Here is a 56,044-nt window from a genome sequence, read left to right as displayed (position 1 = left end):
GAGCGCTGAACTCAGCCGTTCAAGGCTTGCGCGATATGGCGGCCAGCACGAAGTCGATGCTGTTGGCGCGCCATGCGGCCGCGTCCATCTCGGCGCCCTCGCGGGTCCGGGAGACCAGCAGGATCATCGGTGAGTGGGCGAACCACGTCGTTACCAGGCTGTAGATGATCCAGAACAGGCGATCCGGTTCGAGATCGGCGCGGAACGAGCCGTCGCTGCGGCCGCGCGCGACGATCTGGCCCAGCACTTCGTCGATCAGTGTTCGCAGCACGGTGGCCAGCGGGCTGGCTTTGCCCACGTGGACGAAGTTGTGCTGCGCCTCGTCGATGGTCATCTGCGCAATCTGCGGTCGTTCCACGAATTCGCGGAAGAAATTGGTCATGAATTGCTTCAGCGCCGCTTCCGGGGGCAGCGCGTGATAATCGGTGCACCCGATGAATTGCGATGTGTTGTCCGCCGCTTCCTTGAGGATCAGCGTGTACAGATCCGATTTGCTGCCGAAGTAATAATACAACAGCTGCTTGGATACCTTGGCGCGCCGGCAGATCGCATCGACCGTGGTGCCATCGAAGCCATGGCTGGCGAATTCTTCCTTCGCGGCACACAGAATGTCGGCGATCGTAGTGGCATTCGACGTCCGCCGCCCCCGGGTTGCGACCGCCGAAGCGACCGCTGAATCAGAGGGACACTCGCCGCTGGCTGGCATTTCGCAACCTCTCCCCCACCGGGACTCTCCGCCCTGACCAAGCGTTGAATTATTGCCTTATGCGATACCTTGCGCGCCCCCTAAACACAACGACAGCGATACCGCGCCGTGCCTGCCGCGCGCTTCCATGATCTGCCGTCACGCATGAAACGATAAAAACGAGAGGAATGGATGGTGTTTGGAAACTTGAACGACCGCGTGGCGATCGTCACCGGATCGGGCGCCAATATCGGTGAGGCCTGCGCCAGGGCGCTGGCCGGCGCAGGCGCCCATGTCGTGGTTGCGGACATCAACGTGGCGGCCGCCGAAGCCGTGGCGGCGGATATCGTGGCGAGCGGCGGCAGCGCCATCGCGCACAGCCTGGATCTGGCGGACGAACAGACGATCATCGATCTGGTCGCGGCGGTCATCGCGAAATTCGGCCGCATCGACATCCTCCACAACAATGCCGCCGATACCCGACCCGATTTCATGGCCAAGGACCAGTCGATCCCGGACATGACGATCGAGGTGTGGGACCGTACTTTCGCGATCAACACGCGCGGGCCGATGCTGATGATCAAGCACGTTGCCCCGCACATGATCGCGGGCGGCGGCGGATCGATCATCAACACCGGCTCCGGCTCCGCCATTCTGGGTGATGTGTTCCATCCCGCCTATTCGACTTCGAAGGGCGCGCTGCACACGCTGACGCGCAATGTGGCTGCGCAACTGGGGCGGCACAACATCCGCTGCAATGCGATCCTTCCGGGACTGGTTCTGAGCAAGGGCGCGCGCGAGATCATGACCGCGGGCGAGATCGATTTCATCCAGCGCCACGTGCTGCTGCCCCGCCAGAGCAAGCCCGAGGACATTGCCGGACCGGTGCTGTTCCTGGCCTCGGACGCCGGCAGCTTTGTCACCGCGCAGGTGTTCAGCGCCGACGGCGGCATCGTCCATCATTCGCCGTACTATGCGGACGTGATGGCTTCGCTGGAAAGCGAGTAATTCGAAGGATAGGCGCATGGCTTCGTACGTGTTGAGCATGATGAACAAGCACGATCTCGCCAAGTACGGCGAATACTCTGCCCAGGGTTTCGTGTCGCTGCAGGGACTGCCGTTCGAGGTGATCGTCGGGGAAGGTCTGGACACGCTCGAAGGCACGGCACCGGGCAGCAGTGTCGTCCTGATGAAGTTCCCCGACAACGACGCGGCGATGGCCTGGTACAAGTCGGATGCCTATCAAACGGCGATCCCGATCCGGCACCAGGCCGCCGAGACGATCTTCGCGGTGCATTTCACCGACGACCGCTAATCGCCGCCATCCGTCATCAACACCAATCACGATGCGCAGCGCAATGGCGCACGCATGACCGGAGAGGGTCCCCCATGAGCAAGTATCCAACGATGTTCAGCCCGATCACGATCGGGCGTCTGGAAGTGAAGAACCGCGTGTTCATGTCTCCGCACGGCATGGTCGGGCTCGGCATCGGCACCGACCGGCAGGTCGGTTATTTCGAGGCGCGCGCCAAGGGCGGTGCGGGCTTCATGGTGATCGCCAGTTGCCAGGTGCTGCCGGCCCCGCTGGTGCCGCCGGGCTGGTTCATCGAGGCCTACAATCCCGATCATATTCCGGCGATCCGCAAGATCGTGGATGCGGCGCATCGGCATGGCGCGAAGATCGCGGTGCAGGGCGTGTGGATGATGGCCGATCCGGCCAAGGCGCAGGCATCGGCCATCGCGCCGCACACCGTGCTGGCCGATACCCAGCCGCGCTCGATGACGACGGCCGAAGTGCATGAACTGATCGAAGCGCACGCCATTGCCGCCTCGCACGCCGAACAGGCCGGGGCCGACGGGTTCGAATTCCCGATCAGCGGGGGCGCGGGCGTGCAGAGCTTCACCTCGGAATTCTACAACCAGCGCACCGATCAATACGGCGGCAGCCTTGAAAACCGCATGCGCATCGTGGTCGAGATCATCGCCGCTATCCGGCAACGCGTGCGCCCCGATTTTGCGATCGGCGTGGCGGTCAACGCCGATGAATCGACGATCGGCGCCAAGGGCATCGATGACGGTATCGCCCAGTGCAAGATCCTGGAAGCGACCGGCATGGTCGACTGGCTGCGCATCACCGCGCGCGGCCAGAAGCCGCAGATGACGCAGTACCACTACCCTTCGTCGTACATGGCCAAGGAAGGCACGCACCTCGACGCGGCGGCAGCGGTCAAGCAGGCGGTCAAGCTTCCGGTGATCAGCGGCGGGCGCATCCTGACCCCGGCGTTTGCCGACCAGGCCATCGCCGACGGGCGCTGCGACATGGTGTTCGTGGCGCGATCGGTGATCGCCGACCCGGAATGGCCCAACAAGTGCCGGGACGACCGGACCAGCGAAATCCGCGGCTGCATCGGCGATCTGGAAGGGTGCTTCCTGCGGTCGTGCTATGGCCAGGCGGTGGGCTGCACGGTCAATCCCGACATCGGCTTCGAACACGAAGGCCCGGTGACCCCGGCGGCTGTCAGCAAGACCGTGGTGATCGTCGGCGCCGGGCCCGCCGGGATGCAGGCCGCGCTGGTCGCGTCGCAGCGGGGCCACAAGGTCACCGTGCTGGAAAAGTCCGACCGGATCGGGGGCCATGTCACGCTGCAGGCGATGCTGCCGGGGCTGGAGGACCGGGCCGAGCTCACCCGCTGGCTGAAGCTCCAGCTCGACAAGGCCGGGGTCGAAATCCGGACCGGCACCGAAGCGACGCCGGCGTCGATCAAGGCGCTTTCGGCCGATGCGGTGATCATTGCCACCGGCGCGCGCTATTCGCGCACCGGCGTCAGCAAGGCGCAGCTGACCGGCGTGCGCGGCGCGCATCTGGACCACGTGTTCACCCCCGAAGAGGTGTTGCTGGAGCATGCGCGGATCGGCAAGCGCATCGTCATCTATGACAACACGTCGTACGAAGTCGGCCCCGGCATTGCCGAACTGCTGGCCGATCAGGGCAAGGAGGTGTTCCTCGTCACGATGGATTCGGCGATGGCGATGTCGGTGACCGAACTCGGCCTGAACAAGGTGATCGCGCGCCGGGTCATCCCCAAGGTGACCTTCCTGCCCTCGACCGAGATCACCGGCATCGACGAGCGCGATGTCCATCTGCGCGGCGTGTTTTCGGGTGAAGCGAGCGTGCTGGAAGCGATCGACAACACCATCCTGGTGACCTCGAAACCGCCGCAGGAAGATCTCTACCATGCGCTGATCGCCGACATGCCGGACATCCGCATCATCGGCGATGCCCGCGACGCGCGCTGGAGCGTGTTCGCGACCGACGAGGCGATCAAGGACGGTCGGCGCGCCGGTCTGGCCGTGTAACGATCCGCAGCACCGTGATCCACGCATCACGGTGCTGCCGCTTCCTTTCGTAAGATAGGTGTCTCGGGGTGGGCGGCCGGACAGTGGCACGCTCTGTCGAACCGGTTTCGTCCATTTACAGGGCAGAATTCATGGAAGCCTATATCTACGATCACGTCCGCACGCCGCGCGGAAAAGGGCGCCCCGATGGCGCGCTGCATGAAGTCACCTCGGTCGAGATGGCGACCCAGTTGCTGCAGGCGCTGCGCGACCGCAACAACCTAGATACGTCGCTGCTCGACGATGTGATCCTGGGCATGGCGCAGCCCGTGGGCGAACAGGGCGGCGTGCTCGCCCGCGCCGCGGTGCTGCAGGCAGGGTACGCGCAGACCGTGGCCGGACAGCAGATCCACCGGTTCTGCGCGTCGGGTCTCGATGCCGTGAGTCTGATCGCGGCGCAGGTCCATTCGGGCATGATCCAGGCCGGCATCGGCGGCGGCGTCGAATCGATGAGCCGCACGGTCATGGGCTATGATTCGGGCGCGTGGACGTCGGACCCGGCGGTGGCCTTCCACAACCACTACGCGCCGCAAGGGATCGGCGCGGACATCATCGCCACGCTCGACGGGTACAGCCGCGCCGATGTCGATGGCTTTGCCGTGGAAAGCCAGCGCAAGGCCGCGCACGCGTGGGAAAACGGCTATTTCAAGAACTCGGTCGTCCCGGTGAAGGACGTTCTGGGCGAAGTGCTGCTCGATCATGACGAGCACATGCGCCCGGGCACGACGGTGGAAAGCCTGGCCAAGCTCAAGCCCGCGTTCGAAGGCTATGGCAAGGGCGGGTTCGAGGCGGTGGCCAAGGCCAAGTATCCGCAGATCGAGGAACTCAGCTACGTCCACCATGGCGGCAACAGCTCGGGCATCGTCGATGGCGCCGGTGTCGTGCTGGTGGGGTCGAAGGAATTCGGCGAGCGGGCAGGCCTCAAGCCGCGCGGCCGCATCCGTGCTTATGCCAACATCGGCTCCGAACCGACGATCATGCTGACCGCGCCCGGCGCGTGTTCCGACAAGGCGCTGAAGAATGCGGGCATGTCGCGCAAGGACATCGACCTGTGGGAGCTGAACGAGGCCTTCGCCAGCGTCGTGATGCGCTTTCAGCGCGACATGGATGTGCCCGACGACAAGATCAACGTGAACGGCGGCGCGATTGCCATGGGGCATCCGCTGGGGGCGACCGGCGCGATGATCCTGGGCACCGTGCTCGATGAGCTGGAACGCCGCGACTTGCAGACCGGACTGATCACGCTGTGCGCCGCCAACGGGCTGGGCACGGCCTCGATCATCGAACGCGTCTGACGCGCGATCCACGTTTTTTGAAGCGGGAAACCCCATGCAGAACATGACACTCGAAACGGCCGCAGACGGCTTTGCGATCCTGAAGCTGGACGCTGCCGGGCAGACCATGAACGTCGTCAACGACGCCTTCCTTGCCGACATGGAGGAGGCAACCGCGCAGATCGCCGCTGACGACAGCATCAAGGGCGTGATCCTCACCTCGGGCAAGCCCGCGTTCATGGCCGGGGCAGACCTCACCCAGCTGGTTCAGGGCTTCGGCACGCTGACGAAGCAGGACGCGTTTGCGTTTTCGCAGCGGGCGAGCGCGATGCACCGTGCGATCGAGCAATCGGGCAAGCCGTGGGTGGCGGCGATCAACGGGCTGGCGCTGGGCGGCGGGTTCGAACTGGCGCTGGCGTGCCACCACCGCGTGCTGGTCGACAATCCCAAGGCGCTGGTCGGGCTGCCCGAAGTCAACGTCGGCCTGCTGCCGGGTTCGGGCGGCACGGTGCGCCTCGCCATCCTGATCGGTTTCAAGAAGGCGCTGGACCTGCTGCTTACGGGCCGCAACGTCGGTCCCGCCGAAGCGCTCAAGCTGGGCATCGTCGATGAGGTCGTATCGGCGGACACGCTGGTCGATGCTGCGCGCGCGTGGCTGGCCGCCGGGCCGGACCCGGTGCGGCCGTGGGACGTCAAGGGCTGGGTGCCGCCGCAGAAGAAGGGCCTGACCATCCCGGAAGATTCGGCCGCCTACATGATGGCCGCCGGTTCGATCGCGCTGAAGGGCTACAACACGCCGGCGCCGCAGGCGATCCTGTCGTGCGTGTTCGAAGGGCAGCAGTTGCCGTTCGACAAGGCGCTGTCGGTGGAAAGCAAGTATTTCGCCAGGCTGCTGACCGATCCGGTGGCGCGCAACATCATCCGCACCACGTTCATTTCCAAGCTGGCGGCGGAAAAGGGCGCGCGGCGGCCCGCAGGCATCGCCAAGTCGCAAGTGACGAAGCTGGGCGTGCTGGGCGCGGGCATGATGGGCGCGGGCATTGCGTTCGTCTCGGCCACCGCCGGGATCGAGGTCGTGCTGCTCGACCGCGACGTGCCCACCGCCGAAAAGGGCAAGGCCTATACGGCCAAGGCGCAAGCCAAGCTCGTCGACAAGGGCAAGCTGAGCCAGGACAAGGCCGATGCCGTGCTCGCGCGGATCACGCCCACCGATGACTATGCGCAGCTCGCCGACTGCGACATGATCGTCGAAGCGGTGTTCGAGGATACCGCGATCAAGGCCGAGACCACGAAGAAGGCCGAAGCGGTCCTTCCTGCGACCGCCGTGTTCGCGTCCAACACCTCGTCGCTGCCGATCTCGGCGCTGGCGCAGGCGTCGCAGCGCCCCGACCAGTTCATCGGCATCCACTTCTTCTCGCCGGTCGACCGAATGGGTCTGGTCGAAGTGATCGTCGGCAAGCAGACGTCGAAGGAAACGCTGGCCCGGTCGCTCGATTTCATCGCGCAACTGCGCAAGACGCCGATCGTCGTCAACGACAGCCGCGGGTTCTACACCAGCCGCGTGTTCCGCATGTTCATCTTCGAAGGCGTGGCGATGCTCGAGGATGGCGTCGAGCCTGCGCGCATCGAAAATGCGGCGAAGGCGGCAGGCTTCCCGATCGGGCCGCTGGCTTTGCTTGACGAAGTGACGATGGAACTGCCGGTCAAGATCGTCGACGAGGCCGCCCGGGACGCCGCCAACACGGTCAACAAATATACCATCGAACGCGGGATGAAAGTGCTGTCGCGGATGATCGCGCTGGGCCGGGGCAGCCGCAAGGCCGGTGGCGGCTTCTACGATTACCCCGCCGGGGGCGGCAAGCGACTGTGGACGGGGCTTGCGAACGAGTTCGCCGTGGCAGATACCCAGCCCGATCAGGAAGAGCTGAAGAAGCGCTTCCTCTATTCGCAGGCGAACGAAACCGCCCAGATTCTGGAAGAAGGCGTGCTGGAAACCGCAGAGGATGCAGATCTTGGCGCCGTGTTCGGCTGGGGCTTCCCGACATGGACCGGCGGCACGCTGAGCTATATCGATACGGTGGGCATCGCCGAATTCGTGGCCGAAGCGGATCGGCTCGCGCAAGCTTACGGATCGCGGTTCGCGCCTTCGGCATGGCTGCGCGCCAAGGCGGCCAAGGGCGAAGGTTTCTATCCGAAGTCCACCGGCGCCAACGCGGCGGCCGCAAAGGAACTGACCCCAGCATGAAGCGCGTCATCTTCGATTCCGATCACGAGCAGTTCCGCGACAGCGTGATCAAGTTCATGCAAGCCGAAGTCGCGCCTTTCGCCGAAAAATGGCGCGAGGAAGGCTCGGTCCCGCGCGAACTCTATCGCAAGGCGGGGGCGCAGGGGCTGCTGTGTACCTGGGCGGACGAGAAATACGGTGGGGCGGGGATCGACGATTTCCGCTTCGAGCAGATCATCATCGAAGAAAACATGCGCCACGGCGATGTCGGGTTCTATATCAACCTGCACAACGATCTCGTCGCGCCCTACGTCGCCAAGCTGGGCAGCGAAGAGCAGCTGGATCGCTGGATGCCCGGCATCGTTTCGGGCGAGCAGATCCTGGCCGTGGCGATGACCGAGCCGTCGACCGGATCGGATCTGGCGGGGATGAAGACCCACGCCGAGGACAAGGGTGACCACTGGCTGCTCAACGGGGCCAAGACCTATATCTCGAACGGCATCCTGTCCGACCTGATCATCGTGGCCGCGCGTACCGATCCGGAAAGCCGCCACGGGCTGAGCCTGCTGGTGGTCGAGCGCGGGATGGAAGGCTTCGAACGCGGGCGCAAGCTCGCCAAGATGGGGTTGAAGGCGCAGGATACCGCCGAACTGTTCTTCAACGACGTGAAGGTGCCCAAGGCCAACATGCTGGGCGATCCGGGGCAGGGTTTCCGCTATCTGGCCCGCTTCCTCGCGCAGGAGCGGCTGGTCGCGGCGATCGGCTTCATGGCCACCGCGCAGACCGCGTTCGATCTCACGCTCGATTACGTCAAGGAGCGCAAGGCGTTTGGCAAGCCGATCGGCGCGTTCCAGAACACGCGGTTCAAGATGGCCTCGATGCGCGTCGAACTCGATGCGGCGCAGACCTATGTCGATCAGCTTGTGCTGTTGCTGAACGCCGGCGAGCTGTCGGCGGAGGACGCCTCGGGCGCCAAGCTGCTCGCGTCCGAGCTCGAAGGCCGGGTGATGGACGAATGCGTCCAGCTGCACGGCGGCGCGGGCTACATGGAAGAATACCGGATCAGCCGCATGTACACCGATGCGCGCGTCAGCCGGATTTTTGCGGGCACCTCTGAAATCATGCGCGAGATCATCGGGCGCAGTCTTGGCCTCGACGAACGCAAGATGTCCTGATCCGATGACCACGCGGCATCTGGTCGATCCGGCGCTGTTGCCGCTGATCGATTCGTTTCCGCCGATGGTGCTGTCGGATCAAACCCTGCCGCTGATCCGCGCGGCCCTGCCCGCCATGGTCAAGGCCGTGCCGCTGCCCGACCTGCCGGTGGCGGTCAGCGACGTGATGGTGGCGGCGGATGGGGGGCAGCGCTCGGTCCGCTGCATGATGCTGCGCCCCGCCGCGATGGCGGCCAATGCCCCGGCGATCCTGCACATGCACGGCGGCGGCCATGTGCTCGGCATGCCGGAAATGAACGCCGGCCAGCTGATGCAATGGGCCGATGCGCTGGGCTGCCTGATCCTGTCGGTGGACTATCGCCTGGCACCGGAGACCCGGTTCCCCGGTGCGCTGGAGGATTGCTACGCCGCGCTGGGCTGGCTCCACGACGAGGCCGACCGGCTCGGGATCGACCGCACCCGGATCGCGGTCAGCGGCGAAAGCGCTGGCGGCGCGCTGGCTGCCGGGCTTGCCCTGTATGCCCGCGATCGCGGTGAATTTGCGATCTGTTTCCAGCATCTCGAACAGCCCCGGCTCGATGACCGCACCGCCACATCGGCCGATCCCAATCCCTACACCGGCGAATTCGTCTGGACGCGCGAAAGCAGCCATTATTGCTGGATCGCGCAGCTGGGCAAGGAACCGGGCGGTGACGGTACCTCGCCTTACGCCGCGCCATCGCGGGCCACGGACCTGACCCGCCTGTCACGCGCGTTCATCGGCGTCGGCACGCTCGACCTGTTCGTCGATGAGTGTCTCGATTATGCCCACCGCCTGATCCGCTCGGGCGTGCCCACCGAACTGCACGTTTATCCCGGCTGCATGCACGGCTTCGGCATGGCGCGCGAAAGCGTGCCGGCGCGCCGCGCGCAGGCGGACAATCTCGCCGCATTCCGCAGCGCTTTCGCGCTGTAGGCGCGGCCTGACCCGCTTTTTTGGAAGGGAACCGAATGACGACCCGGCATCTGGTCGATCCCGCCGTGCTGCCTGCGCTGGAAGCATTTCCGCCGTTGCGCGCGACACGCGAAAGCCTGCCCGCAATCCGGGCGGCGATGGATGGAATCGCCCGGTCGATCCCGGTCCCGTCCTTGCCGGTCGATACGCAGACGGTGCTGATCCCTGCCAGCGAAGGGCACCACGTGCGGGCCATCCTGCTGCGGCCCCAGGGACGGACAGAGCTGCTCCCTGCGATCCTGCACATTCACGGCGGCGCCTATATCATCGGCGCGCCCGAAATGAGCGTGCCCGAACTGACCGCGACGGCCGATCAGCTTGGCGTCACGATCCTGAGCGTCGATTATCGTCTGGCCCCGGAACATCCCTTTCCCGCCGGGATCGAGGATTGCTACACCGCGCTGGGCTGGTTGCATGACCACGCCGCCACGCTGGGCGTCGATCGGTCCCGCATCGCGGTGATGGGCGAAAGCGCCGGCGGTGGTCTGGCCGCGTCGCTGGCGCTGCTGGCGCGCGACCGGGGCGTCTATCCGCTGGCGTTTCAGCTGCTCGACGCGCCGATGATGGATGATCGCACGTGCGTGCGTCCGCGCAATCCGGTCACCGGCGAATTCATTTTCGCGCCCGAGGACAATCATTTCGGCTGGAGCTGCCTGCTCGATGCCGAGCCGGGCGCGCCGGGCGTTTCGCCTTATGCCGCAGCTGCGCGCGAGACTGAACTGGCAGGCCTGCCACCAACGCTGATCGCCACCGGCGCGCTCGATCTGTTTGTGGATGAGAACGTGGATTATGCCATGCGCTTGATTGCGGCGGGGGTGGCGGTGGAGCTGCACGTCTATCCGGGTTGCCCGCATGGCTATGTCATCGCCGCAGATGCGCCGGTGTCGCAGCGCGCGTTGCAGGACAAGCGCAACGCGCTGCGCCGGGCGCTGGCGATCTGATGCCGATCCTCGATGCAGAGCGCCTGCTGCGCTACAAGGTCCCGGAAGCGCACGATCTTTACGACCCGCGCGACGCCATTCTTTATGCCCTGGGAACCGGCGCGGGCTTGTCTGCCGATATCGACGAACTGGCTATGGTGTTCGAGCGCGATCTGAAAGTCCTGCCGACGATAGCGTTCGTGCTGGGCACGGCGGGGTTCTGGCTGATGGACCCGGCGGTCGGTCTCGATTGGCCGCGCGTGCTGCATGGCGAACAGTCGCTGGTGCTCCGTCGTCCGCTGGACCCGCAGGACGAACTCAAGGGATCGACCCGCATCGGCGAGATTGCCGACAAGGGCCCCGGCAAGCCTGCGATGTTCCGCGCCTATCGCACGCTGAAGGATCTGGGTGGTAATGTGGTCGCCGAGCTGTCCGAGCTCTGGATAGTGCGCGATGCCGGCGGTTTCGGTGGCGAGCGCACCCTGCCGGGCCCTGCTCCGGTGACAATGCCCGTTACGCCGCCGTCGTTCAGCCTGGATCTGCCGACCAGCCGGCAGCAGGCGATGATCTATCGCCTGTCGGGTGATCGCAATCCGCTGCATATCCATCCCGAAACCGCGCAGCTGGGCGGGTTCGACCAGCCGATCCTGCATGGGCTGTCCACGCTCGGGCTGGTGGCGCGGGCGCTGATCCATCTGCACTGCGGTGGCGATCCGGAGCGTCTGTCCTCGATTTCCGCGCGCTTCACCGCGCCGGTCATCCCGGGTGAGACCGTACGCACGCAAAGCTGGCAGGATGGCAAAAACATCGTGTTCCGGGCGATTGCGGTGGAGCGTGACACGGTGGTCATCGACGGCGGCACGGCCAGCATCGACAGCTTTGCCACCCTTCCGGTCGGCAGGTTCTAACGCGGGCCGGAGCCCATCAAATGACCATCCGACCGCAGCGTCGGCAACGGGAGTGTGGAGAGCATGGCCGACAGCCCAACCGGGACCGGTGAGACGCGCTTTGGCATCTGCAAGGTGTGCTGGGCGGGCTGCCCGGTCGAGGTGACGGTGGAGGACGGGCGCGCGACCAAGGTCGTCGGCGATCGCCAGTCCCCGATCTATGGCGGCTATACGTGTCCCAAGGGCCGGGCGATGCCCGAGGCGCATTACTCGCCCACGCGCGTGCTGCATCCCCGCAAGCGGATGCCCGACGGCAGCTACACCGAAATTCCGATGGCGCAGGCGATCGAAGAGATCGCGCAACGCATCGAAGGCATCGTGGCAGAGCACGGGCCCGAAGCGATCGCGGTCTATCCCGGCAACGGCAACCTGACCAACCCGATCAACCCGGTGATCGGCGCGATGTTCATCATGGCGATGGGCACGTTTCCCGACCGGTTCTTTTCGGTCCAGACCATCGATCAGGCGGGCAAGGTCATCGCGCAGGCACTGCACGGCCGTTGGATTCCGGGGCCGCAGCCGTTTTCCACGGCCAAGACCTGGATCATGGTCGGGACCAACCCGGTCATTTCCAAGCAAGGGGTTATGGTCAATCCGGGGCAGACCGTGAAGCAGGCGGTGAAGGACGGGATGAAGCTGATCGTGATCGATCCGCGCGCTACTGAATCCACCGCCCACGCGTTCCTCCACATCGCGCCGCAGCCGGGCCAGGACGCCGGCATCCTTGCCGGGATCCTGCGCGTGATCCTGTCGGAAGGTCTTTATGACGCCGCGTTCGTGGCGGACAACGCGATCGGAATCGAGGCGCTCAAGGCCGCGGTCGAACCGTTCACGCCCCATCATGTGGCCGACGTCGCGGGGATTTCGGCTGACGATCTGATCCTGGCGGCGCGCACGTTTGCTGCCGCCGAGAGTGGCTGTGTCGTCACCGCCACGGGCGCGCATTTTCCGCTCCACGGCACCTTGTGCGAATATCTGGCGCTCAGCCTCAACACGGTGTGCGGTCGCTGGGTGCGCGCGGGCGAGCCCCATGCCCAGCCGCACGTGCTGTTGCCTGACGTACCGATCCATGCGCAGCCGCATGCGCCGTACCAGCCGTGGGATCACAGCAAGCTCAGCCGGATCAACGCCCTGCCGCAGACCGTGGTGGGCGCGCCGACCGGCACGCTGCCCGACGAGATCCTGACACCGGGACCCGGCCAGGTGCGCGCGCTGATCTGTTCGGGCAGCAACCCCGCCGTGTCGCTCCCCGACCAGAACCGCGCGGGCCGGGCGCTGGGGGCGCTCGACCTGCTGGTGGCGATCGACGTCGAGATGTCGAACACGGCGCGCATGGCGGACTACGTGATTCCCGACCGGATGGCGCTGGAAACGCCCGCCTGCTCGCAGTTTTCCGAATCGATGAAGTACTACGGCATCTGGACCGGCGGCTACGAGGTGCCTTTTGCCCAATATGCCCCCGCGCTGGTCGAACCCCCGGCGGGATCGGATACGATCGAAAGCTGGGAGTTCTTCTATGAACTGGCCCGGCGGCTGGGCAAGCAGATCACCTACTTCGGCAACGCTGCCGGCACGGGGCAGCACTGGGACAAGCCGCCGGTGGCGTTCGCGCTGCCGCTGGACCGGCGCCCGACGACCGAGGAGATGTTCGAGGCGATGTGCGCCGGCTCGCGCGTGCCGCTGGCGGAAGTGAAGCAGCACGTTCACGGCAAGGTGTTTGGCGACCTGGACCTGACCGTGCTGCCACGCGCCGACGATTGCACCGCCAGGCTGCAGCTGGCCGATCCGACGATGATGGCGGAACTGGCCGCCGTGTTCGTCCATCGCGGCGACACCGCGAATCCGAGCGCGGAATTTCCGCTGATGCTTATCCCCCGGCGTGCCAACGACATGATGAACTCGATCGGGCGCACCAACCCGAAGCTGACGGCGCGGCGCACACACAATCCCGCCTACCTCAACCCGTCGGACCTCGCCCGGTTCGGCCTGGCAACGGGCGACATCATCCGCATCCGGTCGGAACACGGCGAGATCAGCGGCGTGGCCGAAGCCGAACAGCGGTTGCGCCCGGGCACGCTGTCGATGTCGCATTGCTTCGGCACCAACCCTGACGAGGCAGACGATCCGCTGGGCCAGGGCGGCTGCACCTCGCGGTTGATGGACGCCAACGCGGCGTTCGATCCGGTGTTCGGCCAGCCGCGCATGGGCGCCATTCCCGTCAGCATCGAACCTGCCGGCAGGGTCTGAAGATAGGGCTTATGCCGTCGCCCAAGGGCGTGTGCCGCACTTTTCACTGCTGGTTCTGTGCATTTCACCGCGCAAGATGCACCATCTCGACGCGAAACCCTATCGCTCGGTAGGAAAAGAGGATTGCGTTCTTCGCCGGATTGGTGAAGGAAGGCGCGCGAAGGCGACCATCAGAGTCGCCTCAGCAGGAGAGTGCAGCATCATGGGTCTTGTCCCCACCACGATCATCCCGCCCCGCGTGACGCCGATCATCGTTCCGCGCAAAGGCTTCCTCAACCTAGTCGAGTCGATCACGCGTGCGCGGCTGGTAACATTCTGTGCCCCGGCGGGCAGCGGCAAGACGACTGCGGCACTGTACTGCCACAATCTGATGAAGGCCGAAGGGCGCGCGGCGCTGTGGCTGTCGGTTCGCGCGGGCATTCGTGATTTTCCGTCGTTCTTCGGCGCACTGAAGGCGGCCGGTCTTGCTGCCGGGCTGCAGTGGAACGATCTCGACCGGGCGGGATCGGAAGAAGCGTGGCTGGCCGCCCTGGCGCAAGTCCATGAAAAGCCGCCGGTACTGGTGATCGACGATGCCGATTTGCTGCCGGTGGCGGTGCTCAATTTCATCAGCCAGGCCATTTCCAGCGCACGCGATGCGCTCACCGTGATCCTGATTTCGCGCGGCGCGCTGCCGGTGCCGATCGCGCGTGCGCGGTCGCTCGGCTTCCTGGTGGAAGTGGGTGCGCCGGAACTGGCGTTCGACGATGACGAGGCCAGCGAACTGATCACCCGCGTGGCGGGCGTTCCGGTCGATGCGGAAATCATGCAGCAGATCGTGCGCGACGCCCACGGCTGGGCTTCGGGCCTGGTCATCGGCGGGGAGCTTTACCGGCGCGAACTGGCGCGGGGCAAGGCGTGGCAGCCGCTGTCGGACAACCTTCGCCGGGAATTCACCGGCTATTTCTCCGAAGAAGTGCTGGCCCTGCAGACGCCCGAGGTGCGCGATTTCCTGATCGATACCTGCATCCTCGACGAGCTGACCGGGCCTTCGTGCGCGGCGGTGACGGGGGACGACAATGCCCGGGCGATGCTCGACGACGCCTATCGCGCAGGCCTGTTCATCGATGCCATCGACGAAGAGCGGAGCCGCTACGCCTACCATCCGCTGTTCCGGGCGATGGCGCTGGGCCGTCTGTACGAACGCGCCTTTGCCCGCGCGGCAGAGCTGCACCGCCGCGCCAGCCGGCATTTTGCGGCGCGCGGCGAGCTGCTCAAGGCGCTGGAACATGCATCGGCCAGCGGCGATCAGGAATTCCTCGCCGACCAGCTGGATCTGCTCGCCAACGACCTGACCACGGCCGGGCACCTCAACCGGCTGGACGAGATCGCGTCCGCGCTGCCGTGGGCGGTCAGTTCGACCCGGCCGATGCTGATCCTGGCCATGGCCTGGCGGCGTATCCGGCGCCTGTCGTACTCGGCAGCATCGCGTCTGATCGACACGGCATGCGCGCTGCGCGATGCGCTGGTCGCCGATGGAAAGCTCGACGCATATGCCGCGACGACGCTCGATCACTACATCCGCCACCGGCAGATCATGCTCGCCGCCGCGCAGGACGACATGGTGCGGGTCGAGCGTGATGCCGAACAGCTGATCGCGGAAATCGGCGACGACGAGGCATACCTCAGCTGTACGCTGCTGGCGCAAGTCATCGCCGCCCGGCGCGAGTTCTACCATTTCCACGACGCGCTCAAGCTCGAGGCGGAAGTTCGCCGCGCGCTGGACCGGCCGGGCGCCGAATTTTCCTCGATCGCGCTCAAGTGCTCGATCGTGCCCACGCTGATGGTGCAGGGCAAGTCGGTCATCGCACGGCGTTTCAGCGAGGAAGCGCTTGCCTCGGCCGGTGCGCGCGATGCGGAAATTCCCGGCCTCGCCGCGTTGCCGGCGCTGCCTTATGCCGAGCTGCTGTACGAGATCGGCGAGCTCGATCTGGCGGGCGAACTGGTCGACCGCTACCTGCCCGGGATCCGGCAATGGGGCATGGTCGATCAGCTGGCCTCGGGCTATCTCGTCCGCGCCCGGCTGGCGTTTGCCAAGGGTGACAGCGTATCCGCGCTGGCCGGCCTCGAGGAAGCGCACCTCGTCGCCATCGAATGCGGGCTCGACCGGCTGCGCGCCAACGTGGTGGCGGAACAGGTGCGGATCCTGGTCAAGTCGGGCCACATCGACGAGGCCGAGGTCGCGTTGCGCGCCGTGGGCCAGTATCTCGATGATGAGCCGGTGCCCACGCTGAACCCCTCGCGCCGCCGCGAATGCCTGGCGATCGCGTGGATCAGGATCGAGATGCAGCGCCACCGGCTGGTGCGCGCGTGCAAGGTCGCCACGCGCTGGCTGGAGTTTGTGCGGCGCAGCGGATCGGTCCGCTCGGCGGTGGAATTCGAACTGCTGCTGGCGGAAATCTTCGTGCTGCAGGGCAATCGCTCGAAAGCGCGCCGCGCGGTGCGGTCCGCCGTGGAACTGGCGGAACCGGCCGGCTGGATCCGGGTGTTCCTTGATGAAGGCGAGGTCATTTCGGCCTTGCTGAGCGAAGCCTATGCCAACGGCCCCGCGCTGGATACGCGCGCCGACCGGTTCGCCGCGATGCTGGTGGCGCGGGTGGACAACGGTCCGTCGATCGAAGTGGACGAAAGCGAAAAGGCGTTCGGCCTGACCGGGAGGCTGGCCAGCCGCGAAGTCGATATTCTGATCATGGTCGGCGGCGGCTTGCGCAACCGCGAGATCGGTGAGCGCCTTGGCCTCACCGAGGGCACGGTCAAGTGGTACATGCAGCAGATCTACGACAAGCTGGGCGTGCGCCGCCGGCCGCAGGCGGTGCTGCGCGCACGCCAGTTCGGCATCCTGACGTGAGATAGGCGCGCGACACCCCGCCACCTGCTTGCGAGAGTGGGCAGGCGCAGGGTCGCGCCCTCCATCACACGGGGTTGAAATGGCACAAGGCAAAGTCGTCACCAGGCGCGCCATGATCGGCGTAATCCTGTGAGCGAAGGATCGACCGGGCCGCTTGCCGGCGTTCGCATTGTCGAGATCGATGCCATCGGCCCGGTTCCGCTCGCGGCGATGCTGCTGGCGGACATGGGGGCAGAGATCGTGCGGGTCGCCCGCCCGCCCAGCGCGGGGGTCGGCGCGTGGGACGATGTCGGCGGCGATATCCTGCATCGCAGCCGTGCGGTCACCTACCTGAACCTGAAACATACCGAAGACCGCGAACAGCTGCTGACGCTGATCGCACAGGCCGATGCGCTGATCGAAGGCTATCGCCCCGGGGTGATGGAACGACTGGGACTTGGCCCGGATGCCTGCCTTGCGCGCAATCCCGCGCTCGTATTCGGTCGCATGACCGGCTGGGGGCAGACCGGGCCGCTGGCGCTGCGCGCCGGGCACGACATCAACTACCTGTCGATCACGGGCGCGCTGCACGCGATGGGCGACGGGGCCGGACCACCGCCGGTGCCGCTCAACCTGGTGGGCGATTATGGCGGCGGGGCGATGTTCCTGATCGCCGGCCTGCTGGCAGCGATCCTCTCGGCCCGGGCGACGGGCAAGGGCCAGGTCGTGGATGCCTGCATCACCGACGGCGTGCCGTCGCTGATGAGCCTGTTCTATGCGTGGGAACCCAAGGGGCTGTGGGCCGATGCGCCCGCATCGAACCTGCTCGACGGGGGGGCGCCGTTCTATCGCTGCTATCGCTGTGCCGACGGGCGCGATGTGGCGGTCGGCTGCCTCGAGCCGCAGTTCTTCGCGCAGATGATCGAGGGCCTGGGACTGGACGATTGCGGCTACCGGCAGGACGACCGCGCCGACTGGCCGCGCATGGCCGCAGATTTCAGCGCCTGTTTCGCCACCCGGCCGCGCGACGAATGGGCGGCGCTGTTTGCCCAGACCGATGCGTGCGTCACGCCCGTGCTGTCGATGGCCGAGGCTCCGGTCCATCCGCACAACGTCGAACGCGCCAGCTTCGTGACGCGCGGCGCGATCGCCCAGCCTGCCCCGGCACCCCGGTTCTCGGACACGGCCTGCGCGATCACCGAGCCCGAGACGCTGACCATCGCAGCCGCGCTGGCGCGTTGGGGCGAGGCAGCGGCGTAACGGTCGAGGCGCAATTCGCGCCTACCCCGCGTTGGTCAAACGCGGGCGACCATGGTTTCGCGCAAGCGGGCGAGCAGCGCGGCGTCGATGCCCGCCGCCGCGAAATAGCCTTCGAAGCTGCCGTATTCGGCGGTCATCGCCGCGAACGCCGCATTGAGCAGTTCGACATCGACGCCGATCATCGCATCGATCAGGTCCTGGCTGGGGACGAAGCCGAAGGCTTGCTGGAACTGTTCCTCGATCCCGCCGCGCAGCCGCAGGTTTTTGGCGAACACGTCCGACCGTTCATAGTCGGCGATCACCACGTCGTCGGGCACGCCAACGGCGCGCAGCAACAGCGCGATCATCACGCCGGTCCGATCCTTGCCGGCGGTGCAATGGACCAGCACCGGCGTTTCGCCGGCGACGATCGATTCGACCAGATGCCGCAGATGCGGGCGCAGTGCGGCGGGAATCGCGGCATAGTTGCCGACCAGCGCACCCCACACCGCTTCGGGCGACTGATCGTGCCGCAGCGCCTGCCAGCCGCTGTTGGTCTGCACGCGCAAATCGGCGGTCACGTCGAGGTTGAGCAGGCGCGCGGCGTCGGCCCAGTCGTTGGGGTCCTTGTCGCGCTCGCCTTCGGAGCGCAAGTCGCAGACCAGCCTGATGTTCAGCGCGGCCAGTTCCTCGCGGTGGACCGGCTCGAAGCTGGCGGGGCCTTCGGAACGGTAGATCACGCCCGGTCGGACGATGCCGCCGTGCTGCGTCGGCAAGCCGCCGATATCGCGGAAATTGAGCTTGGAGAGGGCTTCGGTCATCGCAAGTACCTGTGGATTTGAATGAAGCAATGGCGGGCGAACGTCAGCACGACAACTGGCCGCCATCGACGACGAGCGTCTGACCGGTGATGTACGATGCCGCATCGGACGCGAAATAGAGCACGGCGGCGGCGATATCGTCGGGGTGGCCGACCCGGCCGATCGGCGGCATGAACTTGGCGATCTGTTCAGGCGGAAACGACGGGCCGGTCGAGGTCATCTGGCCCGGCGTGGCGGTGTTGCCGGGGCACACCGCGTTCACGTTGATGCCGTCTCCGGCCACTTCCATCGCCACCGACCGCGTCATGCCGGCCACGCCCGCCTTCGACGTCGCATAGGCCAGCAGGCTGGGCGCGGTGGCGTGGAACGCGCTGTTGGAGGCGATGTTGATGATCCGTCCTCTGGTCGCGTCGGCGCGCATCACCCGCACGGCTTCGCGCGTGGCGATGAACGGGCCGCGCAAGTTGACGTCCATCATCGTATCCCAGAACGCGCTGGTCGTATCCTCGAGGAAATTGCGGTGCTGCAGGCCTGCGCAGTTCACGACGATGTCCAGCCGGCCGAAATCGGCGCGCGCGCCGTCCACCAACGCGACGATCTGGTCCTCCTGCGCCATGTCGACGCGATAGGCCCGCGCGCTGCCCCCCGCCGCCACGATCCCCGCCGCTACCTGTTCGACCGCGTCCTGCTGGATGTCGGCCAGCGCCACGGCGGCGCCCGCGCCGGCAAGATAGCGGGCGATCCCTTCGCCCATGCCCTGCGCCGCGCCGGTCACGATCGCCACGCGCCCGTCCAGCCCGAACAATTTTGCAAAATCCAGCATCGTCCTGTCCTTTCCCGACATGCGGTGCTGTCTAGCTGGCTGGGCGGTGCGCAAACGCCTGCCTATCGGGAGGGTCGGGCGCAATCGACGTCGGGCAAAAACCTCGGGCTCGGTTTGGGGAAGGGTGTGCGGATGAAACTCTACAGCAAGGAAGGCGTGGAGATGATGGACGTGAAATCCATCGACCTCGACGGCGAGCGACTGGTGATCAAGGGCAAAATGATGGGCGCGATGGCGACCACGATCTATGTCGCTCCGGCCGACATGTGGGGCGCGTTCAAGCTGTTTCCGTGGCGGGTGAAGCTGCGCATGCCCGGGCTGCTCGTGCGCGGCTGGCTGGCGGAACGGCGCGCGACGCCGAAATAGCGCCGCCTGCAGCACGCGGACGGCTGGCCGCGTTGTCGCGAAATCCCTTCATCGCCCGGTGCGCCTGCAACAATCTTTTCGGGTAGCCGCGCCAACTTGACCTGCGTCAAAGTTGGAATCGCCGTTTTAGGGCTTGATCCTCATCGAGAGGACAAAATGAACAAACGGTGTCTTATTGGTACTGGCCCGCCGGAGTTGCGCAGGGATCGTCGGCCGCGCGCCGGATCGAGCGCGGCCGCCCGCACAGGCACGCCCCGGCGCAGCGCGCCCGACGCACCCATCCCGGACTTCATCTGAATCACAGCACTCCGCCCCATCGGAAAGGACAGTTCGCATGCGCATCGACCATCTCAGCAAGTTTCAGGACGATCCCGTTTCCCACCTGATGGATCTGGAAAACCGCGAGGTTTCCGTCGCCGCACTCTACGATCCCGATCTGTACGAGCTGGAGATGGAGCGGATTTTCGCCAAGGCCTGGCTGCTGCTCGGCCACGACAGCGAAATCCCCAAGGTCGGCGATTATGTCGTTCGCCTGATGGGCGAGGATCAGGTGATCGTCGCCCGCGCGGCCGACAACCAGGTGCATGTCTCGCTCAACGTCTGCCCGCACCGCGCCATGCATGTCTGCATCGCGGATTCGGGCAACACCCGCGTGCACAAGTGCATCTACCATGGCTGGGCGTTCCGCCCCGATGGCAGCTTCATCGGCGCGCCGATCGAAAAGGAAAAGATGCATGGCGAGATCAAGTCGAAGGAACAGCTCGGCCTGAAGCAGGCGCGCGTCGCGACGCTCGGCGGCCTGGTGTTCGCCACGTTCAACCACGATGGTCCGTCGCTCGACGACTGGCTCGGCGAGATGAAGTTCTACTATGAAATGCTGTTCTGCCGCACCGACAACGGGCTGGAAGTGCTGGGCCCGCCGCAGCGCCTGACGATCGATGCCAACTGGAAGACCGCGGGCGAGCAATCGGCGTGCGACGGCTTTCACACGCTCACCCTGCATGGCTCGCTGCTCGAAGGCGGGGCGATGGCGGGCGAGGAAAACACCGAGCACGAAAGCGCGCCCGCGATGTATGGCGTGAACGTGTCGGGCAACGGCCACTCGCTGCGCTGCATCCCGGCGGACACCAGCTGGGCGATGATGGCGGGCAAGACCCATCCGGGCATGACCGACGACGAACGCCTGGAGATGATGCCGCCGCCGGGCATCACCAGGGAACTCCTGCCGCAAGTGCGCCGGAACCTCACCGCCGAGCAGCTGCACGTGTTCGCCAAGGCGCCGCCGGTCGTGGGCGGCATGTTCCCCAACGTGAACATCCTGTTCGTCTACGCTCCGCTGCGCGACGGCACGCTGGGTTCCGCACTGGTGCTGCACTCGATCAACCCCAAGGGCGTCGATAAGTTCGAGTGGGTGACCTATTTCTTCACGGAAAAGGACGCCAGCCCCGAGGTCAAGCACATGATGCGCGCCGCCGCTGCGCAGCTCACCGGCACGTCGGGCATCATCGAACAGGACGACAGCGACACCTGGCCGCACATGTCCGAAGCCTCGCGCGGGTTCATGGGCCGCACCGAAACGCTCAAGTACCAGGCCATCCTCGGCGAGAACCGCCCGGCCGACTGGCCGAACAAGGCGCGGGTCTATTCCGGGTTCAGCAAGGACGACGCGCAGTGGAACTGGTGGCTGGCCTATCACGAGCTGATGACCAGCAAGGCCTGAACCTAAGGCCTGAACCTGCCCGCAATTTCAGAGGATTGAACCATGTCCATTTCAACCGAAATGAAGCCTGCGACCACCAGCAGCACGCTGACCGAAGTCACCTACGGCTCGCCCGTCTACAACCAGATCATGACCTGGATGATCCGCGAGGCGCGCCTGCTCGATCACCGCCAGCTCGACGAATGGCAGACGTATCTGGCCGAGGACCTGATCTACAAGGTGCCGGTCCGCCTGACCCGGCGGGTGCAGGGCTTCGACACCGAATTCAGCGATGTCGGCCACATGGACGACGACTACGGCTCGATGACCGCGCGCGTGCAGCGCCTGACCGGGACCAAGAGCGCATGGGCGGAAGACCCGGCATCGCGCGTGCGCCGCTTCGTAACCAACGTATCCGTGTGGGAAACCGATATTCCCGGCGAATACAAGGTGTCGAGCTATCTGCTGCTGACCCGCAACCGCGCCGACGCGCGCGATTACAAGCAGCTGAGCGCCGAGCGCAACGATCGCCTGCGGTGGAACGGCGAACGCTATCTGCTCGCGCATCGTATCGTGCTGATCGATCAGGTCGTGCTGGGCATGCCCAACCTGGCGATCTTCCTGTGATCTGAAATCGAACACGTGCGGCGCGAAGCGGCGGCCGGGACAATGCCCTGCTGCGGTCTTCGCGCCACGCCGCCTTACCCAACCCTGCCACGGGAGTTTCGCCATGGGAGTCGATCAGATCGATCCGCTCGACAAGATGCTGGGCGATTACCGCCTGGTCAGCGACACCTACACCGGTCGCTGCCCCGCCAATCCGTATCCGATGCTCGAACAGAAGCGCAGCGCGTGCCCCGTCATGCAGGGCGATGTGCTGGCCGAATACGAAGTCCCCAGCCAGGCGGATTTCATGCGTTCGGGCCGGCCGATCGTGTCGCTGTTCCGCTACAAGGACGTTCACGCGGTTCTGAAGGACCCGGTCAACTGGAAGAGCTATCTTCTGGCCGAAGGGTTTGGCGCGGCGGTCGACAACATGCTGTTCACCGGCATGGACGGCGACGTGCATGACACATACCGCGACCTGATTTCGCGGCCGTTCCTGCGCTCTGAAGTGCGCAAGCAGATGGACACGCTGATCGCGCCGATCATCCGCGACGAATACGTCGCCGCGATGCGTCCGCTGGGCAAGACCGACCTGATGCGCGACTTTGCCCTGCCGTTCCCGCTGCGCGTCGCCTATGCCTATCTGGGCTTTCCCGACGATGCGCGGGTGGTGCAGAAGCTCGCTGGCCTGGCGCTGCGGGTGCTGGCCGGTCCGCAGTTCGATCCCGAAGTGGCCAAGGTTACCGGGCCGGCCTCGATCGCGGCCGGGATCGAGATGCACCAGACCATCCTGCCGATCGTGGCCGCGCGGCGTGCTGCCGGAACCGACGGCGACGATGTCATCGGCTACATGATGCGCGTCGATATCGACGGCAAACGCTTCGACGACAACGACATCACCGCGTTCGTGCGCATGCTGCTGCTGGCGGCGGGCGAAACCACCACGCGCGCGTTCGGCAACATGATGGTGCAGTTGCTGGAACGGCCCGACGTCATGGAGCAAATCCGGCAGGACCGCAGCTTGATCCCCAGGGCGATCAACGAGACCATGCGCCGCGATCCGACCGCGGCGGCACTCGCCCGCATCGCCGCCCGGGACATGGTCGTCGGCGGGGTGACGATCCCCGAAGGCACTGCCGTCTCGCTCTCGATCGCGTCGGCCAACCGCGATCCCGAAACGTACGAGCGCCCCGACGAGCTGTGGATCCAGCGCCCGATGCGCCCACTGCTCAGCTTCGGGTTCGGCCCGCACATCTGCATGGGCATGCACCTGGCGCTGGCCGAGCTGGAGATCGCGCTCGATGCCCTGCTCGATCTGCCGAACCTGCGCCCTGCGGCCGGATCGGCGCCCGCGTTCGTGCGCGGCCTGAACTTGCGCGGCGCCGATACCATTCCCGTCGAATGGGATGTCTGACGGTCGGCGCCATTACCCTGAGAGGATTTCGCGATGAACTTCATCACCACGATGCAACCCGTGCCAGACCATGTTCCGGCCGAGCTGGTCCGCAACTATCCGTTCGTGCTGGGCAACATCACCAGCGGCAATCCGTATGACCGGATGGTCCATGACGTGCACCGCTTCGCCCCGCCGGTGTTCTACGCGATGGACGCCTATCCGGGCGGATCGCCGGCATGGGTCGTCCGCCGCTTTGCCGATCTGCGCGCGATCTATGCGGATGACACCCACTTCACGGTGAAGGGCTTTGCCCCGTTCGCGATGATGATCGGGGAAAGCTGGGGCAACGTTCCGGCCGAAGCCGACGCACCGCTGCACGATCAGTACCGCGCGCTGCTCAATCCGCTGTTCACCCCCGCCGCGCTCAAGAAGCTGGAAGCCAAGGTCACGTCGGTGGCCGAGGGGCTGGTCGCGAAATTCCGCGACGAACCGGCCATCGACTTCCGCGCCGCGTTCGCCGTGCCGTTTCCGGTGTCGATCGTGCTCGATCTGCTGGGCCTGCCGCTGGAGCGGATGGACGAGTTCATGGCATGGGAGCACATGCTGCTCCACGATCTGAACATGGAACACCTGCAGACCGCGACCCGCAACGTCGTCGGCCTGTTCCGCGACGTGATGAAGGAACGCCGCGTCCATCCGGGCGAGGATCTGGTCAGCTTTGCGTTGAACGCCAGGATCGGTGACCGCCACCTCACCGACGATGAAGTGGTCGGCTTCTGCTTCAACCTGTTTATCGGCGGGCTGGACACGGTGACCACCAACTTGTGCTGGCAGTTCCGGCACCTTGGTAACGATCTGGAATTGCAGCGCACACTGCGCGCCAATCCCGCGCTGATCCCCGATGCGATCCAGGAAATGCTGCGGTTCTATTCGCCCGCAAGCACGTTCCGCACCTGCATCAAGCAAATCGAGATCGGCGGGGTGACGATCAAGCCCGGCGACAAGGTGCTGATGGCCACGCTGCTGGGCAGCAACGATCCCGAGCAGTTCGATCACCCGGAGGAATTCCGTATCGACCGGCGGCCGACCCATCTCGCGTTCGGTTCGGGCATCCACCATTGCCTTGGGCATCATCTGGCGCGGCGCGAACTGACCGTGGCGATGAACACCATCCTGCGCGAACTGCCCGAGTTCCGTTACGACAGCAGCGTCGAGGTGCTGACCGATCTGGGCGGTGTCATCCAGCCCCGCGCCGTTCCACTGTTGCTGGCCGCTGCTGCCGGATCGAAGGGGGCCTCGCGATGACCAGAATCACCTTCCAGCTGCACGACGGAACGCAGCGCACGGTCGATGTCGATCCCGACACCACGCTGATGCGCGCGGCGGTCGACAACGACGTGCCGGGCATCAATGGTGAGTGCAACGGCTGCGCGACATGCGCCACCTGCAAGGTGCAAGTGGCGGAAAGCTGGTTCGACCGGCTGCCGGGGATCGATGAAATCGAGGAATCGCTGCTCGACGATGCCGCGCCGCGCACCCGGCTGTCCTGCCAGATCGCCATCACCCCCGATCTCGATGGCCTGACCGTTGCCGTCCCGATCAGCCAGTATGCCTGACACGCTGCAGCTGGAGCCGGCGGGCCAGCTGGACAACGCGGCGCTGCTCGATGCCTCGTTCGAGCGGGCGGCGGACCACGGCGGCGATATAACGCCGCTCGTGTTTGCCCGGTTCTTCGAGCTGGCGCCGAAGGCCGAGGCCCTGTTCCAGCTTGACACGCTCGATCCGCAGGCCCGTGGCCGGATGCTGGCGGAAATGTTGACCATCCTGCTCGATCAGGCGGGCGGCGAAAGTTATGTCGGACCGACCCTGGCCACGATCGCCGCCGATCATGTCGCCTATGGCGTGGTCGGCCAAGACCTGTACGGCCACTGGATCGAGGCCCTGACGGCAACGGTCCGAGACCTGAACGGTCCGGCGTGGACGGCTGGGATGGCAGCGGCGTGGAAGTGTGAAACCGGCAAATTCCTTGCCGCGCTGGCCCGCAAGCGCGGCAGGTAACCGGTCGGATCAGTTGGCCGGACGTTCAGTTGGCCGGGCGTTCAGTTGGCGGGACGGGGATCGCCGCGCAGCATCTGTTCCATCTGCGCCGAAAAGCTGTCCCAGCGATCGTTCCATCGGTCGGTGGTGCGCAGGATGATGCGGCTGGTCTGCAGCCGCACCAGCAAGTCGGCCACGGCTGCGCGGTCGATCGGGCTGGCCCTGTGCCGGTCGAAATGATCGAGGCTGGGCCCCAGCGCGTCGAGCAGCGCAGCGCGGTGGCGCGGCGCGTGGTTGTGAAAGAAGTTCACCACGAACACCGGGTCGACGATCAGCATCTTGTCCGCTTCCTGCAGAGTGCTGTATTCATTGTGAAAGCGCAGCACGCAGTGGAGCCGTTGGATCGGATCGGCGATGCCGGTCGCGACGTCGCGGATGCCGTTCTCGAACGCCAGCGACACATGTTCGCTGACCGCGCGCAGCACGTCCTCCTTGGTCTTGAAATAGCGGTAAAGCGTGCCGCGCGAAACGCCGGCCAGCTTGCCGATCGTGCTCATGGACAGCCGTTCCGCACCGCGTTCGCCCAGCGCCTGCAGCGCGCCATTCAGGATCTTGAGCACGCTGGCGGGCGGACGATCGAGCGACAGCGCCCCGGTCCACGGCACCGTATCGAAATTGCGCGCAAGCGAAACGTACATCGCCAGGTGTTCCCCAAAGTCGCTGCGGCGTCCGGGCCATCGGCACGGGCTTGGCAGGATAATTCGCGTTCGCGGGGCTGCAGAAGCGGCCCAATCGGGCCACTTCCGGCAACTTTCCGCGACTGCATATGAACAGGTAATACAAATTCTGTCCAACAAGTTGACCTGGATCAACGATTAGCCCGCCGTCGCATGGTTGTTTGGCCGCAAGGAGAGCGGGCCATGGTGAACGGCGGTTCGATGAAAACAAGCGCTGCGACGCTCGCGGTCACGCGGGTCAGCGGATTGACGCTGGACGTGGTCGATCTCGACGCGGCGCGGAAATTCGCTGCGGCACTGGGCCTGCACACGGCCGACAAGGGCGATGGTCTGGTCGGCATAGCCGACGACGGCAGCGGTATCACCTTGCGCGGCGCATCCCGCCGCCGCCTGACCGGATTGCGCTTCGATTGCCGCCCCGGAGACATCGCGGCGCTGGTCGAAGCGGCGCTGGCTTTCGGCACCACGATCCTTGAACAGGGCGACGATGCCCTGATGCTCGACGGCCCCGATGGCATCCGGCTGGACATTCGAGCAGCGAGAGCACCGGCCCCGCGCCACGAGGCTTTGGTCCTGCCGCACGCCCCGCTGCACAGCCAGGCACCGGCTGCCCGGCCGCTGGCGCTGTCACACGTCGCGATCTTTGCCAGCGACGCGCCGGCGGCGCTCGCCTTCTACGGCACGGTGCTGGGCCTGCGCCTGTCCGATCGGTGCGGCGATGGCCTGATGTTCCTGCATTCCGGCCACGGCGGCGATCACCACATTCTGGCGCTGGTCGGATCGACCACCTCGGGCCTGCATCACCACAGCTGGGAAATGGGCACGATCGACGCCATCGGCTTGCGCGCCAACCGTCTTGCCGAGGCAGGCCATGCACGCGGCTGGGGCCTTGGCCGGCACGTGCTGGGCTCGAACTTCTTCCACTACATCGCCGACCCCTGGGGCAGCCACGCCGAGCTGACCACGGGTCTGGACCAGGTCGATCCCGCGACATGGGAGGCCGGCGATCACGACCCGGTCGATGCCTTCTACCTGTGGGGTCCGCCCTTGCCCGAAGGCTTCATCGCCAACGCCGAAGAACACGACCGCACGCCGGCGCTGGCCGACGGCTGACCCAGTTTCCCGATCACAACAAGGAACCATCATCATGGCAACCGCAGTCGCCTGGAAGACCGAGATCGCCGACACCGGCTACAACGAACAGGCCGAAAAGGAGCTCGTCGGCCGGGCCAGGGAATTGTACCCGGTGATCCTGAAAGGCGCGGAAACCTGTTCGGACAAGGGCCGCCTGTCGGACGAAGTCGTCGATGCGCTGACCGATGCCGGGTTCTGGGACATGGCGCTGCCCCGTCGCTGGGGCGGATATGGCACCAGCTGCCGGGCGATGTCGCTGGTCGGGGCCGAACTCGCGCGCGCCGATCCGTCGGTGGGCTGGGTCTATACGGTCTATCACGGCAGCACCTGGGCCGCGAGCCTGACCCCCGACGCCACGCAAGAGGCATTGTTCGGCGATGGCAGGAAGGCGGTGATCTGTGCCGTCGCCAACCCGCCGGGCAAGCTTGAGCCGGTCGACGGCGGCTACCTGCTCTCGGGGCGGTGGCCGTATGCGTCGGGCTGCTACCATGCCGACTGGGCGCAACTGGGCTGCAACGTCCATCACCCGGACGGCAGGGTCGAACACGGCGGCAATGCCTATGTCCGGATGAGCGACGTCACCATCGAGGAGACGTGGCACATGATCGGGATGAAGGGCACCGGATCGAACACCATCGTGGTCGACAAAGTGTTCATTCCCACCGCCCAGTTCGATTTCGTGGCGCAGCACGGCATGGCCAATCACCACCCGGGCAAGCGCCACGTCGGTGAACCGCAGGATTACTGGCCGTTCATGCCGTTCCTGCGCGCCACGGCGCACTGCGTGGTCGGCGGGGCGGCGCTGGAAATTCTCGATCGCGTGACCAACGCCATGCACGGCCGCAAGATTCTGTACACGACTTACGCCGACCAGTCGCAATGCGTGAACGCGCAGGCGCAGCTGGGCGAAGCGGCGGCGCGGATTCATGCGGCGATCGCAGTCACGCTCAAGAACGTCGATCTGGTCGATCAGGTCGGCCTGACCCGCCAGCCGCTGACCGCGGCCCAGCGCGCGCTGAGCAAGGGTGAGGGCTCGATTGCGGTCGATCTGGTGTCGCAGGCGGTGGACAAGCTGATGTTCCTGGCCGGATCGAGCGCATTCAACGACGCCAACCATCTGCAGCGGCTGTATCGCGATTGCATTTTCGGCATGCGCCATACCGCCAACCTGCCTTACGTCGGCTATGAGATTCTCGGCAAGGCGCTGCTCGGGATCGAGCCGAACATCGCCCATCCCGATTTCATCTGATCCGGCCCGGGCGGGTAGGTGCCCGGCGCCCCCTCCTTAAGATGGGTGAGCCGGCCCCGGCTCACCCGCAAGCTGCCCTGACGATGCACAGGGAGAGGGCGGCATGAGCGCACGGATCAAAGGCTATCTCACCGACGGCCTGTGGCTGCCCGAAGGCCCTGTCGCGATGGCCGACGGCAGCCTGATCGTGGTCGAAGTGCTGGGCGGGCGGCTGACCCGGATTGCGCCCGATGGGACGAAGTCGACGGTCGCGGACCTGGGCGGCGGGCCCAATGGCGCGGCGATCGGTCCGGACGGGCGCTGCTATGTGTGCAACAACGGCGGCTTCCAGCACATGGTTCTGCCCGATGGCGGGCTGCTGCCATTGGAAGCGCCGCTCGATACGCCGCCGGGTTCGATCCAGGTGGTCGATCTGGCAACCAGCACCTTCGAGACGCTGTATGACCACACCGACGCGACCCCGTTCTGGGGCCCGAACGACATCGTGTTCGATGATGCCGGCGGGTTCTGGTTCACCGATTTCGGGCGCGACCGGGGCCGCGCGCGGATGCGCGGCGCGCTGTATTACGCCAAGGCTGATGGATCGGAAATCCGCGAGGTGGTCGCGCCGCTCGATGGTCCAAACGGCGTCGGCCTCTCACCCGATGGCAAGACGCTCTATGTCGCGCTGACGTTCGAGGGACATCTCATCAGCTTCCACCTGTCGGGTCCGGGGGTGATCGACCCGTCCGCGTCGCACATGCCCAACGGCAGCACGATCGTGGGCCGCGCCGGGCCGGGCATGTATCTCGACAGTCTGGCGGTCGATAGCGCGGGGCGCATCTGTTGCGCATCGCCCGGCATCGGCGCGGTCCTGGTTTTTCCGCCCGAGGGTGGCGTGCCGGAGATGATCGCGATTCCCGATTTTCTGACCACCAACGTCGCGTTCGGTGGCCCCGACCGCCGAACCGCCTACGTGACGATGGGCAGCACCGGGCGCGTGGCCGTGCTGGACTGGGACGTGCCCGGACTGGAACTCGCCTTCAACTGATCGAGCCGGATGGGAGAAGCTGGCGAGCCCTACCGCTTCGGCAGGGCGAAGGCCACGATCTCGTCGCTTTCGCCCGACAGCATGGCGCCGTGCCCGCCCGCCGCGATCACCACGAACTGCCGCCCGCTCTTGTTCGACCAGTAGGTGGACGGCGAAGCATTGCCGCCGGCCGGCAGGCGCGCGCGCCACAGTTCGCGTCCGCTGGCGGCGTCATAGGCGCGGAACGCGTGTTCCTGCGTCGCGCCGATGAACACCAGCCCGCTGCGCGTCATCACCGATCCGCCGATGTTGGGCACGCCCATCGGGATCGGCAGGAAGGTTGGCAGGGCCAGCGGCCCGCTATCGCGCGACGTGCCGAACAGGCGGCTCCACACCATCTTGCCGGTGCGCAAGTCGACCGCGTTGATATGGCCATAAGGCGGCTGCTGGCAGGGAATGGCCAGCGGCGACAGGAACGGGGCAACGTGCGCGGCGTACGGCACGCCCTGCTGCGCCACCGGCCCGCCCACGTCGGACATATGCTCGGCGGACATCGGCTTGATGCCCATCTTGTCCGCGTCGGCTCGCGGGATCAGGATGTTGTAGTTGGCGACCTGGTTGTTGTTGACGATCATCAGCTGGCGAACCGGATCGACCGACACGCCGCCCCAATCGACTCCGCCGAGATAGCCGGGCCAGGTGAGCGTCGGCTTCGTGGTCGAAAGCGGGGTCATGTCGCCCGCGAACCGCGCCTGACGGAACCGCACGCGGCACATCGCCTGGTCGATCGGGGTCAGGCCCCACATGCCCTTCTCGGTCGGGCGCGGGCCACCGAACGCCGGGATGCCAACGGAATACGGCTGCGTGGGCGAAACCCGCTCGCCCGGCACGCCATCGTGCGGCACCGGCTGTTCGGCCACCGGCAGCAGCGGCTTGCCCGTGGCGCGGTCGAGAAAGAAGATCTGGCCGCGCTTGGTCGGCTGCAGCAATCCCCTGATGCCGCCCGGCAGGTCGACCAGCGTCGGCTGCGCCGGAACGTCATAGTCCCACAGATCGTGGTGCGTGGTCTGGAACGACCAGCGCACCGCGCCGGTCCCGGCATCGAGCGCCACGACCGAACTGGAGAACCGGTCGTCGTTGGCAGTGCGGTGGCCGCCGAAATAATCGGGCGTGGCATTGCCGGTGGGCACATAAACGAGGCCGAGCGCGTCGTCGGAGCTCATCGGCGCCCAGCTGTTGGGCGTGCCCCGGGTGAAGCCTTGTCCAGTTGGCGGAAGCCCATGGAAATCGGGCTTGCCCGCGTCGAACGCCCAGGCGAAGCGGCCGGTCACCGCATCGAACGCACGGACCACGCCCGATGGTTCGCCGGTGTGCTGGCCGTCGGTTACCCAGCCGCCCAGCACCAGCTTGCCGCGCGCGATCGCTGGCGGCGAGGTGACGAAGTAATAGCCTTTGTCGACCGGGGTCATGCCGTCGAGCAGGCTGACCACGCCGTTGATGCCGAACCCGGTGCAGCTGCGCCCGTCACCGGCGTCCATTGCCAGCAGGCGCGCGTCGATCGTGGCGGTGTAGATCCGCTGCGAACAGGGTCCGGTGGCGCCCGGCACCCGATAGTACGTCACGCCGCGACAGCTGAGGCCATAAACGCCCTTGGTGTCCGTGCCGGTGCGATGGCGCCACACCTGCCGGCCGGTTTCGGCATCGAGCGCGATCACGTCGTTGCTGCCGGTGCAGATATAGACCTTGTCGCCGATCTTCAGCGGGTTGGTCTGGAACGAGGATTTGCTGCCTGCAGGCGCGGGCCCGGTGTGGAAGCTCCACACGCGTTCGAGATTGCCGACATTGGCCGGCGTGATCTGCGCCAGCGCGGAGAAGCGCGAGCCGCCGCGATCGTTGCCGTAGGACGTCCATTCGCCATCCTCGGCCGAGGTGGGCGAAGGTCCATAGACCGCGCTGGTGGCAGGCGGGGTGGCATTGAGCCAGAACAGCGCAGCCACCGAAACGACGATGGCAAGGCCCAGTCCGCGCCATAGGACTTTGGCACCCGGCAGTGGGTCGGCAATCCCGACGTGGCCGCGATACGCGCGCGACAGCATCCACAGGCCAAGACAGAACGGCATCGCCAGCCGGGGTGCGAGCGCCCAGCCATCCAGGCCGACTTCCCACAGCGCCCAGACCAGATTGGCCAGCAGGAACGCCCAGAACAGCCGGATCGACGCGGCTTTGCGGCGCAAGCCCAGCACCGCCGTTGCCAGCATGACGATCCCGCTCACCAGATACCATGCCGACCCGCCCAGCATCGCGAGCTGCGTTCCGAGCACGGCCAGCGCGGCACCCGTGGCCAGCATGAGGATGAGGAATGTGGTGTTCAGGAAACGCTGCATCGATTTTCCGGTCCGGCTTGGGGTTGGCTGGCGGGGAACGGGGTCAGCCCATCTGACCCTTGAGCCATTCCGGCACGCCGATCATGTAGCTTTTTTCCTCGTACAGCTTTGCGATCCGCCAGCCTTCCGGCGTGCGCACCAGATCGTGGATGTACCACAGGCCGCAGATCATCGTGTCGGTTTCGACGGTGTTGGTCACGGTCATCGGGTTGTAGCAGACGGTCTTGGTCTTGGCGCTCTGGCCATCGGCGGCAAATTCGTAGCGCGTGGTGGACACGACATGCTGCGCAGCAAGGACCTGCTGGAAGCTGGCCGTGAGGAATGCCTTGGTCTCTGCCAGCGTGCCCTTGAACAGCGCCATCTCCGAATAATCGATGAACGCATCGGCGGTGAAATATTCGTCGAGCTTGTCGAAATCCCGCGCATCGACCGCATAGCAATAGCCGACCAGCAGATCCTGGATTTCGAACCGGTCGGACATTTCCTGCACACTGATCGCCATCGCTCGTTCCCACCTATCGTTTTTCTGACCGCTGGGCATTCGCACGCGTGCAGACCCGAACCCGCCTCTCCAATGGTAGGTTGAAGCGCAAGGTCCGCTCGCCAAAGAGTGGACCGCCCGCCGGGATGCTGTTCCGGCCAAGCCCGAACACACCCCCGCGACACGCGGTATATCTAGGAGACTGACATGGGCCTTGCCCCCTTTACCGAAGCCGATTTCGTCCTGTCGCAGGAAACGCGCGATGAAATCACGGACGGTCTTACCCCGCGCCAGAAGTTCATGACCGAGCATTGGATGAACCTCCACGAAGTGATCAATCGCGGCGATTGGGACGGCATGGACGCGTTCTTCAACACCGACACCATGACGTACGACAACCCCAACCGGCCGGATCTGGGTACGTACTTCGTCTGGAAGACCTCGCCGCAGGGCCTGTACAAGACGTTCCCGCCCAGCATCTATCGCACGCTGAAGGCGTGGGGCCGTGGCGAAGACGAAATCTGCGTGCTGTGCCATCACCACGGCAAGCACACCGGCGGCCCCTACATGGGCGTGCAGCCCACCGGCAACGACCTGAACGTGCTGTGGTTCTCGTGGCTGCGTTTCCGCGGCGACAAGATCGATCACATCTATTCGATCTCCGACGTGCTGACGATGCTCAAGGACCTCGAAGTCATCGAAGTTCCGCAGCCGGTCGACCCTTACAAGTAAGGCGCGCGCGGCAGCCACTGCCGCGCAACATAAAGGGCGCGTTCCTTGCGGAGCGCGCCCTTTCGTCGTTGGGCAAATGTCGTTGGCCAGCGGGCCAGTTCGATGCCCACCCCGCTGTGACCAGCGCCTACTGCGAAGGCGCCAGTCTCGCTCACCTCCCGCAAGCGGGAGGGGTTGGGGGTGGGCAGTCTGAGCGCCGGGTGTTCGAGGGCTTATTCGCCCAGCAGGATCTTCCAGGTGTTGAGGTCTTCGCCGGCGGCGAAGAAGCGCTCGTTCATGGGCAGGCCGTTCTGGCCCCAGTAGTCCATGTTGGCGACCCAGGCCTGGATCCCGTAGATCACCCAGCGCGGGATCTGCTCGTTCCAGATCGTGTCGAGGTCGATCACGTCGGTCGCACCTTCCCGGATCAGGCAATCGCGATAATGCGCGACCAGATCCTTGTGGTGGTGGCGTCGTTCCTCGACCGTAAGCGATCCGACGGTGAAGTAGGTCAGATCGCGCCACGGGCGACCGCGACGGCCCAGCTGCCAGTCGAGCCACAGCCGCTCGCCCGACGGCAGGATATAGGTGTTGCCCTGGTGGCAATCGCCCAGGATCACGCAATAGGGCGCATCGAACGCACGCTCGTATTCGGTGAGCTTGTCGTAGGCGCGCGATACCCGCTCCGGATCGTCGAGATAGTGCTTGGGCGCAATGGCGCGGAAATTGTCGTCCTTCAGGTTTTCGCCGATCCAGTGCCACATGATGCGCACCTGATCGTGATCGACCGGAACGTTCATCGAGGTGGGCAGCCAGGGCGCGGCTTCGGGCGTGATCAGCGGGCTGTTCCACAGTCCGCCGTGAAGCTTGGCGAGATCGGCCAGGTTCTGTGCGATCACGTCGATGCCGCAATGCTGGGTGCTGTGGCCGAACTTGCCGCCGCGATCGATCAGGTCTTCCAGAACGACCACACCGCGACCCGAACCGTCATCATCCCAATCGGAATAGTAGCACGTGGCCGTCTGGCAGGTGAGCTTGTCGGTGAGGAAATGGTAGAACCGCGCCTCGAGCGCGTGAATGTCGACATCGTCGAACATGCCCGACCAGTTGGACTTGATGCACAAGTTGCGCGGCAGTCCGGCAGCGACGCCGGCCGCGTTCCAGTCCACCGCGACGCGCAGCTTGGTGGTGTGGCTGTCGAACAGTTCGACCACCTCCATGCTGTTGGCAACGACGCCGGGGTACTTGTTGGCCATCAGCGCGCCCAGCCAGGCAGCGTCGGGCGTGAAGCGACCGGTGGGCAGTAGATCGGTGCGGCGGGGATAAGGGCGGGGGACGGGGTTGTGATCCACGACCCGTGCTTCTGTTACAGCTTCCTGCGTCATCAATCGTGCTCCTCTCTCAGGTTTTCAAAAATTCGTTTGTTCCGGTCTGGCCGGGTGTTTGCGGGCCGGCACGACCGGACTGCCGGTCTCCCGTCCAAAGTTCGGTCGTGTGGTTCCTCTGCCTGTTTCGGGAAGTTTCTGGGCGCAGAAGCGCGATTGGACCCTGCCAATAGGAAGGTGGATGCCATGCCCGCACCGTCCAAATCGAGTTGTCAGCCGAAACCGGCGGCGAGGGGATGGAGTGAGCCATGGCGAACAGCACGCAAACCTCGAACAGCAAGGAAACTGCGGTAAAGGAATTTCTGGCGCTGTTTCACACCGCCAGGCTGGACCTCGACAAGATCCGCGCCGCGCTGGCACCCGATGCGCGCTGGCAGGCGGTCGTGCCGCTGGCCAATGTCGTCTACGGCGCAGAGGGCATCTGCCGCGAAGCAGAACGCCAGTATCGCATCTACAAGGATTGCGACTGCGAGCTGCTCAACATCGCCAGCTCGGGCGACACCGTGTTTACCGAGCGGGTCGACCGGGTGCGCCTGCTCGATGGCGACAAGGAAATCATCACCAACGTCGCCGGGATCTTCACGGTCGATGACAATGACCGCATCGTGTTCTGGCGCGAATACTGGGACATGCTCGATATCGCCGACCAGATCGGCGTGTCTGGCGAAACCATGCGCCAGATGATGGACACCCAGGTTGAAGTCTGACCCCGGCCCGAGCGGAGGAGCGACGCGCGTGACCACGAACGATGAGGCCTGGACGCAAGGTCGCGAAGCGGTCGATGCCGTCTATGGCGCGGGCTTTTCCGAAATGATGGAGCCGTACAAGGGCAATCGCTTCAACCAGGAAATCGTCACCAACCAGTTCCGCAACTTGTGGGCCGACCCGGCGCTGACCATTCGCGAAAAGCGGCTGATGGTCCTTGGCCTCACGACCATGCTGGGCCGGGCCGACCTGATCGAGACGCAAGTGACGGGCGCGCTGCTCAACGATGAATTCACCGATGATCAGCTGGAACTGATCCCGCACTTCCTGCTGTTCTATGCCGGCGCCGGCAACGCATCGGCGCTGTTCCGGGGCATCGAGGCCGCCAAAGCCAAAGTGAACGCGACCAGAGCCGGCAAAGCCAAACCCGGCAAAGCCAAGGCCAAAAAAGCCAGGGAGCGCAATTGATGGTGCCGCTTGTCGGAACCGGAGGAGGCGACGGTGCCGCGCTGATCAGGCCCGAAAGCGACTGGTCCCACCAGAATCGCGAGTTCGTGCAAGGTTTCGAGATTCTCGCGCGGTTCGCTTCGCATGACCTGACGATGGACATCCGCCAGTACGATTGGGTCCGTCCGTCCGCCGGACACCTGTTGCCGCAACGCCATTACCTCGACATTTCGCTCGACGGCAGCATGCGGCGCAGCATCCTGCGCTCTGATCGCTGGTCGGAACCGCAGTATTCGGGCAGCGTGCTCTATCTGCCGCCCGACGCGATCTACTGGGGCCAGCCGGCGCTCGAAAAGCGCAAGCTGTTGTGCCTGTCCTTCGGCAACGCGTTTCTGGACCAAGTGTTCGAAGGTGAAAATCCGCTGGCCGACGCGGTGCCGCATGCCGATATCCAGAACCTGACCTTGCGCCGCTATCTGCTGGCGATCGCGGGTGAACTGGTCTCGCCGGGGTTTGCGGCCGGTCCCCTGCTCGAAGCGATGGCGATCGGTGCCACGGTCGAGCTGGCGCGCTGGTCGCAGCTCGCCAACGATCCGATGAACGGCTTGGTCCTGCCCCATCAGGCGCGGCGGATCGAGGAATACATCCGCGAAAACCTGTCGAGCGCGCTGAGCATTTCGGACATCGGCCGGGCCTGCGGGATGAGCACGCGCAACGTGGCGCGCGTGTTCAAACAGGCCACCGGCGGCAGCATCGGCGATTTCATCGCGCGGTGCCGCATCGATCTGGCCAAGGAACTGCTCGCCTCGGATGAACTGCGCATCAAGGAAGTCAGCTGGCGGTGCGGTTTCCGCAGCTCGTCGGCGTTTTCCGCCGCGTTCCGCGCTGCCACCGGCACGACGCCGCGCGATTTCAGATTCCGGCCGGGCTTGCTGCAATAAAAAGCAAACGTCGCTGCCGGGCCGCTTTCAACATCAGGAACCAACACGCATGAACAGACTGGCAGGCAGAGTGGCGATCGTGACCGGCGGCGGCGGCGGTATCGGATCGGCGGTCGCGCGGCGGCTGGTGTCCGAAGGCGCGCGGGTCGCGGTGGCCGACATCTTCGAGGAATCGGCCAAGCGCGTGGCCGAAACGCTGGGCGATGCGGCGATCGCGGTCGCGTTCGACGCCGCCGATGCGGATTCGGTCAAGGCGCTGGTGGAACAGACCGTCAGCCATTTCGGCAAGCTCGACATCCTGCACAACAATGCTGCGATGACCGATCCGGTCAAATCGGCGCAGGACAGCACCACGGTCGATATCCCGCTGGCGATCTGGCAGGAAATCCTGAACGTCAACCTGACCGGCTACATGCTCGGCTGCCGCTATGCCATTCCCCACATGATCGCGAACGGCGGCGGATCGATCGTCAACACCGCGTCGAATTCGGGCACGGCGGGCGATCTGGCGCGCATCGCCTATGGCTCGACCAAGGGCGCGATCATCACGCTGACCCGCTATGTCGCCACGCAACACGGCAGCCAGAACATCCGCTGCAACAGCATCGCGCCGGGCGTGGTGCTGACCGAGGCGCTCGACAAGACGGTGCCGGGGCTGAAGGACATCATCAAGCGCCACATCCTGACGCCCGAATTCGGCACGCCCGACGATATTGCCGCGCTGGTGGCGTTCCTGGCATCGGACGAATCGCGCTATATCACGGGAGAGAACATCTCGATCTCGGGCGGCGGGCTGATCCACCAGCCACACTACGCCGATCTCAAGGCGTTCATGGAAGGCGCTGGCTAACGTGCAGTATCCTGTTGCGGATGAACGCAAGTTGCGGAGCTTCTGCGTCACGACCCCATGAACCGCTCACCCTGAGCCTGTCGAAGGGTGCTGAACCTGAAGTAAGGCCAGCGTCCTGCGACAGGCTCAGGACGAGCGGGTGTTGTTGAGAATTTCCTTTATTCCCGTCAAGCCGCGAGGCTTCTTGCCGCGATGTAGCCCAGCGTCATCGCCGGGCCGACATTGCAACCATGCGCCGGGGCGTTGCCGCGCCAGATCGAGTTGGCATCCAGCCCCGCCGCGTGCAGGCCGGGGATGACCTTGCCCGAGGCATCGAGTACCCGCGCTTCGCCGTCGATGCGCAAACCCACGGTGGTCGATCCGTCGCCGGGATAGATCTGCACCGCATAGAACGGCGCGGTTTCGACCGGGCCTAGGCAGGCATTGGGGGTGTGGCGCGGATCGCCAAGGTCGCGATCGAGCGCGGCCTCGCCCTTGTGGAATTCGGGGTCCGTGCCGGTCTTGGCATAAGCGTTCATCCGGGCCACGGTATCGGCCAGAGCGGCCGCGCCGACTCCGATCTTGCCCGCCAGTTCGGCGATGGTGGCGCCTTCGATCAGGTAGTTTGCCGCGACCAGTTTCTTGATCGCGCCGCCGCCGGGCAGCGACAGGCCCAGGCCGTACTTCTTGACGAACGCGGCATCGGCGACCAGCCACGCCGGAACCGCGCCGGCCTTGTGCATGAATTCCACGAAGGTGTTCGAGGCTTCGTTGCCGAAGCGCTTGCCCGACTTGTCGACCGCGATGCAGCCCGGCTTGGCCATGTCGATGAGGTGGGCATAGATCGCTTTGGAGCCATCCGGCTTGGTCATGGTCGAGACGACGGACCACACGCCGTTGGCGACGTTCTCTCCGTCGATCGTGCCGCCCGCCTCAAGCCCCATGTTCATGCCGTCGCCGGTGTTGCACCCGGCCATGATCGAGATGTGCTGATCGGGGTAGGGCATGTACGCCCGGCGTAGCTGCTCGTTGGCCGAGAAACCGCCGGTGGCCAGGACCACGCCTTTCTTCGCGCTGAGTTCCAGCGGCTTGCCATCGCGCTCCACGCGGATGCCGGTGATGCCGTCGGGCCCGCCGATCAAGCCGGTGACGCCGGTGTTGCGCCACAGCGTGACGCCGGCGTCGTGCGCCGAGCGCAGCAGGCGCGCGGCCAGCGCGTTGCCCATGGTGATGCGCGACCCGCGCTTGCGGCCCATCAGCTTGTCGAGCCCGTACTGGCCGACGATCTTCAGCATGTAGAACATCGACTTGGGCGAGGATTTCATCGCGTCGAGATGGGGCAGATCGGGCAGATCGATCATGAAGCCGACCGGCGCGTTGAATTCGCTGCGCGGCAGGCGCAGTTCGTCGGCATAGCCAGCGAGCTTTTGCGTGCGGTATTCGAGCGGCCGCAGCAGGCGACCGTTCTTGCTGGCGCCGTCGATCTCGGGATGCCAGTCGGGCGAATGATCGGCCAGCGCGAAGGCGACTTCGGTCTGGTCTTCCAGAAAGCGCACCATTTCCGGCCCGGCCTGCAGATAGGCGTCGAGCGCAGCGGTGTTCAGCTTTTCGCCGACCAGCGTGGCGATGTAGTTGCGCGCGGCACCGGCGGGTTCGGGAATGCCGGCGGCGATCATGTGATGGTTGCCCGGAATCCAGATGCCGCCGCCCGAAATCGCGGTGGTTCCGCCGAACACGTCGGTCTTTTCGACGACCAGAACCTTGAGGCCCTTGCGCGCCGCGGTCACCGCTGCCGTCAGCCCCGCCGCGCCCGATCCGATGACGATCGCGTCCCATTCGTTGTTCATGAATTCCTCCCGACAGGACGTGGCCGACCTGCTCCATGGGCGCGCACGCTATCGCCGCATTATCGGCTATGACCTACCGGTGGAAAGGGGGCGGCTTGTGGATGTTGCCGATGATCGGCATCGAATCGCGCCGGCGACTGGCGACGACGAAGAACGATCCGCAACGATCTGGAGACAGAATGATGGGCACGATCACCGGCGAAGACCGGATCGCAATCGGCGAACTTTTCGCGCGCTACTGTCACCGGGTCGATCACGGCGACACGGCCGGCTGGCTCGAACTGTTCACGCCCGATGGCGTGTTCGAGGTGGCGGGGGTCATGCGGCTGGAAGGGCACGAGCAGGTCGGCGCGATGCCCGGTGTGGTCGCGGCGCAGGGCGGCGGCAAGTGGCGGCACCAGATCACCAGCATCGTCGTCGATCCCGGCGACGGCGATGACGTGGCGCTGGTCACCGCCTATGGGCTGGTCACCGACTGGGGCAACGACGGCAAGCCGATGACATTCTCGGACTATGCGATCACGCTGAACCGGGTCGACAGCGCCTGGCGCATCCGCACGCTGGTGGCCACGACGCCCTGAATTTTGCCGATTTTATCCGGTCGGCTGAAGCGTTGACATCACGGCGAAGCGAAGGTTTGCGCCAACCCTTCCATTGGATAGGCGGATTGATCCAACGCGTCTTCCACGCGAAAGCCAGTTAACAAAGGTGGATCCCCGATGACCGCAATCGAGCCCGGCGCACAGGCGCTGTTCGACAAGTTTGGAACCTATATTCTGCCCGGCCGCGTCAGCGATCCGCGGCGCGGGATCGAGGAGGCGATCGAGGCCGAGCGGATCGGCCTGGGCTGCGTGTGGATTTCGGAGCGATTCGCGCTGAAGGAACCCGCGGTGCTGGCCGGCGCGGTCAGCCAGGCGACATCGAAGATCCGTATCACCGGCACGTTCTATGCCACCATGCGCCATCCCATCGTCACGGCGAGCACGGCCAACCTGATGCAGGCGCTGTCGGGCGACCGGTTCCGCGTGATGTTCGCGCGGGCGGTGCCAGCGTACATGAAGATGCTGGGCGCGGCGCCGATCACGATGGACCGTCTGGCCGACACCATTTCGATCATGCAACGCCTGTGGGCGGGCGAGACGGTGAATTACGACGGCATCATGGGCACGTTCCCGATGCTGAAGCTGACCGACAAGTACGACGGCCCGCTGCCGCCGATCATCTTCACCGCCATCGGGCCCAAGTCGCTCGAATTTGCGGGCGCGCACTGCGACGGCGTGCTGCTGCATCCGTTCGTTTCGCCGCAGGGCGTGCGCAACAGCGTGAAGATCGTGCGCGACGCTGCCGAAAAGGCCGGTCGCGATCCGATGTCGGTGCGCATCTACCACAACATCATCGTCGCCCCCGATCTGCCCAAGGACGAGGAAGACGCGGTCGTGCGCGGCCGCGCGATCACCTATTTCGAACTGCCGGGCTTTGGTGACCTGATCGTCGAGATCAACGAATGGGACAAGTCGGTGCTCGACCAGATCCGCGCGCACCCCAAGATCGCCAGTCTCAACGGCAAGCCCGCCGACCAGGCCTATACGCGGCAGGAGCTGGTCGACGTGGGCGAGCTTCTGCCCCAGCAGTGGATCGATGATGGTGCGGCGGTGGGCACGGCGGCGCAGTGCGCCGACCAGCTGATGGCCTATCTCGACGCCGGCGCGGACGAAATCCTGCTGCACGGCGCAGCGCCCAAGGACATGGGGCCGCTCACCACCGAACTGAAGCGGGCACTGGCCGCGAAGGGCCTGTAGGCACCCTTGCGCCCGGCAGGTTGCGGGTCAGCCTGCCGGGACGACACACCAATGGCACACGATCCCGCGAGCGAATCGGTGCATGGGACAGGAACCGACGAGATGGCGCTGGCCGAAGCACCCGAAGCAATCGCCCCGCTGGACCCGGACGCGCTGATCGCCGACGCGCAGGCGCAGACCGGCTACGCCGATTTCGGCCCCGACCTCAGCTTCATGACCGGGTTTCGCGAACTGGTGAAGGCGGTGGAGGCGATGGACCCGCCGCCACAGCTGCGCGCCACGGCCAAGGCGAACATCACCAAGATCCTGGCGATGCGCCTGCGCATGGCCGAAGATGATCGCAACCACCCCGAAATCGCGGCGCAGGACGTGGTCGCGCCCCTGATCGTGTGCGGATTGCCGCGCACCGGCACGACGATCACCTACGATCTGCTATGCCTCGATCCCGCAGCCCGCGCGCCGACCGAATGGGAATGGTACATCCCTTGGCCCGCGCCGGAAAAGGCGACCTTCGATAGCGATCCGCGCATCGGGCAAGTGCAGGCGATCTACGAAAACTGGCTGGCCCACGCGCCGCAGCTGCGCGACATCCAGCGGATGGATTGCACCCAGCCGGGCGAGTGCAACCACGGCATGATGATGCATTTCGCCAGCACCAACTTCCCCGCCGAACTGGGCGTGCCGGACTTTGCCGAGTGGTTGCTGAGTACGGTGGCCGAAGGGCAGTACCGCACGCACAAGCGCCTGCTGCAGCAGTTCCAGTGGAAGGGGCCGCAAGGCCGCTGGACGCTGAAATCGCCGCAGCACCTGTTCGACCTGCCGGGGCTGGTCGAGGCTTATCCCGGTGCCATGCTGGTGTGGACGCACCGCGATCCGGTGCTGACGTTCTCGTCGCTGGCCAGCATGATCGCCGCGTTCCTGGCCGCGGTGGGTGCGGACAAGGACTTGAAGGCGGTCGGCCGCAGCGTGTTCGAGACGTGGAGCGAGGGGCTCGAGCGCGGATTGAAGGCCCGCGACGCGCGGCCCGATATCGCCGAACGGATCATCGATCTGGGGCACAGCGAGGTCGTGGCCGACCCGATGGGCACGATCCGCCGCATCTATACCCGCTTCGACCTGCCGTTCACGCCTGAACACGAAGCGCGCATCACGCAGTTCCTGGCTCAGAATTCGGCGGCGCAGCGGCTGGGCAAGCACAAGCACAGCGCCGAACAGTTCGGCATCGATCCCGACGAGGTGCATGAACGCCTCGCCCCTTATTACCAGCGGTTCGGGCATCTTCTGACGCCCCTTCCCACCAGCGTAGGGTAAGTCCGATGAGCGTACTCGATCGCTTTCGCCTCGATGGCCGCACCGCCATCCTCACCGGCGTGGGCCCCGGCGTGGGCGAGCATGTGGCCAAGGCTTATGCCGAACTGGGCGCCAATGTCGTGATTTCGGCACGCAGCCAGGACCGGCTCGACCGCATCGCCGGCGAAATCAACGCGCTGGGCGGCGGGCGGGCGCGGGCGGTCGCGGTCGATGTGGCGAACAAGGCCGATCTGCAGACGCTGGTCGATACCGCGCACGATGCGTTCGGGCCGATCCACATCGTGTTCAACAATGCCGCTGCCGGGGTGGTCTATGCCGCCCAAGGCGGGCTGTGGGCGAACACCGACGAAGTCTGGCAGACCGCGATGGACGTGAACGTGATGGCGACGTGGCGACTGGTCGAAATGACCGAGGCCGACATGAAAGGCCACGCCAAGGGCAGCGTCATCTCGGTGCAGAGCTGCGGCGGGTTCACCCCGATTCCCCCGGCGGTGGCCTATGGCGTGAGCAAGGCCGCGCTGCTGTTCCTGGTGCGCGAACTCGCCAAGACGCAGGCCCCGCACACGCGCATCAACTGCCTGTGCGTGGGGTCGATGAGCCCGGACGGGCAGGAGGCGGAGATCCATCGCGGGTTGGGGCTGGCAGAGCGTAACGCGATCAAGCGCTTCGGCGCAGCAGACGAAGCCGTGGGCGCCGCGATCCTGCTCGCCAGCGATGCGTCCAGCTATACCACCGGCAGCACGATCTTCACCGAAGGTGGCCGCGTGGGGACGATCTCGTGAGCGCGAACCCGCTCTGGACCGAGGATCAGGCGGCGGCCGAACGGCTGTCGCTGCGCCTGATCGAGCGCGCCGACGTGCGCGCCGCGCGTGAGGCGGCGCGGATCGCGATGCGCGCCGACCGGCTTTCGGCGACCGTGGACGGCATTGCCGGGCTGGACCGGGCGCTCGACCAGTGGGTGCTGGGCCTTGCCATGCGCGAGGCCAATGGCGACCCGGCCGCCCCGAAAGTCGTCTGGAACATCAGCAACGCGCCGCGCAACTGGTACGGCCATGTCTATCAGGGCGCAGCGGTCGCGATCGACAATCCCGACAATTTCAACCGCGAAATCCCGATCGACGGGGATGGCAACTACGAGATCACCGTGCGGTTCTCCGACGATCCGCCGCAGTTCAGCATCGTGCTGGAAGTCGAGCCGGACCACCATGCCGGGCTTGGCCGCAACCTGGGCGCGTTCACGCTGCAGGACTTGCGCGATCCGGATGCGCCGACCGATCCGGTGGTGGTGACGGTGGGCCCCGGAGAGGGCGGCCCGCACCATTTGCGGTCGGAAGCCGGGAAGCTGCATCAGGTCTACACCCGTGACAGCCAGCGCGACTGGAACCAGATCCCCGCGCAAGTCTCGGTTCGCCGCGTCGATCCGCCTGCCGGACATGCCCCGCGCAGCGAAGACGAGATCGCCGCCAAGGTGATCGCCGACATGCCCGCATGGGTCCACTTCTGGAGCCATTTCAAGGACGACTTCCTCGGCCTGCCGGCACCGCACACGCTGATTGGCCCCAATGGGCGTGATGGCGGTTGGGGCTACCTGGCCGGGGGGCGCTTCCGGCTGGCGGACGGCAGGGCGCTGCTGGTCACGATCGATCCTGCGGGCAGCTATTACTCCGGCTTCCAGATCGCCGATCCGTGGACGATTTCGCCCGATCCGATGGTGCGGCTGGTCAGCCTGAACAGCACGCAAGTCGTCGCCAACCCCGATGGCACGCAAAGCTATGTGCTGAGCGCGGTCGACCCGGGCGTCGCCAACTGGATCGACACCACCAATCTCGCCGAGGGCTGGATGATGATCCGCTGGCAGGGCGTTCCCGCCACCGCCGATCCGGCGACGTTCATCCGCACGGTGCAGGAATTCGACCTGGCCGACGTGGCCACCGCCGTACCCGCGCATGTGCCGCGCATCGATATCGACAGGCGCCGCGCACAGCTGAGCAAGCGCGCGCGCGACCACGGCACCCGCACGCGCGCTGCGGACTGGATGCCCTGACCCCACACGCACGACCGGCACAAGGAACAGACAATGCAACCCACCGGCTCCGTTCTCGAACTCTGTCAGGTCGTCGCCGATCTGGAACCCGCGCTCGACCACTGGACCGGGACCATCGGCGCCGGGCCGTTCTTCATGTTCGACGTGCCGGTGCTGCCGGGCCAGCTTTATCGCGGCGCGCCGACCGAAGTGTCGATGAAAGTGGCGTTCGGGTTTTCGGGCGGGCTGCTGATCGAACTGCTGCAGCAGACCAACGACGGGGCTTCGGTGTTCCGGGAAATGCTCGAGGCCAGCGGTCATGGCTACCACCACGTAATGTTGCGCGGGCCGTACGATGCAAACTTCGCCCGGCTGTCCGCCAAGGGGCACGAGGTGGCGTTCAGCGGCCAGATGCCGTCGGGCGAGCGGTTCTGCCTGTTCGATACGCAGGCGGCCGACGGCGCGTTTATCGAACTCATGGAAATCTCCCCGGCGATGGAAGAATCGCTGTCACGCATGCACCGCGCGCACGTGGCGTGGGATGGCGCGACCGATCCCGTGCGCGGGCTCGACCGGCTGGCCGAATTCGCCTGATCGGGGGCCGCTGGTCAGGACCTGACGTTCGGTAGGCGTCGGGCCCGGAATGCTGAAGCAATCCCGGCGGCGAAACGCTGCTCCGGGCGTGAGAGGATCGATAATGAAGGTTGCATGGATCGGGCTGGGACAGATGGGCCTGCCCACGGCGAAGGCGGTAGCAGCAGGCGGCCATGAAGTTCGCGCGTTCGACGTGAAGCCTCCGGCGGCCGATGACAGCCAGGGCTTGGTCATGGTGTCTTCGCCGCGCGAAGCCGCGGAAGGCGCCGATCTTGTCTGCCTTGCGGTGTTTTCCGACGATCAGGTGGCCGACGTGCTGACCGGGCCGGAAGGCGTGATAAGCCTGCTCAAGCCCGGCGCCATCGTGGCCGTGTTCACCACCGGCAGCATCGAATCGATCCAGGCGATCGCCGCCGCCGTGCCCGCCGGCATCGCGATCCTCGACACGTGTTTCAGCCGGATGCAGTCCGAAATGGCATCGGGCAAGCTGACGCTGCTGGTGGGCGGCGATGCCGATGCGATCGAACGCGGGCGTCCGGTGTTCGATACGTTCGCGCGCGCGATCTTCCACGTCGGCGCCAGCGGTGCCGGTCGTGCGATCAAGCTGGTGAACAATATCCTGTTCGCCGGGCACCTCCAGCTGGCCGCCGACGCGCTGCGTCTGGCCGAAGGCCTGGGTCTGGAACGATCATCAACCGCCGCCGCGCTGATCCAGTGCAGCGGGGCCAGCGACGTGCTGGCGCGGTTTGTCACCGAAGATCCGGCTTACATGCTCGAAACCGCGCGCCGCTACATGGTCAAGGACGTGAGCGCGGCGATCGACGCGGGCAACAAGGCCGGCGTCGAGCTGGAGGCGCTGTCCGCCGCGACGGCCACCTATCTGACCAAGTAAGCCACCATCGCGCCCGAACGAATGGGGAGACCTGCCGTGACTACAGTTGCCGAAATCCAGGATGCGCAGGCCCTTGCGGATCACAACCGCGCGCTGGTCATCCGGCTGATGGCGGCGCTCGACAAGTGCGATCTCGCCACCATCCGCGCGATCATGGCGCCCGATGTCGCATGGTACGTTTCGGGCGTCGGTACGCTGGATCTGGAGACGCTGCTGACTCAGATGCAGCAGATGCTGGGTGTCGCGACGGTGGCGCAGACCACGATTCTGGCGACCACCGCCGAAGGCGAACGCGTCGCGGTGGAATCGCGCGGCAACTTCGAATTCGCCGATGGACGGACCTATCGCAACCACTACCACCACCTGTTCACCGTGCGCGGCGACCGGGTGGTCGGCGTGCGCGAATACCTCGACCTGCAGGAAACCGAGCGGGCGTTCGGACCGATGGGCGGCGGCACTTGAGCAGCGCACCGCCAGCGCCCACCGCCGCGATGCAGGGCGGCGGGTTCTACAACCGCAACTCGGCGTTGCAGGCGGCCAACCTCGGTTCGGCGCTGCCGCTGCTGGTTGCGGCGGCGGGGGAAGTTCCGGCCGATGGCGCGATCATCGGCATCGCGGACTACGGCGTCTCGCAAGGCCGCAATTCGATGGCGCCGGTGGCTGCGGCGATAGACACGCTCAGGCCCCGGATCGGCCCGGACCGCCCGATCGTGGTCAGCCATGTCGATCTGCCGTCCAACGATTTTGGCTCGCTGTTCACGCTTATCGACGAGGATCCGGTGAGCTATCTTGCGGGGCGGGCGCAGGTCTATCCCAACGCAATCGGGCGTTCTCATTTTGGCGAGGTTTTGCCGCACGGCAGCGTCGATCTGGGGTGGAGCTCCAACGCGCTGCACTGGATGAGCCGCAATCCCTGCCCGGTCCCGGACCACGGCTGGGGCGTGTTCAGCGCCGATCCCGCCGTGCGCGATGCGATCGACGCGCAGCTCGATGCGGACTGGGCGAACTTCCTGCAGGCGCGGTCGCGCGAAATGCGGGGCGGCGCGCGCCTGATCTGCCAGTTCATGGGGCGCGGTCCGGATAGCCACGGGTTCGAATGGATGGCCAATGCGTTCTGGCAAAGCTGGGTCGATACCGCCGATGCCGGGCTGCTGACCCATGCCGAACTTGCCCGCATCAGCGCGCCGTCTGCCGGCCGTTCGGTTGCGCAGATCGAAGCGCCGTTCCGCGATGGCCGGGTATCCGGGCTCAGCCTGGTCGATCTGGCGGTCGTGCAGGCGCCCGATCCGTATTGGGCGGCGTTTGAGCAAAGTGGTGATGCCGCGCAGCTTGGGCGGGTGTGGGCGGACATGATGCGCGCGGCCAACGGCCCCAGCTTTGCCGCCGCGCTCGATCCCGGGCGCGATCGCGCCGCCGTGCTCGACGCGGTGACCGAGCGGCTGGCCGCGCGGATTGCCGCCGATCCCCAGCAGAACCGGTCCTACAACGTCATCCTGGTCATCGAAGCCGTGGTCGCAGGCTGAGCGGGGCCTTTGGGCTGCACCGCACGGACGGGCTACAACGATATTTTGAATATAACTGGAGAAAACACCATGTCAGTCGCGTTTCTAGAGCCAGTCATTCCCGCTCACGTCCCGGCCGATCTCGTGCATGCGTTTCCGTTCGTGTTCGGCACGACCACCGATCGTGATCCGTTCAACGAACTGGCGGCTTCGGTGCATGAAGGCCCCGACATCATCTACGCGCCGCACGCCTATCCCGGCGGTTCGCCCGCGTGGATCCCGCGCCGCATGGAGGACATGCGCGCGATCTATCTCGATACCGGTCACTTCACCACGCACGATTTCTCGCCCTTCTCGAAACTGACCGGCGGAACCTGGATCAATTCGCCGGTCGAGCTCGATCCGCCGGCGCACGGACCGTTCCGCCAGATGGTCAACCCCGCGTTCACGCCCAAGGCGATGGCCGCGCTGGAAGGCAAGATCCGCGAATATGCGGTCGGCTACATCGACGGTTTCGCCGCGCGCGGATCGTGCGAGTTCATGGCGGACTTCGCCTTCGAATTCCCGATCAAGGTGTTCATGGAACTGATGGGCCTGCCGCACGACCGCATGGCGGAGTTCATGGAGTGGGAGATGAACCTGCTCCACAACCACGACCTGTCGAAGATCGCCGACGCCACGCGCAAGGTCGTGGCCTATCTGAGCGGCGAGATCGACGATCGCCGGGCCAACCCGCGCAACGACCTGATCAGCTTTGGCGTAGCCGGGCAGATCGAAGGCCGCCCGCTGACCCAGGACGAGCTGGTCGGCTTCATGTTCAACCTGTTCATCGGCGGGCTCGACACGGTTTCGACCAACATGGGGCTGCAGTTCTGGCATCTGGCCACCCACCCCGACGATCAGGCCACGCTGCGCGCCAACCCGGCCGAAATTCCCCACGCGATCGATGAACTGATGCGCGCCTATGGCGCGGTGACCACGTTCCGCACCTGCACCAAGGAAACCACGATCCGCGGCGTGACGATGATGCCGGGCGACAAAGTGGCGATGTCGACCACGCTTGCGGGCCGCGATCCTGCTGAATTCGACAATCCGGGCACGGTCGACTTCACCCGCCGCCCGCGCCACGTCGGCTTCGGCTTCGGCATCCACACGTGCGTGGGCATGCACCTGGCGCGCCGCGAGCTGCGGATCGCGATGGAGGAATTCCTCGCCCGCATTCCGGCGTTCACGCTGGAGCCGGGCCACACGGTGACCTGCCATCTCGGGATGATCCAGCCGGTTGCGCTGCCGCTGGTATGGACGCCTGCCTGAACGATGCGCTGGCGCCCGGATGCCCGATCGGCATCCGGGCCGCCTTCAGGCGTTGCGCGCGCGCGCGGCGACGACCAGACGCGACAGCTCATAGACGAGCAGCCAGCACAGCGCGATCGTGGCCGAACCGCACAGCCAGATCGCGGTGTGTGACCAGCCGGAGTTGAGCGCCTGGCCGATCGGACCGGACACGGCCCCCAGCACGCCGCCGTAAACGAAGGTCGGCAGCAACGCGATCAACAGGCGGCGAGCCCCGGTCAGGTGTGGCACCATGGCGTAAAGCGCCGCACCGATCGCAAAGCCGCCCGCCGCATCCATGAACGAGAACCACAGCGGGTTGCCGAAGCCGTGAAACGGCTGATCGCCGTAAAAGCCGCTTTGCCCGGTCCATTCGGCGATGGACATGGCCAGCCAGTCGATCGCGAAGGCCAACAGGTACAGCCCCAGCGCGCCGCGCATCGTCACGCCGCGTTCGAACCGGCGGTAGATGAAGTAGGCGATCCCGCAGAAATACCAGCCATAGGCGATCACCGCCGACCACGGCACCTTGCGCCCGAACGATGAAAACAGCGCATAGGGATTGTCCGACGGCCACCAATACAGCACGATGTTGTCGAACACGGATTCGACGACGATGCACGACAGGCTGGTGCCGAACAGCAGCAGCGGCAGGATCGCGCCGCGCTGCTTGCGCTCGCCCGAAACGGCCCACCACGCCAGGATCGCCACGGCGATCAGCACAGTGACCAGCAGGTTGATGCCGACACCCGGAGGCGCCGGGATGTTGGGCATGACCGGTGGTGTGAAACTGTCCATGGTGCTCGTTCTCCCCCTCATGATCACAGGCCCGACAGTTGCGATCGCGACCCGCCCGTGCTGTCAGGTGGCGGCCCGACGGCTTCCTGCTCCTGCCGACCGATAGGTTGCACGCAACCGGCCCCGGCTAGAGCGAAGACCGAGCAGGAGTTGAAACCGGGTCATGGATTTTTCGCTTTCCGAAGAGCAGCTGGCGTTCAAGGACATCGTGCATCGCTGGGTCGAGGCCGAATGCCCCAAGGACTGGATGCGCAAGCTCGAGGCCGACGAGGAAAACTACCCCTATCCGCTGTGGGACAAGCTGAAGGAGCAGGGCTTCTTCGGCATCGGCATCCCCGAGGAATGGGGCGGTCTGGGCGGCGACGTGGTCATGCAGATGATCTTCGCGCGCGAATTCGCGCGCACCGCCGGTGGCCTGCTGTGGACCTGGGGGCTGACCTCGTTCGGCGGCGCCAAGACGATCAGCGCCGTTGGCACCGAAGACCAGAAGCAGCGCTGGTTGCCGGCCATGGCCGCAGGCAATTTGCGCGTGTCGCTGTCGATGACCGAGCCTGACGGCGGCACCGACGTGCTCGGCGCGATGAAAACCCACGCCGAAAAGGTCGATGGCGGCTGGAAGCTGAACGGCGCCAAGATGTGGACCACCGGGGCCAAGGCGGCGGACCGCCTGCTGGTGCTGGCGCGCACCGATCCCAATGTGGAAAAGAAGCACCATGGCCTGACCATGTTCTTCGTCGATGCGAAGTCGCCCGGCATCACCTCGTCGCTGCTGCCCAAGCTGGGCATGCGCGCGATGGGCTCGTGCGAAGTGCATTACGAAGACGTGTTCGTGCCCGATGATGACGTGCTCGGCACGCCCGGACAGGCCTGGTACGCCATGCTGCCCACGCTCAACAACGAACGCATCATGGTCGGCGCGCAATGCCTGGGCGCCATCGACGGCGTGCTGGAAGACGCGCTGGTCTACATGAAGACGCGCACGGCGTTTGGCGGGATCATCGGCCGGTTCCAGATCCTGCAACACTATATCGCCGATATCGCCACCTGGCAGAAGACGACCGAGCTGCTGCTGTACTACGTCGCGCAGCTGCAGGCCGAGGGCAAGCCCTGCGGCGTGGAAGCCAACATGCTCAAGATGGTCGCCACCGAAAACGCGGTGAAGGCCGCCGACCTCGGTATCCAGATCCTGGGCGGCATGGGCTATTCGGCGGAAACCGACATGCAGCGCTACTGGCGCGACCATCGCATCTTGCGCATGACCCCGATTTCGAATGAAATGGTGCGCAACACCATCGCCGAAAGCTTTGGTCTGCCAAGGTCGTTCTGATGTCCGAAGAACCCGAATTCCCGCCCGCGCCGCAAGTCGCCGGCACCTCGCTTGACGGCACGAAGACATTCACCGTCTCGGCCGATGAAAACGAACGCCTGTGCCGTTCGGTGGGCGTCGCGCCTGCCGCCGACGGCTCTGCGCATCCGGTATGGTACTACGTCGCCACGCAAGTCGCGATGGGCAAGACCGTGGCCGGGGTGTGCGAAACCTGCGAGTTCGATGTCGAGGATGGCCCGATGATGGGATCGTCGGGCGTGCGCTTTTCCGCGCCGATCATGGTCGGCCAGCCCTACAAGGTCGGCGGCGAGATCCTCAGCCTGGTGCGCAAGAAAAGCCGCAAGCTGGGCGTCATGGACGTGCTGACCTATCGCCTGCGGCTGATTCCCGCGGATGGCGGCGCGGTCGGCGGCGGCGATGCCATCCTGGAAACCGACAACGTCTGGGTGCTGCCGCGAAAGGAACTGGCATGACTTACGCTGTTGGTGATGCCATCGCCCCGTTCACGATCAAAACCGTCAGCCCGGACGCGATGAAGGACTGGGCCGTGTTCCTGGCCGATCCCAACCCGATCCATCTCGATGTCGAGGTGGTCAAGGCCAAGGGACTGGGCGATCGCGTGATCAACCAGGGTCCGATCAACGTGGCCTACATGATGAACATGTTGATGGCGGCGTTCCCCGGCGGCACGATCGAGGCGATGGATTCGCGGTTCCTCGACAATGTCTATGGCGGCGACAAAGCCGTGGCCAGTGGCCGCATCACTGCGGTGGACGGTGACCGTGTAGAGTGTGAATTCAGCCTGGACGTCGAAGGTCGCGGCACCGTGAATGCCGGAACCGCGACGATCCGTATCAACGCCTAACAGGAGATAAGACAATGCCGAGCGGACCTTTTGCCCACGTGTGCATGGTCGTGCGCGATCTCGATACCGCGATCGTGGACTGGACCAAGATCCTGCGCGTGCTCGATCCGGCACAGCTGGACAAACGTATCGTCAAGTATGACGAGTTTTCCAGCGGCGACGACGCCGGCATGAAGTGGGCGACGTTCGTCAACGATCACGGCACCGAGATCCAGTTCATCCAGCCCGCGCCCGGCACGCCCATGGGCCGCCGGCTCGACAAGGTGGGTGAGCATGTCCACCACTTGTGCTTCGCCACCGACGACGTTCCCGGCGCGATGGAACAGCTGCGCGCCGAAGGGCTCGATCTTCCGGGCGGCGGCACCACCTACAACGATCCGGACATGACCTGGCAGAAGTGGAGCTGGGTCGGCGCCAAGAGCACGCATGGTTGCCTGATCGAAGTCGCCAGCCCTTACGAAAGCCGCAACGACGGCAAATGGCACCACGCCCCGCAGAAATTCGCGTACAAGGGCTCGGGCGAGCATCCGATCTTCAACGAGATCGCGCCGCCGGCCGTCGCCGCCGAATAACCGGACGGCGCTTGCGATGAATGCAATGGTGCAGGCCGTGGTCGAACTTCCCGGCGATGGCCTGACCTTGCGCGCGGACGCCTATGGTCCGGCGGCCGGTCCGCCGGTGCTGTTCTTTCATGGCGGTGGCCAAAGCCGCCGTTCCTGGACCGGCGCCGCGCGCCGGGTCGGGGCGGCGGGCTACCGCGCCTACAGCGTCGATCTGCGGGGCCACGGGACAAGCGACTGGGCACCCGATGGCGATTACATGCTCGATGCGTTCGGCCGGGATGTCGCGGCGCTGCTCGATTCGTTCGATCGGCCGGTGGCGCTGGTCGGCGCCTCGCGCGGCGGGCAGTCGGTGCTGGTCGGCGGATCGCGCCGGCCGGGCAAAGTCGCGCTGGCGATGGTGGCCGACGTCGCGCCGCTGCTGCGCGATGCCGGCGTCGATGCCATGCGCAGCTTCTTTATCGCCAGCGCCGGTGGGTTCGCCACCGTCGATGCCGCCGCCGATGCGCTGGCCGAGCACCTTTCGCTGCCGCGCAAGCGCGACGTTTCTGGCCTTGAACGGACGATGCGGCGCAGCGACGATGGGCGGCTGTACTGGCAGTGGGATCCCAGGACCGTCTCGCCCGAATTTCTCAATCCTCCGTCCGAAGGGCTGGCGGTGGAACAGGCGGCGGCGCGGATGAAGGATCCGGTCGTGCTGGTGCGCGCGGAATTCTCGACGATCGTCACCGATGACAGCGAGGCGCTGTTCCGGCAGCTGACGCCGCAGCTGGAAGTCGTGCTCGCGCGCGGTGTCGGCCACATGGTCACCGGCGATCGCAACGATGCGTTTGCGGATACCTTGCTCGATTACCTCGCCCGCTTTAGCCCACTGGAGCGGTGATGGAGCGCACGGTTCTTGTCATCGGCGGATCGGGCGGCCTTGGCGCGGCGATCTGCCGGGCGCTGGCGCCCGAGTGGGGCGGCGTGGTCGTCGGCTACCGCTCCGGGCTCGAAGCGGCGCAGTCCGTTGCCGCTGCGCTGGGCGGCAAAGGCACGACTGTTTCCTGCGATCTGGCCGATTCGGGCAGCGTCGCTGCCGCGATCGCCACGGCCAATGTGGGGGAAATGCCGCTGGGCGGCATCGTGTTCGCCGGTGGCGTCGCGATCGACCAGCCGTTCGTCAGCACGATCACCGAGCCGCAGTGGCGGCAGGTGTTCGAGATCGAGCTGATCGGCTTTACCCGCGTGGTCGCCGCCGCGATCCCGGTGCTGCGCGCCAATGGCGGCGGCTCGATCACCGCGATTTCGTCGGTGGCAAACTACAGCTACCCGCCGGGCGACGCGCTGTCATCGGTGCCCAAGGCCGCCGTCGAATCGCTGTGCCGCGCGGTGGCCAAGGAAGAGGGGCGCGCCGGCATCCGTGCCAATGCGGTCGCCCCCGGCATCATCGACGCGGGGCTGGGCGCGACATTCCTGACCGATCTCTATTCGCCCGAGGTGTGGGATGCGCAACGCCGCCGCATCGCGCTGCGCCGTTTCGGATCGGCGGACGATATCGCCGATGCCGCAGCCTTCCTCGCCTCGGATCGCGCCCGGTACATCACCGGGCAGACCCTGATCGTCGACGGCGGCTTCAGCCTTTAGAGATTTTCCGATTTAGAAGGTGCCAGCCCACTCCCCGCCCGGCCACCCATATCATACAATGGCTTGGGTGGCCGGGCGGGGGAGTGGGCTGGCACCGCACCGACGTTAGTCGGAAACGTCTAAGCAGCGGCGGCCACCGGCCCGCGATCGTAGCGTGCTTCGAATTCCTGCAGGTAGGCTCGATAGCCAACCGGCTCGCGGCGCTTCAGCGGATCGTAGAACGGCGAGCAGATCTTGAGCAAGTTGCTGAAGAAGCGGCGGCCCATGATCTTGCGCGCGTATTTGTCGCGGGCCAGTGATGCTGTCAGTTCGTCCGGAGACATGGTTGCGCGATCCTGCTCGAGCAGCTTGCGCGAAACCATCAGCTGGAACCGGCCAAGGTGCAGCACGGCGTAGAAGTAGCCGTACAGCCGATAGAAATACGCGAACACCGGGTTGAGGCCGCTGAGTTCGTGATAAACGTCCGAACACACCGTGCGGTGCTCGAATTCCTCGGCCAGATGCCAGCGCCACATGTTGGTCGGCTCGGGATCGGCATCCTCCAGCAGCTCGTTGTAGTCCTCGAAATAAAGCTCGCACGCGGTCGCGCTCAGCGATTCGAAGCCCTCGCTGTAGGCCAGGTTGAAGCGCAGCGACTTCGTGGCCAGGAACCGGGCGAACGTTGCCGCAAAGTCCTGCTCGATCGGCTTGAGCAGTTCATAGCCCAGAGCGTGCATCCGCTTGTTGAAGGCGATGTGCTGGCGGCAGTGCTGCATTTCCTGCTTGATGAAGATGTCGAGGTCTTCATGCAGGCGAACCTTCGCAGGGTCGATGTCCTGCTTGGCCTGCATCATCACTTTCAGGAGGTAGGGCTCGATGTGGGCGGGGATCAACGAGGCCGCATTCGCCCGCTGGGCGAACTCCCAGTTGGGGGCCCAGTGCGCGCGCAGGTTCGAAAAATCGAACTTGGGGAAGCGTGCCTTCATCGTCCATCCTCACGTTGCGACTGCTGCCTAACTCTTGGGCCGAGCCTCGTGGCGACCGCAGTTTGTCCCAGCGGTTCTCTGATCGGCATCAGGTTATCCGAATCGTGCATGGAATTCAATCGCACTCGACGGCCCGTCACGCAATTAACGGGGTCGTCGTGATGCGGAGGCCGCGCCGCGCGTACGCAGCGCCGTGCGCTCAGGCTTCCACGTCGGCCCTGCCGGTCACCACCGGCGTCAGGGCCCGGTACAGGACGGTGGTCACGGTTTCCATGTCGAACGCCTCGCTCATGGCCATCTGCCCGCCTTCGACCAAGCCGGTCAGCGTGGCCAGCAAGCCTTCGGGATCATCCGTGCGCATGGTGTAGAGCGCAAGGTAGCCGGGCGTGGGGGCATCGGGTGCCGCAGGGTCGGCCAGGCAGAAGCGTTGTGCCGATACGAAACCGGGCACGGCGAGCACGTCGCCGAGGTGAACGTTGGTGTACCAGTCGTTGTAAGCCTCCTCGCCGCCGGCCACCGGGCCGCTGCGCACCACATAGACATAGTCCTGCATCATTCCCCGTCTCCTCGCGGCCGTCGCTTGTTGGCGCACCGTCGTGGACGCCGCGTCCAACAATTGGCTTCATTCCACTCATTGTGCATAATAACGATATAATGCATGATAAATCACAAGTGCGGACTTTCGATCCAGCGCCGCTGGTCCAGACCATACGCAAGGAGCGGAAGAATGAAAGTTTCATACCTTTGCATGACGGGCTACGATGGTCCGGCGCCGGGGATCGAGATCTGGCCGGCGTCTCCCGAGTTCTGCCGGCCGGCGGTGGCGCAAGGGTCGTATGCGCGGTATCTCGAGATGGCCGAGGCGGCGGAGGAGCT

At 65.5% G+C, this 56,044-nt stretch carries 55 protein-coding genes (1 of these 55 cut by a window edge); 44 read left to right on the top strand and 11 right to left on the bottom strand.

Annotated features, from left to right (window positions below):
* Positions 1-9, top strand: partial view of a phosphotransferase gene (locus NL2_RS00275; protein ID WP_084355750.1) — the 3' portion only. The gene continues 1,365 nt to the left of window position 1, outside the view; only the last 9 of its 1,374 coding nucleotides appear in the window; its start codon lies beyond the left edge, outside the window; the stop codon is at positions 7-9.
* 10 nt (positions 10-19) lie between these two features.
* Here NL2_RS00275 and NL2_RS00270 read toward each other — a convergent pair whose 3' ends face one another.
* The gene (locus NL2_RS00270) at positions 20-706 is read right to left on the bottom strand and encodes a TetR/AcrR family transcriptional regulator (RefSeq protein ID WP_068070501.1); all 687 of its coding nucleotides are present in this window, start codon (positions 704-706) and stop codon (positions 20-22) included.
* A 171-nt stretch (positions 707-877) separates the two neighbouring features.
* Between NL2_RS00270 and NL2_RS00265 the strand changes: the two genes are divergently transcribed.
* From NL2_RS00265 to NL2_RS00210, 12 genes are all read left to right on the top strand, one after another.
* On the top strand, positions 878-1,693 hold the full coding sequence (locus NL2_RS00265) for an SDR family NAD(P)-dependent oxidoreductase (RefSeq protein WP_068070499.1): 816 nt from the start codon (positions 878-880) through the stop codon (positions 1,691-1,693).
* Positions 1,694-1,709: 16 nt separating this feature from the next.
* Entirely contained in the window at positions 1,710-2,000 is a 291-nt protein-coding gene (locus tag NL2_RS00260; RefSeq protein ID WP_068070497.1) for a DUF1330 domain-containing protein, read from the top strand.
* Positions 2,001-2,074: 74 nt separating this feature from the next.
* Positions 2,075-4,042 carry an FAD-dependent oxidoreductase gene (locus tag NL2_RS00255; RefSeq protein ID WP_068070495.1) on the top strand — a complete coding sequence of 656 codons (1,968 nt, stop codon included), beginning with the start codon at positions 2,075-2,077 and terminating at the stop codon, positions 4,040-4,042.
* 131 nt (positions 4,043-4,173) lie between these two features.
* Positions 4,174-5,376 carry an acetyl-CoA C-acetyltransferase gene (locus NL2_RS00250; protein WP_068070493.1) on the top strand — a complete coding sequence of 401 codons (1,203 nt, stop codon included), beginning with the start codon at positions 4,174-4,176 and terminating at the stop codon, positions 5,374-5,376.
* A 34-nt stretch (positions 5,377-5,410) separates the two neighbouring features.
* Positions 5,411-7,600, top strand: coding sequence for a 3-hydroxyacyl-CoA dehydrogenase NAD-binding domain-containing protein (locus NL2_RS00245; RefSeq protein ID WP_174522570.1), 2,190 nt, complete (start codon positions 5,411-5,413; stop codon positions 7,598-7,600).
* The gene (locus tag NL2_RS00240) at positions 7,597-8,754 is read left to right on the top strand and encodes an acyl-CoA dehydrogenase family protein (protein WP_068070491.1); all 1,158 of its coding nucleotides are present in this window, start codon (positions 7,597-7,599) and stop codon (positions 8,752-8,754) included. Before NL2_RS00245 ends, NL2_RS00240 begins: the two co-directional genes overlap by 4 nt.
* A gap of 4 nt (positions 8,755-8,758) precedes the next feature.
* Positions 8,759-9,709 carry an alpha/beta hydrolase gene (locus NL2_RS00235; protein ID WP_068070489.1) on the top strand — a complete coding sequence of 317 codons (951 nt, stop codon included), beginning with the start codon at positions 8,759-8,761 and terminating at the stop codon, positions 9,707-9,709.
* Positions 9,710-9,744: 35 nt separating this feature from the next.
* The gene (locus NL2_RS00230; RefSeq protein ID WP_068070488.1) at positions 9,745-10,689 is read left to right on the top strand and encodes an alpha/beta hydrolase; all 945 of its coding nucleotides are present in this window, start codon (positions 9,745-9,747) and stop codon (positions 10,687-10,689) included.
* Positions 10,689-11,576 (top strand): MaoC/PaaZ C-terminal domain-containing protein, encoded by an 888-nt coding sequence (locus tag NL2_RS00225; protein WP_245647504.1) that lies wholly within the window; start codon positions 10,689-10,691, stop codon positions 11,574-11,576. Before NL2_RS00230 ends, NL2_RS00225 begins: the two co-directional genes overlap by 1 nt.
* A 63-nt stretch (positions 11,577-11,639) precedes the next feature.
* A complete protein-coding gene (locus tag NL2_RS00220) occupies positions 11,640-13,862 on the top strand; it encodes a molybdopterin-containing oxidoreductase family protein (RefSeq protein ID WP_068070486.1) in 2,223 nt (740 codons plus the stop codon).
* A 202-nt stretch (positions 13,863-14,064) separates the two neighbouring features.
* Positions 14,065-16,749 carry a winged helix-turn-helix domain-containing protein gene (locus tag NL2_RS00215; RefSeq protein ID WP_084355749.1) on the top strand — a complete coding sequence of 895 codons (2,685 nt, stop codon included), beginning with the start codon at positions 14,065-14,067 and terminating at the stop codon, positions 16,747-16,749.
* 129 nt (positions 16,750-16,878) lie between these two features.
* Positions 16,879-17,988: a CaiB/BaiF CoA transferase family protein gene (locus NL2_RS00210; protein WP_068070484.1), complete on the top strand. Its 1,110-nt coding sequence runs from the start codon at positions 16,879-16,881 to the stop codon at positions 17,986-17,988.
* A gap of 35 nt (positions 17,989-18,023) precedes the next feature.
* On the opposite strand, the gene NL2_RS00205 is transcribed toward NL2_RS00210, so the two are convergent.
* Both NL2_RS00205 and NL2_RS00200 read right to left on the bottom strand, forming a co-directional pair.
* On the bottom strand, positions 18,024-18,788 hold the full coding sequence (locus NL2_RS00205; protein WP_068070482.1) for a tyrosine-protein phosphatase: 765 nt from the start codon (positions 18,786-18,788) through the stop codon (positions 18,024-18,026).
* Between the two features lie 43 nt (positions 18,789-18,831).
* Positions 18,832-19,611, bottom strand: coding sequence for an SDR family NAD(P)-dependent oxidoreductase (locus NL2_RS00200; protein ID WP_068070905.1), 780 nt, complete (start codon positions 19,609-19,611; stop codon positions 18,832-18,834).
* A gap of 132 nt (positions 19,612-19,743) precedes the next feature.
* On the opposite strand from NL2_RS00200, the gene NL2_RS00195 reads away from it, so the two are divergent.
* The 7 genes from NL2_RS00195 (at position 19,744) to NL2_RS00165 (ending at position 25,736) form a co-directional block, all read left to right on the top strand.
* Positions 19,744-19,977 carry a hypothetical protein gene (locus NL2_RS00195; RefSeq protein ID WP_068070480.1) on the top strand — a complete coding sequence of 78 codons (234 nt, stop codon included), beginning with the start codon at positions 19,744-19,746 and terminating at the stop codon, positions 19,975-19,977.
* A gap of 334 nt (positions 19,978-20,311) precedes the next feature.
* A complete protein-coding gene (locus NL2_RS00190) occupies positions 20,312-21,697 on the top strand; it encodes a Rieske 2Fe-2S domain-containing protein (RefSeq protein ID WP_068070478.1) in 1,386 nt (461 codons plus the stop codon).
* A gap of 42 nt (positions 21,698-21,739) precedes the next feature.
* On the top strand, positions 21,740-22,303 hold the full coding sequence (locus NL2_RS00185) for a 3-phenylpropionate/cinnamic acid dioxygenase subunit beta (RefSeq protein WP_218006079.1): 564 nt from the start codon (positions 21,740-21,742) through the stop codon (positions 22,301-22,303).
* 103 nt (positions 22,304-22,406) lie between these two features.
* Positions 22,407-23,696 (top strand): cytochrome P450, encoded by a 1,290-nt coding sequence (locus NL2_RS00180; RefSeq protein WP_068070476.1) that lies wholly within the window; start codon positions 22,407-22,409, stop codon positions 23,694-23,696.
* A 33-nt stretch (positions 23,697-23,729) separates the two neighbouring features.
* Entirely contained in the window at positions 23,730-24,983 is a 1,254-nt protein-coding gene (locus NL2_RS00175; RefSeq protein WP_068070474.1) for a cytochrome P450, read from the top strand.
* Complete coding sequence (locus NL2_RS00170; RefSeq protein ID WP_068070472.1) at positions 24,980-25,294, top strand: 2Fe-2S iron-sulfur cluster-binding protein; 315 nt, start codon at positions 24,980-24,982, stop codon at positions 25,292-25,294. The genes NL2_RS00175 and NL2_RS00170 overlap by 4 nt, the downstream gene beginning before the upstream one ends.
* A complete protein-coding gene (locus NL2_RS00165) occupies positions 25,287-25,736 on the top strand; it encodes a globin (protein ID WP_068070470.1) in 450 nt (149 codons plus the stop codon). The genes NL2_RS00170 and NL2_RS00165 overlap by 8 nt, the downstream gene beginning before the upstream one ends.
* A gap of 41 nt (positions 25,737-25,777) precedes the next feature.
* On the opposite strand, the gene NL2_RS00160 is transcribed toward NL2_RS00165, so the two are convergent.
* Complete coding sequence (locus NL2_RS00160) at positions 25,778-26,413, bottom strand: TetR/AcrR family transcriptional regulator (protein WP_068070468.1); 636 nt, start codon at positions 26,411-26,413, stop codon at positions 25,778-25,780.
* A gap of 240 nt (positions 26,414-26,653) precedes the next feature.
* Between NL2_RS00160 and NL2_RS00155 the strand changes: the two genes are divergently transcribed.
* From NL2_RS00155 to NL2_RS00145, 3 genes are all read left to right on the top strand, one after another.
* Positions 26,654-27,565, top strand: coding sequence for a VOC family protein (locus NL2_RS00155; RefSeq protein WP_169799440.1), 912 nt, complete (start codon positions 26,654-26,656; stop codon positions 27,563-27,565).
* A 34-nt stretch (positions 27,566-27,599) separates the two neighbouring features.
* Positions 27,600-28,835 carry an acyl-CoA dehydrogenase family protein gene (locus NL2_RS00150; protein WP_068070465.1) on the top strand — a complete coding sequence of 412 codons (1,236 nt, stop codon included), beginning with the start codon at positions 27,600-27,602 and terminating at the stop codon, positions 28,833-28,835.
* 103 nt (positions 28,836-28,938) lie between these two features.
* Complete coding sequence (locus NL2_RS00145; protein WP_068070463.1) at positions 28,939-29,865, top strand: SMP-30/gluconolactonase/LRE family protein; 927 nt, start codon at positions 28,939-28,941, stop codon at positions 29,863-29,865.
* 29 nt (positions 29,866-29,894) lie between these two features.
* On the opposite strand, the gene NL2_RS00140 is transcribed toward NL2_RS00145, so the two are convergent.
* Together NL2_RS00140 and NL2_RS00135 are read right to left on the bottom strand one after the other, a co-directional pair.
* Entirely contained in the window at positions 29,895-32,228 is a 2,334-nt protein-coding gene (locus NL2_RS00140; RefSeq protein WP_068070462.1) for a membrane-bound PQQ-dependent dehydrogenase, glucose/quinate/shikimate family, read from the bottom strand.
* A gap of 43 nt (positions 32,229-32,271) precedes the next feature.
* Positions 32,272-32,730 carry a nuclear transport factor 2 family protein gene (locus NL2_RS00135; RefSeq protein ID WP_068070460.1) on the bottom strand — a complete coding sequence of 153 codons (459 nt, stop codon included), beginning with the start codon at positions 32,728-32,730 and terminating at the stop codon, positions 32,272-32,274.
* Between the two features lie 186 nt (positions 32,731-32,916).
* Here NL2_RS00135 and NL2_RS00130 point away from each other — a divergent pair, with 186 nt between their 5' ends.
* Positions 32,917-33,441 carry an ester cyclase gene (locus NL2_RS00130; RefSeq protein ID WP_068070458.1) on the top strand — a complete coding sequence of 175 codons (525 nt, stop codon included), beginning with the start codon at positions 32,917-32,919 and terminating at the stop codon, positions 33,439-33,441.
* A gap of 212 nt (positions 33,442-33,653) precedes the next feature.
* Here NL2_RS00130 and NL2_RS00125 read toward each other — a convergent pair whose 3' ends face one another.
* Complete coding sequence (locus NL2_RS00125; RefSeq protein WP_068070456.1) at positions 33,654-34,805, bottom strand: protein kinase family protein; 1,152 nt, start codon at positions 34,803-34,805, stop codon at positions 33,654-33,656.
* 248 nt (positions 34,806-35,053) lie between these two features.
* On the opposite strand from NL2_RS00125, the gene NL2_RS00120 reads away from it, so the two are divergent.
* The 4 genes from NL2_RS00120 to NL2_RS00105 are packed head-to-tail and all read left to right on the top strand — an operon-like array spanning position 35,054 to position 37,748.
* Complete coding sequence (locus tag NL2_RS00120; protein ID WP_068070452.1) at positions 35,054-35,512, top strand: limonene-1,2-epoxide hydrolase family protein; 459 nt, start codon at positions 35,054-35,056, stop codon at positions 35,510-35,512.
* Between the two features lie 28 nt (positions 35,513-35,540).
* Complete coding sequence (locus NL2_RS00115) at positions 35,541-35,978, top strand: carboxymuconolactone decarboxylase family protein (RefSeq protein ID WP_068070450.1); 438 nt, start codon at positions 35,541-35,543, stop codon at positions 35,976-35,978.
* Positions 35,978-36,898 carry an AraC family transcriptional regulator gene (locus NL2_RS00110; RefSeq protein ID WP_245647503.1) on the top strand — a complete coding sequence of 307 codons (921 nt, stop codon included), beginning with the start codon at positions 35,978-35,980 and terminating at the stop codon, positions 36,896-36,898. Before NL2_RS00115 ends, NL2_RS00110 begins: the two co-directional genes overlap by 1 nt.
* 49 nt (positions 36,899-36,947) lie before the next feature.
* Positions 36,948-37,748, top strand: coding sequence for an SDR family NAD(P)-dependent oxidoreductase (locus tag NL2_RS00105; protein WP_084355744.1), 801 nt, complete (start codon positions 36,948-36,950; stop codon positions 37,746-37,748).
* A gap of 167 nt (positions 37,749-37,915) precedes the next feature.
* Here the strand turns inward: NL2_RS00105 and NL2_RS00100 are convergent, their stop codons facing one another.
* Positions 37,916-39,574, bottom strand: coding sequence for an FAD-dependent oxidoreductase (locus NL2_RS00100; RefSeq protein WP_068070446.1), 1,659 nt, complete (start codon positions 39,572-39,574; stop codon positions 37,916-37,918).
* A 110-nt stretch (positions 39,575-39,684) separates the two neighbouring features.
* Between NL2_RS00100 and NL2_RS00095 the strand changes: the two genes are divergently transcribed.
* From NL2_RS00095 to NL2_RS00050, 10 genes are all read left to right on the top strand, one after another.
* Positions 39,685-40,155 (top strand): nuclear transport factor 2 family protein, encoded by a 471-nt coding sequence (locus NL2_RS00095; protein WP_169799439.1) that lies wholly within the window; start codon positions 39,685-39,687, stop codon positions 40,153-40,155.
* A gap of 138 nt (positions 40,156-40,293) precedes the next feature.
* Positions 40,294-41,373 carry a TIGR03857 family LLM class F420-dependent oxidoreductase gene (locus tag NL2_RS00090; RefSeq protein WP_068070442.1) on the top strand — a complete coding sequence of 360 codons (1,080 nt, stop codon included), beginning with the start codon at positions 40,294-40,296 and terminating at the stop codon, positions 41,371-41,373.
* A gap of 51 nt (positions 41,374-41,424) precedes the next feature.
* Positions 41,425-42,684 (top strand): sulfotransferase family protein, encoded by a 1,260-nt coding sequence (locus NL2_RS00085; RefSeq protein ID WP_245647502.1) that lies wholly within the window; start codon positions 41,425-41,427, stop codon positions 42,682-42,684.
* 5 nt (positions 42,685-42,689) lie between these two features.
* Positions 42,690-43,466 (top strand): SDR family NAD(P)-dependent oxidoreductase, encoded by a 777-nt coding sequence (locus NL2_RS00080; protein WP_068070440.1) that lies wholly within the window; start codon positions 42,690-42,692, stop codon positions 43,464-43,466.
* Positions 43,463-44,728 (top strand): hypothetical protein, encoded by a 1,266-nt coding sequence (locus NL2_RS00075; protein ID WP_068070438.1) that lies wholly within the window; start codon positions 43,463-43,465, stop codon positions 44,726-44,728. The genes NL2_RS00080 and NL2_RS00075 overlap by 4 nt, the downstream gene beginning before the upstream one ends.
* Positions 44,729-44,761: 33 nt before the next feature.
* Positions 44,762-45,301: a VOC family protein gene (locus NL2_RS00070; protein WP_068070435.1), complete on the top strand. Its 540-nt coding sequence runs from the start codon at positions 44,762-44,764 to the stop codon at positions 45,299-45,301.
* A gap of 49 nt (positions 45,302-45,350) precedes the next feature.
* Positions 45,351-46,193 (top strand): NAD(P)-dependent oxidoreductase, encoded by an 843-nt coding sequence (locus NL2_RS00065; protein ID WP_084355742.1) that lies wholly within the window; start codon positions 45,351-45,353, stop codon positions 46,191-46,193.
* A gap of 36 nt (positions 46,194-46,229) precedes the next feature.
* The gene (locus NL2_RS00060) at positions 46,230-46,655 is read left to right on the top strand and encodes a nuclear transport factor 2 family protein (protein ID WP_068070431.1); all 426 of its coding nucleotides are present in this window, start codon (positions 46,230-46,232) and stop codon (positions 46,653-46,655) included.
* Positions 46,652-47,716, top strand: coding sequence for a class I SAM-dependent methyltransferase (locus NL2_RS00055; protein ID WP_245647501.1), 1,065 nt, complete (start codon positions 46,652-46,654; stop codon positions 47,714-47,716). Before NL2_RS00060 ends, NL2_RS00055 begins: the two co-directional genes overlap by 4 nt.
* A gap of 69 nt (positions 47,717-47,785) precedes the next feature.
* Positions 47,786-49,009: a cytochrome P450 gene (locus tag NL2_RS00050; RefSeq protein ID WP_068070424.1), complete on the top strand. Its 1,224-nt coding sequence runs from the start codon at positions 47,786-47,788 to the stop codon at positions 49,007-49,009.
* A 45-nt stretch (positions 49,010-49,054) separates the two neighbouring features.
* On the opposite strand, the gene NL2_RS00045 is transcribed toward NL2_RS00050, so the two are convergent.
* Positions 49,055-49,825: a hypothetical protein gene (locus tag NL2_RS00045; protein WP_157082960.1), complete on the bottom strand. Its 771-nt coding sequence runs from the start codon at positions 49,823-49,825 to the stop codon at positions 49,055-49,057.
* Positions 49,826-49,988: 163 nt separating this feature from the next.
* Here NL2_RS00045 and NL2_RS00040 point away from each other — a divergent pair, with 163 nt between their 5' ends.
* The 6 genes from NL2_RS00040 to NL2_RS00015 are packed head-to-tail and all read left to right on the top strand — an operon-like array spanning position 49,989 to position 54,203.
* Positions 49,989-51,152, top strand: coding sequence for an acyl-CoA dehydrogenase family protein (locus NL2_RS00040; RefSeq protein WP_068070421.1), 1,164 nt, complete (start codon positions 49,989-49,991; stop codon positions 51,150-51,152).
* The gene (locus NL2_RS00035) at positions 51,152-51,625 is read left to right on the top strand and encodes a hypothetical protein (protein WP_068070420.1); all 474 of its coding nucleotides are present in this window, start codon (positions 51,152-51,154) and stop codon (positions 51,623-51,625) included. Before NL2_RS00040 ends, NL2_RS00035 begins: the two co-directional genes overlap by 1 nt.
* Positions 51,622-52,017, top strand: coding sequence for a MaoC family dehydratase (locus NL2_RS00030; protein WP_068070418.1), 396 nt, complete (start codon positions 51,622-51,624; stop codon positions 52,015-52,017). Before NL2_RS00035 ends, NL2_RS00030 begins: the two co-directional genes overlap by 4 nt.
* A 14-nt stretch (positions 52,018-52,031) precedes the next feature.
* Positions 52,032-52,589 carry a VOC family protein gene (locus NL2_RS00025; protein ID WP_245647500.1) on the top strand — a complete coding sequence of 186 codons (558 nt, stop codon included), beginning with the start codon at positions 52,032-52,034 and terminating at the stop codon, positions 52,587-52,589.
* Positions 52,590-52,605: 16 nt separating this feature from the next.
* Positions 52,606-53,460 carry an alpha/beta fold hydrolase gene (locus NL2_RS00020; RefSeq protein WP_068070414.1) on the top strand — a complete coding sequence of 285 codons (855 nt, stop codon included), beginning with the start codon at positions 52,606-52,608 and terminating at the stop codon, positions 53,458-53,460.
* Positions 53,460-54,203, top strand: coding sequence for an SDR family NAD(P)-dependent oxidoreductase (locus NL2_RS00015; protein ID WP_068070413.1), 744 nt, complete (start codon positions 53,460-53,462; stop codon positions 54,201-54,203). The genes NL2_RS00020 and NL2_RS00015 overlap by 1 nt, the downstream gene beginning before the upstream one ends.
* Before the next feature lie 119 nt (positions 54,204-54,322).
* Here NL2_RS00015 and NL2_RS00010 read toward each other — a convergent pair whose 3' ends face one another.
* Together NL2_RS00010 and NL2_RS00005 are read right to left on the bottom strand one after the other, a co-directional pair.
* The gene (locus tag NL2_RS00010) at positions 54,323-55,168 is read right to left on the bottom strand and encodes a metal-dependent hydrolase (RefSeq protein WP_068070411.1); all 846 of its coding nucleotides are present in this window, start codon (positions 55,166-55,168) and stop codon (positions 54,323-54,325) included.
* Positions 55,169-55,367: 199 nt separating this feature from the next.
* On the bottom strand, positions 55,368-55,724 hold the full coding sequence (locus NL2_RS00005; protein ID WP_068070409.1) for a hypothetical protein: 357 nt from the start codon (positions 55,722-55,724) through the stop codon (positions 55,368-55,370).
* Positions 55,725-56,044: the final 320 nt, after the last annotated feature.

The organism is Novosphingobium lentum NBRC 107847 (assembly GCF_001590965.1).
Classification (GTDB): Bacteria; Pseudomonadota; Alphaproteobacteria; order Sphingomonadales; family Sphingomonadaceae; genus Novosphingobium; species Novosphingobium lentum.
Note: the sequence above shows the minus strand (reverse complement) of the source record. Positions and strands in the feature narration are given on the sequence as shown.

What these genes read in the sequence shown, in the direction of transcription:
- NL2_RS00270 (WP_068070501.1), bottom strand. Translation starts at nt 706, where the DNA reads ATGCCAGCCAGCGGCGAGTGTCCCTCTGATTCAGCGGTCGCTTCGGCG.
- NL2_RS00265 (WP_068070499.1), top strand. Translation starts at nt 878, where the DNA reads ATGGTGTTTGGAAACTTGAACGACCGCGTGGCGATCGTCACCGGATCG.
- NL2_RS00260 (WP_068070497.1), top strand. Translation starts at nt 1,710, where the DNA reads ATGGCTTCGTACGTGTTGAGCATGATGAACAAGCACGATCTCGCCAAG.
- NL2_RS00255 (WP_068070495.1), top strand. Translation starts at nt 2,075, where the DNA reads ATGAGCAAGTATCCAACGATGTTCAGCCCGATCACGATCGGGCGTCTG.
- NL2_RS00250 (WP_068070493.1), top strand. Translation starts at nt 4,174, where the DNA reads ATGGAAGCCTATATCTACGATCACGTCCGCACGCCGCGCGGAAAAGGG.
- NL2_RS00245 (WP_174522570.1), top strand. Translation starts at nt 5,411, where the DNA reads ATGCAGAACATGACACTCGAAACGGCCGCAGACGGCTTTGCGATCCTG.
- NL2_RS00240 (WP_068070491.1), top strand. Translation starts at nt 7,597, where the DNA reads ATGAAGCGCGTCATCTTCGATTCCGATCACGAGCAGTTCCGCGACAGC.
- NL2_RS00235 (WP_068070489.1), top strand. Translation starts at nt 8,759, where the DNA reads ATGACCACGCGGCATCTGGTCGATCCGGCGCTGTTGCCGCTGATCGAT.
- NL2_RS00230 (WP_068070488.1), top strand. Translation starts at nt 9,745, where the DNA reads ATGACGACCCGGCATCTGGTCGATCCCGCCGTGCTGCCTGCGCTGGAA.
- NL2_RS00225 (WP_245647504.1), top strand. Translation starts at nt 10,689, where the DNA reads ATGCCGATCCTCGATGCAGAGCGCCTGCTGCGCTACAAGGTCCCGGAA.
- NL2_RS00220 (WP_068070486.1), top strand. Translation starts at nt 11,640, where the DNA reads ATGGCCGACAGCCCAACCGGGACCGGTGAGACGCGCTTTGGCATCTGC.
- NL2_RS00215 (WP_084355749.1), top strand. Translation starts at nt 14,065, where the DNA reads ATGGGTCTTGTCCCCACCACGATCATCCCGCCCCGCGTGACGCCGATC.
- NL2_RS00205 (WP_068070482.1), bottom strand. Translation starts at nt 18,788, where the DNA reads ATGACCGAAGCCCTCTCCAAGCTCAATTTCCGCGATATCGGCGGCTTG.
- NL2_RS00200 (WP_068070905.1), bottom strand. Translation starts at nt 19,611, where the DNA reads ATGCTGGATTTTGCAAAATTGTTCGGGCTGGACGGGCGCGTGGCGATC.
- NL2_RS00195 (WP_068070480.1), top strand. Translation starts at nt 19,744, where the DNA reads ATGAAACTCTACAGCAAGGAAGGCGTGGAGATGATGGACGTGAAATCC.
- NL2_RS00190 (WP_068070478.1), top strand. Translation starts at nt 20,312, where the DNA reads ATGCGCATCGACCATCTCAGCAAGTTTCAGGACGATCCCGTTTCCCAC.
- NL2_RS00185 (WP_218006079.1), top strand. Translation starts at nt 21,740, where the DNA reads ATGTCCATTTCAACCGAAATGAAGCCTGCGACCACCAGCAGCACGCTG.
- NL2_RS00180 (WP_068070476.1), top strand. Translation starts at nt 22,407, where the DNA reads ATGGGAGTCGATCAGATCGATCCGCTCGACAAGATGCTGGGCGATTAC.
- NL2_RS00175 (WP_068070474.1), top strand. Translation starts at nt 23,730, where the DNA reads ATGAACTTCATCACCACGATGCAACCCGTGCCAGACCATGTTCCGGCC.
- NL2_RS00170 (WP_068070472.1), top strand. Translation starts at nt 24,980, where the DNA reads ATGACCAGAATCACCTTCCAGCTGCACGACGGAACGCAGCGCACGGTC.
- NL2_RS00165 (WP_068070470.1), top strand. Translation starts at nt 25,287, where the DNA reads ATGCCTGACACGCTGCAGCTGGAGCCGGCGGGCCAGCTGGACAACGCG.
- NL2_RS00160 (WP_068070468.1), bottom strand. Translation starts at nt 26,413, where the DNA reads ATGTACGTTTCGCTTGCGCGCAATTTCGATACGGTGCCGTGGACCGGG.
- NL2_RS00155 (WP_169799440.1), top strand. Translation starts at nt 26,654, where the DNA reads ATGAAAACAAGCGCTGCGACGCTCGCGGTCACGCGGGTCAGCGGATTG.
- NL2_RS00150 (WP_068070465.1), top strand. Translation starts at nt 27,600, where the DNA reads ATGGCAACCGCAGTCGCCTGGAAGACCGAGATCGCCGACACCGGCTAC.
- NL2_RS00145 (WP_068070463.1), top strand. Translation starts at nt 28,939, where the DNA reads ATGAGCGCACGGATCAAAGGCTATCTCACCGACGGCCTGTGGCTGCCC.
- NL2_RS00140 (WP_068070462.1), bottom strand. Translation starts at nt 32,228, where the DNA reads ATGCAGCGTTTCCTGAACACCACATTCCTCATCCTCATGCTGGCCACG.
- NL2_RS00135 (WP_068070460.1), bottom strand. Translation starts at nt 32,730, where the DNA reads ATGGCGATCAGTGTGCAGGAAATGTCCGACCGGTTCGAAATCCAGGAT.
- NL2_RS00130 (WP_068070458.1), top strand. Translation starts at nt 32,917, where the DNA reads ATGGGCCTTGCCCCCTTTACCGAAGCCGATTTCGTCCTGTCGCAGGAA.
- NL2_RS00125 (WP_068070456.1), bottom strand. Translation starts at nt 34,805, where the DNA reads ATGACGCAGGAAGCTGTAACAGAAGCACGGGTCGTGGATCACAACCCC.
- NL2_RS00120 (WP_068070452.1), top strand. Translation starts at nt 35,054, where the DNA reads ATGGCGAACAGCACGCAAACCTCGAACAGCAAGGAAACTGCGGTAAAG.
- NL2_RS00110 (WP_245647503.1), top strand. Translation starts at nt 35,978, where the DNA reads ATGGTGCCGCTTGTCGGAACCGGAGGAGGCGACGGTGCCGCGCTGATC.
- NL2_RS00105 (WP_084355744.1), top strand. Translation starts at nt 36,948, where the DNA reads ATGAACAGACTGGCAGGCAGAGTGGCGATCGTGACCGGCGGCGGCGGC.
- NL2_RS00100 (WP_068070446.1), bottom strand. Translation starts at nt 39,574, where the DNA reads ATGAACAACGAATGGGACGCGATCGTCATCGGATCGGGCGCGGCGGGG.
- NL2_RS00095 (WP_169799439.1), top strand. Translation starts at nt 39,685, where the DNA reads ATGATCGGCATCGAATCGCGCCGGCGACTGGCGACGACGAAGAACGAT.
- NL2_RS00090 (WP_068070442.1), top strand. Translation starts at nt 40,294, where the DNA reads ATGACCGCAATCGAGCCCGGCGCACAGGCGCTGTTCGACAAGTTTGGA.
- NL2_RS00085 (WP_245647502.1), top strand. Translation starts at nt 41,425, where the DNA reads ATGGCACACGATCCCGCGAGCGAATCGGTGCATGGGACAGGAACCGAC.
- NL2_RS00080 (WP_068070440.1), top strand. Translation starts at nt 42,690, where the DNA reads ATGAGCGTACTCGATCGCTTTCGCCTCGATGGCCGCACCGCCATCCTC.
- NL2_RS00070 (WP_068070435.1), top strand. Translation starts at nt 44,762, where the DNA reads ATGCAACCCACCGGCTCCGTTCTCGAACTCTGTCAGGTCGTCGCCGAT.
- NL2_RS00065 (WP_084355742.1), top strand. Translation starts at nt 45,351, where the DNA reads ATGCTGAAGCAATCCCGGCGGCGAAACGCTGCTCCGGGCGTGAGAGGA.
- NL2_RS00050 (WP_068070424.1), top strand. Translation starts at nt 47,786, where the DNA reads ATGTCAGTCGCGTTTCTAGAGCCAGTCATTCCCGCTCACGTCCCGGCC.
- NL2_RS00045 (WP_157082960.1), bottom strand. Translation starts at nt 49,825, where the DNA reads ATGGACAGTTTCACACCACCGGTCATGCCCAACATCCCGGCGCCTCCG.
- NL2_RS00040 (WP_068070421.1), top strand. Translation starts at nt 49,989, where the DNA reads ATGGATTTTTCGCTTTCCGAAGAGCAGCTGGCGTTCAAGGACATCGTG.
- NL2_RS00035 (WP_068070420.1), top strand. Translation starts at nt 51,152, where the DNA reads ATGTCCGAAGAACCCGAATTCCCGCCCGCGCCGCAAGTCGCCGGCACC.
- NL2_RS00030 (WP_068070418.1), top strand. Translation starts at nt 51,622, where the DNA reads ATGACTTACGCTGTTGGTGATGCCATCGCCCCGTTCACGATCAAAACC.
- NL2_RS00025 (WP_245647500.1), top strand. Translation starts at nt 52,032, where the DNA reads ATGCCGAGCGGACCTTTTGCCCACGTGTGCATGGTCGTGCGCGATCTC.
- NL2_RS00020 (WP_068070414.1), top strand. Translation starts at nt 52,606, where the DNA reads ATGAATGCAATGGTGCAGGCCGTGGTCGAACTTCCCGGCGATGGCCTG.
- NL2_RS00015 (WP_068070413.1), top strand. Translation starts at nt 53,460, where the DNA reads ATGGAGCGCACGGTTCTTGTCATCGGCGGATCGGGCGGCCTTGGCGCG.
- NL2_RS00010 (WP_068070411.1), bottom strand. Translation starts at nt 55,168, where the DNA reads ATGAAGGCACGCTTCCCCAAGTTCGATTTTTCGAACCTGCGCGCGCAC.
- NL2_RS00005 (WP_068070409.1), bottom strand. Translation starts at nt 55,724, where the DNA reads ATGATGCAGGACTATGTCTATGTGGTGCGCAGCGGCCCGGTGGCCGGC.